The organism is Curtobacterium sp. YR515, assembly GCF_900113095.1.
GTDB lineage: Bacteria > Actinomycetota > Actinomycetes > Actinomycetales > Microbacteriaceae > Curtobacterium.
The window spans coordinates 1-56,093 of sequence record NZ_FOOD01000002.1; the positions used below are offsets into that span (position 1 = coordinate 1).

Below are 56,093 nucleotides of genomic sequence, written 5' to 3' on the forward strand. Positions count from 1 at the left end.
CTGATGAGTCACGGGGTCAATAAATTGGCATTGACAATGTGCACGCTGTTGAGTTCTCAAGGACCAGACGCACTCCCCACTCGACCCCGAAAGAGGTTCCGCCAGAGAGGCTTTCGTTCTTGGTTTGACCACCGATGTGTCGTCGGACCCTGAGGCCCAGTGGCTCATCCCGTAGGAGAGAACCGGTGGAGTAGTCATCCTAGGCGTCGAAGCGATCCAGCGCAAGGCCAGATCTGAACTTCAGTGGAGGATGGTCCCGCTTGAGGGCCGGCGTGCTCTGGGCTTTCGCTCCAGCCGCTCCGCCGCACCTTTGGGGTGACGAGTAAGAACTATACGCAGCGTTCAGCGGGTGCGCCAAGACGGGCCACATCCCGGGCGTGTCGCGTTGTGCAACACGTGCGGCCCGGACGCAGCGATGCCCGGCTCCCACCAGGGGAACCGGGCATCGACGAGCGGCGGCGATCAGGAGAGCGTCACGCCGGCCAGGGTCTTCTTGCCACGACGGAGCACGAGCACTCCCCCGGGCAGGGCGAGGTCGGACAGCGGCGCGGTCGGGTCCTCGGCGCGAGTGTTGTTCACGTACACACCACCCTGGTCGATGGCGCGACGGGCCTCGCCGAGGGACTTCACCAACTCGGTGTCGACGAGCGCTCGGGCCACGTCCGCATCACCGGGCAGCGCCACCGACCCCGGGAGCTCCGCGATCGCCGACCGCAGGGTGGTGGCGTCGAGCGCGCCCAGGTCGCCGTTGCCGAACAACGCCGCGGAGGCATCGATCGCCGCCTGCGTCGCCGCGACCCCGTGCACGACCGCCGTCACCTCGAACGCGAGGGTCCGTTGCGCCTCGCGCCGGAACGGCTCGTCGGCCACGGCCTGCTCGAGCCGCTCGATCTCGGCGCGTGACAGGAACGTGAACTGGCGGAGCCGGGCGATCACGTCGGCGTCCGTCGTGTTGAGCCAGAACTGGTAGAACGCGTACGGCGAGGTCATGTCCGGGTCGAGCCAGATCGCGTTGCCCTCGCTCTTGCCGAACTTCGTGCCGTCGGAGTTCGTGATGAGGGGCGTCCCCAGCGCGTGTACCGTCGCCCCCTCGGCACGACGGATGAGTTCCGTCCCCGAGGTCAGGTTGCCCCACTGGTCCGAGCCGCCCGTCTGCAGGGTGCACCCGTACTGGCGGAAGAGCTCGCGGTAGTCGAGTCCCTGCAGGATCTGGTAGCTGAACTCGGTGTAGCTGATGCCCGAGTCGGAGTTCAGGCGCGCGGCGACGGCGTCCTTCTTGAGCATCGAGTTCACGCGGAAGTACTTGCCGATGTCGCGAAGGAAGTCGATCGCGGACAGCGGTGCCGTCCAGTCGAGGTTGTTCACCAGCCGCACGCCGTTCTCGCCGTCGGGGCTGAGGAACCGCGACACCTGGCCCTGCAACCGCGTGACCCACTCCTGCACGGTCTCGCGGGTGTTGAGCGTCCGTTCGGCTGTCGGCCGCGGATCGCCGATCAACCCGGTGGAACCACCGACCAGTGCGAGCGGCTTGTGCCCGGCGAGCTGGATCCGGCGCATCGTGAGCAGCTGCAGCAGGTTCCCGCAGTGCAGGGACGGCGCCGTCGGGTCGAAACCGCAGTAGTACGTGATCGGCTCGCCGTCGAGGGCCTCCTTGAGTGCCGTCTCGTCGGTGGAGACGTGCACCAGATCACGCCAGCGCAGTTCGTCCCAGACCGAGGCGAAGGTCGGGTCGTTCTGCTGGCGCGTCAGGACATCGTGAGCGGATTCACTGGACACCCAGCCATCGTAGCGGCGCGCGCGGTCCAGGAGGCGCGGCGCGGCTCCGTCAATCGAGGGCACCCTTGTGCCGCCGGTACGCCGACACCGTCGGGTCACCGGTGAGCCAGAAGCGCCAGGGGAAGCGCGCGCCGCCGGCGATGCCGCCGACGCCGGTGCGCGGCCCTCGGGAGATCCGCGGGACCGGACCGGTCGCCGCCGGACCGGGCACGGTCTCGGACAGGAGTTCCTCGACGACGCGGGTCGGTCCGACGGCGACGAGCCGCGCCTCCAGGCCGGGAGCCAGCGTCAGCACGTACGGGCCGGAGCCGTCGAGGAGTCTGCTGCCGTCGTCCTCGCCGAGCACCGCACCGAGCGCGCCGCCGAGGTTGCCGGGACCGCGCGCGAGCGCGACGTCCGTGACGGAGCCGCCGCGGCGGGAACGGGCGGTCTCGAGGCCCTCCACGACCTGCCCGCCCCGCAACAGCGATCCCGACGACGTGCCCGCCGGCGCACTGACGACGTTGACGCACGTGTGGATGCCGTAGGAGCGGTAGGCGTAGAGCGTCCCGGGCGGTCCGAACAGGTGACGGTTGCGCGGCGTCGGACCGCGGTGGCCGTGCGAGCCGGGGTCGGTGGGGCCGAAGTATGCCTCGACCTCGGTGATGCGCAGGGTCACGCCCTTGCCCGCGATCGTCGCACCGAGCAACGCCGGCGCCGAGACCGGCGCCGGTTCGGACAGCAGCGCGAGCGTGGGATCGGTCATCGGGTGGAGGGCACGCCCTCCGCCAGGTCGTGGACGCGACGGGTGAGCGACGCGAGCTGTTCGGCGACGCGGTCCGGCGCGGTGCCGCCGATGCCGGCGCGCGACGCGACGGAGCCCTCGATGGTGAGGACGCCGCGGACCTCGGGCGTGAGGTGTTCGGACACCGTCCGGTACTCGTCGTCGGTGGGGTCGTCGAGTTCGATCCCGCGCTCCTCGCAGTACCGGACCAGCGCGCCGGAGACCTCGTGCGCGTCACGGAACGGCACCCCCTGGCGGACGAGCCACTCGGCGACGTCCGTCGCGAGCGAGAATCCCTGCGGCGCGAGCTCGGCCATGCGGTCGGTGTCGAACGAGAGGGTCGCGACCATGCCGGTGACGGCGGGGAGCAGGACCTCGAGGGTGGCGACCGAGTCGAAGACGGGCTCCTTGTCCTCCTGCAGGTCGCGGTTGTACGCCAGCGGCAGGCCCTTGAGGGTTGCGAGCAGGCCGGTCAAGTTGCCGATGAGCCGTCCGGACTTGCCCCGGGCGAGCTCGGCGATGTCCGGGTTCTTCTTCTGGGGCATGATGCTCGACCCCGTGGAGAACGCGTCGTGCAGCCGGACGAAGCCGAACTCCTTCGTGTTCCAGAGGATGATCTCCTCCGCCAGGCGGGAGACGTCGATGCCGATCTGCGCGAGGACGAACGCGAACTCGGCGACCACGTCACGAGCCGCCGTGGCGTCGATCGAGTTGTCCGCGGGGCGGGCGAACCCGAGCTCGTGGGCGATCGCCGAGGGGTCGAGGCCGAGCGAGCTCCCCGCGAGGGCGCCGGCGCCGTACGGGCTCACGCTCGCGCGGTCCGCCCAGTCGCGGAGCCGCTCGAGGTCACGGACCAGGGGCCACGCGTGCGCGAGCAGGTGGTGTGCGAGGAGGACCGGCTGCGCGTGCTGCAGGTGCGTGCGACCCGGCATGATCGCGCCGGGGTGCTCGTTGGCCTGCTGGGAGATCGCGTCGACGAGGTCGATGACGAGGTGCCCGATCCGGCGACCGTGGTCGAGCATGTGCATCCGACCGAGCGTCGCGATCTGGTCGTTGCGGCTCCGGCCGGCGCGCAGCTTCCCGCCGAGCTCGGGACCGAGGTCGGCGATGAGGAGTCGTTCGAGGGCGCCGTGCACGTCCTCGTCGCTGTCGGCTGGCTGCAGCGTGCCGTCGGCGTGCGCGGACTCGAGGCGGTCGAGGCCGGCGAGCATCCGCTCGAGCTCGTCGGCCGTCAGGTACCCGGCGGTGTTGAGGGCGCGGGCGTGGGCGCGGGAGCCGGCGATGTCGTAGGGGGCGAGCTGCCAGTCGAAGTGGGTCGATCGGGAGAGGGCGGCGAGTTCGGCGCTCGGGCCGTCCGCGAAGCGGCCACCCCAGAGGGCGCCGGTGTTGGTGGCGTCGGTCTTGGCGGCGGGCTGGTTCGCGTCGGTCATGGTTCTCTCGTCGTCCGGTCGTGGGTTTTGGGGGCGGGGTGCCTGGGCGCTCAGTTGGCCAGGTCGCGGCGGGCGGAGATCTTGCTCGGCAACGACCAGATGTCGATGAACCCCTTCGCGTGCGACTGGTCGAAGGCGTCGCCCGTGTCGTAGGTCGCCAGGTCGAAGTCGTAGAGGCTCTGGCTGGAGCGGCGTCCGGTCACGACGGCTCGGCCCGCGTGGAGCCGGAGTCGGACGTCGCCGGAGACGTGCTGCTGGGTGTGGGCGATGAAGGCATCGAGGCTCCGCTTCAGGCCGCTGAACCACAGCCCGTCGTAGACCAGGTCGGCCCAGTCCGACTCGACCTGCCGCTTGTACCGGTTGACGTCGCGTTCGAGGGTCAGGTTCTCGAGCTCCTCGTGCGCGGCGATCAGGGCGACGGCGGCCGGCGCCTCGTACACCTCGCGCGACTTGATGCCGACGAGCCGGTCCTCGACCACGTCGATCCGACCGACACCGTGCTTGCCGGCGAGTGCGTTGAGCTCCTGGACGACGCGCAGCACGCTGAACCGCTGTCCGTCGATGGCGACCGGCACGCCCTGCTCGAAGGTGATCGTCACCTCGTCCGGACCGCGCGGGACGGTCGGGTCCTGCGTGTAGGCGTAGAGCTCCTCCGCCGGGGCGTTCCACGGGTCCTCGAGGTGACCGGTCTCGACCGCTCGACCCCACACGTTCTGGTCGATCGACCAGGGCGAGCGCTCCGACTGTTCGATCGGCAGCCCGTGCTGCTGGGCGTAGGCGATCGCTCGGTCGCGGGTGAGCGCGAGGTCCCGCACCGGTGCGACGCTCGTCAGGTCCGGGGCGAGGGCCGCGACCGCCGCCTCGAAGCGGACCTGGTCGTTGCCCTTGCCCGTGCACCCGTGCGCCACGCTGTCGGCACCGAGCTGCTTCGCCGTGAGCGCCAGGTGCTTCGCGATGAGGGGACGGCTCAGCGCGGAGACGAGCGGGTAGCGCTTCTGGTACAGGGCGTTGGCCTGCAGCGCGGGGACGAGGTAGTCGTCGGCGAACTCGTCCTTCGCGTCGATGACGATCGACTCGACGGCGCCGCAGTCGAGCGCGCGCTGCCGGATCGCCGCCATGTCCTCGCCGCCCTGGCCGACGTCGACCGCGAGGGCGACGACGTCCTTGCCGGTGGCGTCACGCAGCCAGCCGATGCCGACGGACGTGTCGAGTCCGCCGGAGTACGCGAGGACGACGCGGTCTGCCACGGTGGTCTCCCTGGGTCAGGCGGTCGCGGGGGCGCCGGTCGTCGCGTGGGCGCCGGTCGCGGCGGGAGCGCCGGTCGCGGTGGGAGCGCCGGTCGCGGCGGGAGCGCCGGTCGCGTTCGCAGCGAGGAGCCAGGCGAGCAGCGCCTTCTGGGCGTGGAGACGGTTCTCCGCCTCGTCCCAGATGATGCTCCGCGGACCGTCGATGACCTCGGCCGTGACCTCGAACCCACGGTCGGCGGGCAGGCAGTGCATGAACACGGCGTCGTCGGCGGCGTGCGCCATCATCGCGTCGTCCACGCGGTACCCGTTGAAGGTGTCGAGCCGCGCCTGCTTCTCGCCCTCCTTGCCCATCGACACCCAGGTGTCGGTCACGACGACGTCCGCTCCGGCGACGGCGGCGACCGGGTCGGTCACGACGAGCACGGAACCGCCGGTCACGGCAGCGCGACGCTCGGCGTCGGTGACGACCTCGGCTGCCGGGGAGAACTCGGCCGGTGCCGCGACGCGGACGTGCATGCCCGCGGTGGCCCCGGCGAGCAGGTAGGACTGCGCCATGTTGCTCGCGCCGTCGCCGATGAAGGCCACGGTCTGCCCCGCCAGGGTCCCGCGGTGCTCGCGGATGGTGAGCAGGTCAGCGAGCAGCTGGCACGGGTGGAAGTCGTCCGACAGGGCGTTGACGACTGGGACACTGGTGTTCGCCGCCATCTCCTCGAGCCCGGCCTGGCCGTAGGTGCGCCACACGATCGCCGACACCATGCGCTCGAGGACGCGTGCGGTGTCGGACGGCGTCTCCTTGCCGCCCAGCTGGCTGTTCGCCGTCGAGATGATGAGCGGGCTGCCGCCGAGGTCGGAGATGCCGACGTGGAAGGACACGCGGGTGCGGGTGGACGACTTGTCGAAGATCACGGCGACGCTCTGCGGTCCGGCGAGGGGCTTGGCACCCCACCGGTCGGCCTTCATCTGCTCGGCGAGGTCGAGGATCGCGGACTGCTCCGCCTGGCTGAGGTCGTCGTCGCGGAGGAAGTGACGGGTCATGCGGAGGTCTCCTGGGTGGTGGTGCCCTGCTCGGCGGCGACTGCGGCCAGGCTCTCGCTGAGGATCGACACGAACTCGTCGATCTCGGCGTCGGACACGACGAGCGGCGGCGCGATGCGCAGGCTCGACTCGTTCGGGGCGTTGATGATCAGGCCGCGCTCGAGCGCGGCGGCGTTGACGGCGGCGGCGACCGGGCCGGTCAGACCGACCCCGATGAGGAGGCCGGTGCCACGGACCTCTTCGACGAGGGGCGAGCCGATGCTCGCGATGCCCGCACGGATCCGCTCCCCCTTCGTCACCGCACCGGACACGAGGTCCGCGCGCTCGATCTCGGCGAGGACGGCGTTCGCCACCCGGGTGCCGAGCGGGTTGCCACCGAACGTCGAGCCGTGCTGGCCGGCCGAGAACAGTTCGGACGCCCAGCCGAAGGTGACGAGGGCGCCGATCGGGAACCCGCCCGCGATGCCCTTCGCGATCGTGATGGCGTCCGGCTCGAAGCCGTGGCCCTGGTAGGTGAACCAGTTGCCGGTCCGACCGACGCCCGTCTGGATCTCGTCGAGGATCAGCAGCGCGCCGTGTTCCGCGGTCAGGCGGCGAGCGGCGAGCAGGAACCCCTCGGGCAGGTCGACCACGCCGGCCTCGCCCTTGATCGGTTCGACGATGAGCGCGGCCACGGTGTCGTCGATCGACTCCTCGAGCGCGGCGACCGTGGAGTCGATGTGCTCGACCCCGGGGACCATCGGCAGGAAGTCCTCTTGCAGGGCGGGCTTGCCGGTGAGCGTCAGCGCGCCCATCGTGCGGCCGTGGAAGCCCTGCTTCAGCGCGAGGATGCGGGTCTTCTGCCCGTCGGTGCCCTTGTTCAGCCGTGCGAGCTTGAACGCGGCCTCGTTGGCCTCGGCACCGGAGTTGCCGAAGTACACGCGGCCGGCCTCACCCGCGCCCGTGATGCGCTTGAGGCGCTCGGCGAGCTCGAGCTGCGGCGGGGTCGCGAAGTAGTTCGAGACGTGCACGAGCTTGGCGGCCTGGTCACTGATCGCCTCGACCAGCGCGGGGTGCGCGTGGCCGAGCGAGTTGACGGCGATGCCGGCGAGGAAGTCGAGGTACTCGTTGCCGTCGACGTCCCAGACGCGGCAGCCCTCGCCGCGCTCGAGCATGATCTTCGGCGGGGTCAGGGATCGCATGAGCGACGCCCCGAACCGGTCGTTCCAGGTCTCGGTCTGCGTCTCGGTGCTCACTGCGGCTGTCCCTTCTCGGTCGTGCTGGCCACGTGTTGGCCGGTGGTGCTGCTCGTCGACGGTGCTGCGACGCGTCGGCCGATCTCGGCGTGGGTCATCTGGTTCTCGGTGCGTCGGCTCGGGTCCGGGATCACCTCGGTGCCGGCGCCGCGCAGGGTGAACACCTCGAGCAGGATCGAGTGCGGGATCCGCCCGTCGATGATCGTCGCGCCGCCGACCCCGCCGACCACGGCGTCGAGGCACGCGGTCATCTTCGGGATCATGCCCGACTCGAGCGACGGCAGGAGGGCGCGGAGTTCCTCGACCGCGATGAGGTCGACGATCGAGTCGCGGTCCGGCCAGTTGCGGTACAGGCCGGGGACATCGGTGAGCATCATGAGCTTCGACGCCTTGAGGGCGATCGCGAGTGCGCCCGCCGCGGCGTCGGCGTTCACGTTGAGCGCCTGGTCCGGGTGGGCGTCGTCGATGGCGATGCTCGACACCACGGGGATGCGGCCGGCCTCGATCGCGGCGAGCACACCGGAGGGATCGACGTGCGTGATGTCGCCGACGTGCCCGAGGTCGAAGGGCTCGCCGTCGACGACGACGCCCTTCTTCTCGCCGGTGAACAGCGAGCCGCCGTCACCGAAGACGCCGACCGCCAGGCCCTCGCCGTGCTCGTTCATCAGGTCGACGATCTCGCGGTTGACCTCGCCGGCGAGCACGTCGCGGACGACCGTGATCGCCTCGGTCGTGGTGACGCGGTAGCCGCCGCGGAACTCGGACGCGATGCCCTGTTCCTTCAGCGCCGCCGAGATCTGCGGGCCGCCGCCGTGCACGACCACCGGGTGGAGGCCGGCGTACCGGAGGTAGACCATGTCCTCGGCGAACGCGCGCTTGAGGTCCTCGTTCACCATGGCGTTGCCGCCGAACTTGACGACGACGATCTTGCCCGAGAACCGCTTCAGCCACGGCAGGGACTCGATGAGGGTCGCGGCCTTGACGGTCGCGAGCTCGTGCTCTTCTTCCTTCGAGAGGATGCTGTCGTCGGCCATCAGCTGGAGTACGCGCTGTTCTCGTGGACGTAGTCGTGCGTGAGGTCGTTCGTCAGGATCGTCGCCGAGAACGGTCCGACGCCGAGGTCGATGAGGACGTCGGTGTCGCGCGGCGTCAGGTCGACGCGGTCGCTCGGCTCGTCCGGGGCGCCGGCGTGGCAGACACGGACCCCGTTCATCGAGACGTCGACGGCGTACGGGTCGAACTCGGCGTCGGTGGTGCCGATCGCCGCGAGCACCCGACCCCAGTTCGGGTCGTTGCCGTACACCGCGGCCTTGAACAGGTTGTTCCGGGCGACGCTCCGGCCGACCGTGACGGCGTCGTCCTCGGTCGCGGCGTTCACGACGTGGATCGCGATGTCGTGGCTCGCGCCCTCGGCGTCCTGCTGCAGCTGCCGTGCGAGGTCGGCGCAGACCGCGGTCAGGGCTTCTTGGAAGTCACCGACCTCGGGCGTGACGCCGCTCGCGCCGGAGGACAGCAGCACCACGGTGTCGTTCGTCGACATGCAGCCGTCCGAGTCGACCCGGTCGAAGGTGACGCGGGTGGCGGCCCGGAGCGCCTGGTCGAGCTCGTCCGAGCCGACGACGGCGTCCGTGGTGATCACGACGAGCATCGTCGCGAGCCCGGGTGCGAGCATGCCCGCGCCCTTGGCCATGCCGCCGACGGTCCAGCCGTCCTCGGTCACGACCGACTGCTTCGGCTTCGTGTCGGTGGTCATGATGGCGGTCGCGGCGTCCGGACCACCGTCAGCCGACAGTGCCGCACTCGCGAGGTCGACGCCCCTGAGGACGTTGTCGCGGAACGTCTGGTCGCCGACCCCGATGAGGCCGGTCGAGCAGACGACGACGTCGCCGGCGCCGATGCCGAGCGCCTCGCCCACGGCTTCGGCGGTCATGTGGGTGGTCTGGAAGCCGAACGGACCGGTGAAGCAGTTCGCGCCGCCGGAGTTCAGGACGACCGCTCGGGCGGTGCCGTCACCGACCGCCTGGCGCGACCAGATCACGGGGTGCGCCTGGGCACGGTTGCTGGTGAAGACCGCGGCCACTGCGGCGTCCGGCCCGTCGTTGACGACGAGGGCCACGTCGGGCTTGCCGCTCGACTTGAGACCGGCGGTCACGCCGGCCGCGCGGAAGCCCGCTGCCGCGGTGACGCCCTGGAGGCCCGGATCGGTGTGGGTGGGCTGGCTTGCGTCGGTCACGGTGCGACTCCGTCCACGCTGAGGCCGAGGGTCTCCGGGAAGCCCAGGGCGATGTTCGTCGACTGGACCGCGGCACCGGCGGTGCCCTTGGCCAGGTTGTCGAGGGCGCTCACCGCGACGACGCGACCGGCGGCCTCGTCGACCGCGAGCCCGATCAGTGCGGTGTTCGCGCCGATGGTGTCGGCGACCCGGGGGAACTCGCCCTCGGGCAGGAGGTGCACGAAGGGCTCGTCGGCGTAGGCCTGCTCCCAGGCGAGCCGGACGTCACGGGCGCTCACACCGGGCGCGAGCTTCGCGGTCGTCGTCGCCAGGATGCCGCGGGACATCGGGACGAGGACCGGCGTGAACGAGATCGTCACGTCGGACGCGCCGGCGACCACGAGGTTCTGCTGGATCTCCGGGACGTGGCGGTGCTTCCCGCCGACCGCGTACGCGCTCGCGGAGCCCATGATCTCGGACGCCAGGTAGGTGTTCGCGAGCTTCTTGCCGGCACCGCTCGGGCCGACGCTCAGCACGGCAACGAGGTCGTCCGACTCGATCAGCCCGGCCTGGATGCCCGGCTGGATGCCGAGCGTGACCGCGGTCACGTTGCACCCGGGGACGGCGATCCGCTTCGTCCCCACGAGCGCCGCCCGCTGCCGGCTCTGCGTCTGGATGTCGTCCACGTCACGCCACTCGTCCGCCGACCCGGGCGTCGGCGCCGCGTGCAGCAGCTCCGGCAGCCCGTAGGTCCATGCGCCGTGGTAGTCGCCGCCGTAGAACGCTTCCCACGCCGCCGGGTCGGTCAGCCGGTGGTCCGCGCCGCAGTCCACGACGAGGGCGTCGTCGCCGAGCTCCGCGGTGATCGCCCCGGACTGGCCGTGCGGCAGCGCGAGGAACACGACGTCGTGTCCGCGCAGGTTGTCCGCCGTCGTCGGCTCGAGGGTCAGGTGCGACAGCGAGCGGAGGTGCGGCTGCGTCGCGATGAGCGGCTGTCCGGCGTTCGAGAACGCCGTCACCGTCCTGACGTCGAACTCGGGATGGGCGGAGAGCACGCGCAGGAGCTCACCGCCCGCGTAGCCGGAGGCTCCCGCCACGGCGACGGATACGGACATGGGATTCCACCTTTGGTCGGACTGGTCGTCGAGAGAGTCGGAGGCGGCGGCCCCGGGCGGTGCTGGTCCCGATGGGATCAGTCGCGCAGGGTCGCCCCGAATCGCTCGCCGGCACGTCGGACGGCGCCGTCACGGGCCTCAGTGGCCTCGGCAGCGGTCAGCGTGCGGTCCGTGGCACGGAAGCGCAGCGCGAACGTCAGGGACTTCTGTCCCTCGTCCACGCCGGAGCCCCGGTAGTCATCCACGAGGCGAGCATACTCCAACAGCTCTCCGGCACCAGAGCGCACCGCATCCAGTACGTCACCCGCCGGTACGTCGGCACCCACCACGAGGGACAGGTCCTGCGTCGCCGCCGGGTAGGACACGATCGGTGCCACCGACACCAGCTCGGGTGCCGCCCGGACCATGGCGTCGAGGTCGAGTTCGACGACCGCGACGACGCGCGGCAGGACCGCTGCCTCGGTCAGCTCGGGCAGGAGTTCACCCGCGACGCCGACGACGGTTCCGTCCACGAGGAGCGATGCCGCACGGCCCGGGTGCAGGGACGGGTGCGTCGTCTGCGCCACCGTGAGCTCGACCCCGACCGCCCACGCGACGGCGCGCGCGACGTCGAGTGCGTCCGCGATGCCGTACGGCTCCGGCTGCACGCCGGGCTGCTTCACGACCCGATTGCCGGTGAGCAGCGCGGACACGTGGAACGGCTGCGGCGGCAGGGACGCGTCGAGCGCGGTGAGGGTGTCGCGGTCCGGGAGCACGGCACCGGCCGGGACCGTGTCGGTGCCGAGCGTCTCGCCCGCGACCGGCAGGAACACCCGCGAGGTCTCGTAGAGCGCGACGTCGACGAGGCCGCGCGACACGTTGCGGCGGGCGGCGTCGACGAGTGCCGGCACCCCACTGCGACGGAGGAGGCTCTGCTCGCTGTCGAGGGCGTTCGCGAGGACCACGCTCGGCCCGCCGGCACCGTCGATACCCGGGTAGGCGTCCTGCGTGGCCTGCGACACGAAGGGTGCGGTGACGACCTCGACCAGGCCGTCGGCGGCGAGTGCAGCGGCGACGCGACGACGTGCCTGCTGGTGACCGGTCAGCCCACGGCCGGGCGGCGCGACGGGGAGGACGCTCGGGATGCGGTCGTAGCCGACGATGCGCGCGACCTCTTCGACGAGGGTGGTGTCGTCGGTGAGGTCGGGGCGCCAGGTCGGCGGCACGACGGCGAGCGTGTCCCCGTCGACGTCGACCGACGCACCGATCGCGCGCAGGGTGTCGATGACCTCGGCGTCGGTGTAGTCGACGCCGACGAGCTCGGCCGGACGGGCGATGCGCATCGTGACCGTCGGACGGGGCTCGGTGTCGACGAGCGTCGAGCCGAGGGTGTCCGCGGTGCCGCCCGCGAGCTCGACGAGGAGCTCGACCGCACGGTTCGCAGCGGCCTCGGCCACGAGCGGGTCGACGCCGCGCTCGAAGCGTCGGGACGCCTCGCTCGGGAGCTTGTGCCGACGCGCGGTCCGGGCGATGGAGGTCTGGTCGAAGCCGGCCGCCTCGATCAGGACGTCGGTCGTCGCGTCGGAGATCTCGGTCCGGGCGCCGCCCATCACGCCGGCGAGGCCGACGGGACCGGAGTCGTCGGTGATGACGAGGTCTTCCGGGTCGAGCGTCCGCTCGACGTGGTCGAGGGTCGTCAGGGTCTCGCCGGCAGCAGCACGACGGACACCGAGCCCGCCCTGCAGCGTCCGGAGGTCGTACCCGTGCAGCGGCTGACCGAGCTCGAACATGACGTAGTTCGTGATGTCGACGGGCAGCGAGATCGACCGGACACCGGCGAGGGCGAGGCGCGAGACCATCCACGCCGGGGTCTTCGCGGTCGGGTCGATGCCACGGACGACACGGGTGACGAACGTGTGCGCGCCGACCCGGCCGCGCACCGGGGCCCGGTCGTCGATCACGACCGGGAAGCCCTCGGCGCTGCGGGGGGCGACCCGCTCGACCGGGTCGTGGAAGGTCGCGCCGGTGGCGTGGGCGTACTCGCGAGCGACGCCGCGCATGCTCAGCACGTACCCGCGGTCCGGGGTCACGTTGATCTCCACCGCGGCGTCGTCGAGACCGAGGAGCGCGATGGCGTCCGCGCCGACCTCGGGCTCCATGCCGAGGTCCGCGAAGCGGAGGATGCCGTCGTGCTCGTCGCCGAGACCGAGCTCGCGTGCCGAGGCGATCATGCCGTCGGACACGTGCCCGTAGGTCTTGCGTGCCGCGATCGGGAACGGCCCGGGCAGGACGGCGCCGGGGAGCGTGACGACTACGAGGTCGCCGACGTCGAAGTTGTGCGCGCCGCAGACGATGCCGCGGGGCTCGGGCTCGCCGACGTCCACCTGGCACCAGTTGATCGTCTTGCCGTTCTTCTGCGGCTCGGGCTCGCGCTCGAGCACGCGGCCGACGACGATCGGGCCCGTGAGGTCGTAGGTGTGGACGTCCTCTTCCTCGAAGCCCACCGACACGAGCGCCGCGTGGACGTGCTCGAGGGTGACGTCGTCGGGGAGGTCGACGGACTCGCCGAGCCAACGGAGTGGGACGCGCATCAGACCACCGTTCCGAACTGCTGCGAGAAGCGGATGTCGCCCTCGAGGAAGTCACGCATGTCGTTCAGGCCGTTGCGGAACTGCAGCGTCCGCTCGATGCCCATGCCGAACGCGAAGCCCTGGTACTCGGCCGGGTCGATGCCGGCGGCGCGCAGGACGTTCGGGTTGACCATGCCGCAGCCGCCCCACTCGACCCACCGAGCGCCGCCCTTGGCGTTCGGCTGCCAGACGTCCATCTCGGCGCTGGGTTCGGTGAACGGGAAGTAGTTCGGGCGGAGACGGATCTGCGCCTCGGCCCCGAACATCTGGCGCGCGAAGTGCTCGAGCGTGCCGCGCAGGTGCGCCATCGTCAGGCCCTTGTCGATCGCGATGCCCTCGACCTGAGTGAAGACCGGCAGGTGCGTGGCGTCGAGCTCGTCGGCGCGGTACACCCGGCCCGGCGCGATGACGTAGAGCGGCAGGTCGCGCGAGAGCAGCGACCGCACCTGCACCGGGGAGGTGTGCGTGCGCATGACGAGGTGGCGCTCGACCGGCTCGACGAAGATCGTGTCGGCCATCGCCCGGGCCGGGTGGTCCGGGTCGAAGTTCAACGCGTCGAAGTTGAACCACTCGTGCTCGAGCTCGGGGCCTTCCGCGACTTCCCACCCCATGCCGACGAAGATGTCGGCCACGGTCTCGTTGAGGAGCGACAGCGGGTGCCGCGAGCCGGGCGCGCGGCGGACCGGGAGCGCGGTGACGTCGACACGCTCGGCGTCGAGACGTGCACGTTCCTCGGCTTCGGCGAGCACGGACTCCTGCTCGGCGATCGCCGCGTTCACCTGCCCACGGGCCTGTCCGACGAGCTTGCCCGCGGCCGCCTTCTGCTCCTTCGGCACGCTGCGCATCGACGCGTTCATCCGCGCCAGCGCGGACTGTTCGCCGGTGTGCTCGGCCCTGGCCTGCTTCAGCTCGGCGACGGTCGTCGTGGCGCGGACCGCCGCGAGGGCCCGGTCCACGGCGTCGGCGACGGCCGATTCGCTGATCTCGAGAGGTTCTGACACGAGACCCAAGCCTACCGGCCCGTGGGATACCGCCGTCCGGTACCGGACGGTCTGGGGAGGAGTCCCCTGATCAGTCGCCTGTGGAGGGACGAGCCGTGCGCTGCGCGAACGCCGACTCGTACAGGCAGACGGACGCCGCGGTCGCGAGGTTCATCGACTCCGCCTTGCCGTAGATCGGCACCTTCACGGCGCGGTCGACGAGGGCGAGGTCCTCGGTGGTGAGACCACGTGCCTCGTTGCCGAACACCCACGCGGTCGGACCGTCGAGCATGCCGTCGGCGCGGACCTCGGGCAGGTCGTCGCCCGAGACGTCGGCGGCCAGGATCGTGTACCCGAGGCCCCGGGCACGGGACACCGCGTCGGCGAGCGTCACGCCGACCGACACCGGCACGTGGAAGAGCGAGCCCGTGGTCGACCGCACGACCTTCGGGTTGTACGGGTCGACGCTGCGCCCGGTGAGGACCACCGCGTCGGCGCCGGCGGCGTCGGCCGCACGGATGATGGTGCCGGCGTTGCCCGGATCACGCACCTCTTCGAGGATCGCGACGATCCCCGGCAGGCCGCCACGCGCCTCCTGGGCGGCACCGGCGTCGGGGAAGACGTCCTTCACCGACGTCGGGAACTGCTGGCACACCGCGACGACGCCCTGCGGCGTCACGGTGTCCGCCATCGCGTCGAGAACCTGTTCGGTCACGAACCACGTGTCGACCGGCGCGTCGTCGAGACCGTAGCGCGCGGCCGCGGTCGGGGTCACGTAGAGCCCGCGGAGGAGCTCCGGGCGGTACTCGATCGCCTCGCGCACCGCCTGCGGCCCTTCGAGCAGGAACAGGCCCGTGTCAGCGCGCACGTCCTTCTTCGACAGCGCTGCGACGGCTCGGACTCGGCCGGCCTTGGGGTTCTCGAGGAGATCGCTCACGGGACAAGTCTAGGAACGACGAAACCCCCGCCGGACCGGCGGGGGTTTCGCGAGCAGAAGAACTGACTACGCAGCCTTCGGGGCCGAGGTGTCGGCCGGGAGCGCCTTCTTGGCGGTCTCGACGAGCGCCGCGAACGTCTCGGGGTTGTTCACCGCGAGGTCCGCGAGGATGCGACGGTCGACCTCGACGCCGGCAAGGCCGAGGCCCTGGATGAGGCGGTTGTAGGTCAGGCCGTTCGCACGCGACGCGGCGTTGATGCGCTGGATCCAGAGGCGACGGAACTCGCCCTTCTTCGCGTGACGGTCGCGGTACGCGTAGACGAGGGAGTGGGTGACCTGCTCCTTGGCCTTGCGGTACAGACGCGAACGCTGACCGCGGTAGCCCTCGGCGCGCTCGAGGATGACGCGGCGCTTCTTGGCGGCGTTGACCGCTCTCTTTACTCGTGCCATTGATCTATTCCTTTACGTTCTGCGGGGCTCAGTGGCCGAGGAGCTTCTTGACGTTCTTCGCGTCAGCCTTGGCGAGGACCTGGTCCTCGTTGAGGCGGGCCTTGCGCTTGGCGCTCTTGACCTCGAGGTTGTGACGCATACCGGCCTGCTGCTTCATGATCTTGCCGCTGCCGGTGACCTTGAAGCGCTTCTTCGACCCGGAGTGGGTCTTCTGCTTGGGCATGGTGGTGCCTTTCCGTGGGATGGATGGGGAGCCGCGTCGTTGCGGGATCGGTCGGTGAGACCTATTCGGCGGGAGCTTCGGCCTGCGCGGGCTCGGGAGCCACGTCGGTGGTCTCGTCCTTGCCCTTCGCAGCGTGCTCCGACGCACGACGCTCGGCCTTCTGAGCAGCGCGCTTGGCGTTCTGCTCACCCTTGACGTCGGACTTGTTCTTGAGCGGGGCGATGATCATCGTCATGTTGCGGCCGTCCTGGGTCGGACGCGACTCGACGACACCGAACTCGGCGATCTCCTCGGCGAACTTCTGGAGGAGACGGACACCCTGCTCCGGACGCGACTGCTCGCGGCCACGGAAGAGGATCATCGCCTTCACCTTGTCGCCACCGAGGAGGAAGCCCTCGGCGCGCTTGCGCTTCGTCTCGTAGTCGTGCACGTCGATCTTCAGGCGGAAACGGACTTCCTTGAGGTCCGTGTTCACCTGGTTGCGACGCGCTTCCTTGGCCTTCTGAGCGGCCTCGTACTTGAACTTGCCGTAGTCCATGATCTTCGCCACGGGCGGCTTCGAGTTCGGCGCGACCTCGACCAGATCCAGCTCGGCTTCCTGCGCGAGGCGCAGTGCGACGGCGATGGGGACAACGCCGACCTGCTCGCCCTGGGGGCCGACGAGTCGGACCTCGGGGACGCGGATTCGGTCGTTGGTACGGGGATCGGGAATGCGGAGCTCCTTCAATCAGGTGGTGGCCGTCCGGGGCGTTTGCCCTGGACGACGGCACGAGAGAGGAGATCTGACGCACGGATCGTGACCCGTTCGGCAGCCGCCCGACGCCGACCCCTGCGGGACGGCCGACCGACGCGGACGCCGGTGGAGCGGTGTGGACCCGGTAGCCTGTGGTGCGCGGCCGCGGGTGGGAGAGACTCCTCTTTCGTGACGCTGCGGGAGTGATCGGCCTCGTTCGCACGAGTCCGGGCACACTGACAGCATCTGCCGCGGACGAGTCTAGCAGAGGAGCACCGTGACCGACACCCCATCCCCCGAGCCCGACGAGGCCGCCCGCGACATCTCGGAGGTGCCGGCCGTCGAACTCATCAACACCGTGGCGGTGCACCTCCTCAGCGCGGCCGCCGTCAAGGTGGGTCTCGCGGACGACCCCGAGCAGCAGACGGACCTCGACGAGGCGCGCAAGCTCATCACGGCGCTCGCGGGGCTCGTCACCGCCGCGGCGACGGAGATCGGGGACCACCACGCCCGCCCGCTGCGCGACGGGCTCCGTTCGGTGCAGCTCGCGTTCCGCGAGGCGTCGAGCATCCAGGACGCGCCGGGTGCCGGACCGGGTGAGAAGTACACCGGACCCGTCAACTGACGGGCGTCACCCGATGACGGACGGGAGGCGCGGTGCCGGCTGGCACCGCGCCTCCCGTCCGTCATCCGGTCCGGTCCAGGGCCGCAGCCCTCGGCCCGTCGGTCAGGCCGCGCTGCGCGCGACCAGGCGCGTGACCGCGGCGAGCGGGATCCCGCCCCAGTCGGGACGGTTGCGGGTCTCGTAGACGACCTCGTAGACGGCCTTGTCGAGTTCGAACGCGTCGAGCAGTTCCCGGTGGGTACGCAGGTCCGATCCCGTCCCCTGCTGGTAGCCGTCGAGGAACGCCGACCGGGCGTCCTGCGCCCACTCCCCCGCGTCGACGGGTTCGGCGTCCTGGGCGAGCGACCCCTGGACGTAGTCGAACGAGCGCAGCATGCCGGCGACGTCCCGGAGCGTGACGTCCGGCAGGGAGCGCTCGGTGAGCGGCCGGAGCGGCTCGCCCTCGAAGTCGAGGAAGACCCAGCCGCGGGGTTCCGGAGCGGCGAGCACCTGTCCGAGGTGCAGGTCGCCGTGGATGCGCTGCAGGTCGGGCCAGTCGGCGTCGGCGGCCCGGGCGTAGACCGCACGGACGGCGTCGACGTGCGGGGCGATCGCCGGGGCCTCGCGTGCCGCGGCGTCGAGCCGGCCGTGCATCGTCGCGATCGCGGCGGCACGGCGGTCGTCGTCGGCTGGCTCGGTCGGCAGGGCGTCGGCGAGGGTGCGGTGCACCTCGGCGAGCGCGAGCCCGAGCCGCTCGGCGTCGGATGCGAAGGGGATGCCCTCGCGGGCGTCGCCGAGCGCCACGCGCCAGGCGTCCTGCAGCCCCGGCAGGAACTCCTGGGCGAAGGCCAGGTGCCCGGTCGCGGTGCCGTCGGAGCGCCCCGGGTCCGGCCAGCTCCCGCGGAGCGCGCCGTACACGCGCGGCACCCGGGCGCTGCCCGCGGCAGAGAGGGCGAGCTGCGTGGTGACGTCCGGGTTGTCGCCGTGGTGCAGCACGCGGAAGACCTTCACGATGACCTCGGCGCCGGTGTCCGTCTCGCAGATCACCGAGGTGTTCGACTGTTCGCCGCTGAGCACCCGGGACCGCCTGACCGTGCCGATCGGGACGAGGCTCTCGTCGTCGGCGTCGATGCGCGCGGCGAGGGACCGGATCCAGTCCGGATCGGCGGTCGCATCGTGCACGGTCCCGGCCGCGTCGGGGCTGACCGGCGCCTGGTAGAGGACGGGGCCGGTCGGGGCGTCGTCGAGGACGAGGCGGGTACCGGCGGGCTGCGCGAGGGTTCGGAGCCGCGGGGTGGTGCCCTTCGCCGTGTACCAGCGCTGGTGGGCGATCCAACCCTCGAGGGTGCGGTCGGTGGGCTCGCCGGGGGCGGGGACGGGTGCCTCGTCGCTCATGGGGCGAACCGTACGCGCCGGGGGCTGAGGGTGGTGCGCTGGGTCGTGGGTCGTGGGGCGTGGGGCGCTGGGCGCTGGGGTCGTGGGGCGCTGGGTTCGGGTCGTCCGCTGTCCTCCACAGGGCGTCGTTCCGGGTGCGGCATCCACAGAACGCGGCAGGCCCGGTGACGAGGGCCCCGCGGCGGACGACACTGACGGCATGCAGACCCCGCACCCGGAGCCGCTCGGCCACACCGACCCCCGTCGCACGTGGCGCATCGCCGACGACCGGCGACTGCCCGCCCTCGAACCCTTCGCCGACCGCGTCCACCGGCACGGTCCCGTGGTGCTGCGCGAGCACCTGTGGGACACCGACGACCGGGTCCTCGCGGCCGAGGGCGTCGAGCTCCTCCGGTCGGACGCCGGGTGGAGCGTCGACCGCGGTGACGGACCGGTCGAGGTGCCCCCGGACCTCGACGGCGGCGACGACCACGATGCAGACCACGTACCGCGCGACGTGGTCGAAGTCTTCCTGCGCGGCCGCCCGGTCCGGGTCGTCCGGGTGCGGGACACGGTGACGAGCCTCGTCGAGCTGCGCGGTCGGGACGGGCGGCTCCGCGCCGAGGTGGCCGACGTCCGTGTGGACGAGGGCGAGCCTGACGCCGCGGTGCTCCGGTCGGCTCGGTGGTGGGCGCTGAGCGACGACGGGCGGGGCGGGACGGTGTCCCGGGCTGCGGAGCGGGCGCTGGCGGACGCGGCGGAACCCGGGGCGGGTGGTGGCGCCCGGGGTGGGGCCGGGCGCGCTGGTGGCGGAGCCGGGCGCCCTGCGCTCCGTGCCGCACCCGAGCGTCGGAAGGGGTCGGCGGCACGCCCACGACGGGGCTCCGCGGCCGCTGCCCTGCGAGCGGCCCTCCGGTCGTTGCGCGCCGACCTCGTCGCGGTCGACCCGAGGGTGCGTGCCGACGAGCACGGGTCGGTGCACGACCTCCGGAAGGTCCTGCGTCGGCTGCGGAGCGTGCTGGCCGCGTACCGCGGTGCCCTCGACCGCGACGCCACCGAACCCCTGCGCGCCGAACTGGCCGAGGTCTCGCGGGTGGCCGGTGTCGCCCGCGACGCCGAGGTCCTGCGCGACCGGTTGCTCCGCACGGCCGGCCGCGCTCCCGAGGGCTTCGTCGACGCCGAGACCCTCGACCGGATCGGTGCGCACGTCGCCGAGTCCCGCGCGGCGGCGGCCGCCGACCTCCGGCACACCCTGCGCTCGGCGACGTGGTTCCGGGCGCTGGACCGCCTCGACGACCTCGTCGCCCGGGCGCCGCGGGGACCGCACGCCGACGACGACGCCCAGGCGTTCGCCGTCCGCCGGATCGCGCGCGAGCGGAAGCGGGTCGCGAAGGCGATCGACGGCGGCACCGAGACGCTCGACGACCTGCACGAGGTCCGGAAGGCGGCGCGGCGGCTGCGCTACGCCCTGCAGGCCGCCGACGGGGCGACGGACCTCGGGAAGCGGCGCCTCGGGTTGCTGCGGCGGGTCCAGGACGGCCTCGGCGAGGTACTCGACGCGGCGCACGCCACCGCGGCCCACCGGGAGCTGGCGACCCTCGCGGCGAGGAGCGGGGCGGACACGTTCGGCGCCGGGGTCCTCGCCACGACCGAGCACGCCGTCGTGGAGCGCGAGCGGGACCGGGCCGAGCACCTCGTCGCCCGCCTGCGGTCGCGCGTGGCGACCGGTCTGCGAGGATGACCGGGTGCCGCACTACCTCGAAGACCTCGCCGCCGGACAGACCTTCACGACCCCGGGCCGGACCATCACCGAGGCGGACGTCGTGTCGTTCGCCTCGTGGACGAACGACAACAACCAGGTCCACACCGACGTCGAGTTCGCCGCCAGGACCCGCTACGGCCAGCGGGTCGTGCACGGGCTGCTCGGCACCTCGCTCTGCCTCGGGCTGATCGCCCGCACCGGGGTGTTCGAGGGCTCGGCCGTCGCGCTGCTCGGCATCGACCAGTGGCGCTTCACGGCGCCGGTGTTCATCGGGGACACCCTGACGTGCGAGGTCGAGATCCTGTCGACGCGGCTCACGAGCTCCGGGACGACGGGCATCGTCGAGCGGACGGTGTCGCTCCGGAACCAGCGGGGCGAGACCGTGCAGCAGGGGCGCATGGACGTCATGGTCCTGACGCGGGACGCCGCGATCGCCTGACAGGCCGGGCGGGCACTCGCCCGGAATCGTTGCCGCGCTCTTTACAACGATGTACCAGCCGCGCCAGCATTGAGGCATGAGCACGCTCGACGGCATCGTCGCCGCACCTGACACCGATTCCCCGCAGGCCCTCCCGATCGCCTCCCGGCAGGACGGCACGTACCCCCGGCCGCAGATGCTCCGCCCGCACTGGGCCGACCTCGACGGCACGTGGTCCTTCCGCAACGACGGCGACGACCCCGCCTGGCGCACCGGCTTCCCCGACGCACGGGACATCGTCGTCCCGTTCCCGCCCGAGTCCGTCGCGTCGGGCATCGACGAGCCCGGCTTCCACCCCGTCGTCTGGTACTCCCGCACCATCGGCCGCGCCGAGCTCGAGGCCGCCGGACACGGCGACGCGGAACCCCGGCTCCTGCTGCACTTCGGCGCGGTGGACCACCGTGCCCGGGTCTGGATCGACGGGCAGTTCATCGGCGAGCACGAGGGCGGCCACACGCCGTTCTCGTTCGACGTGACCGACGTCCTGACCGCCACCGACGCCGTGCACACCCTCGTCGTCCGCGCCGAGGACGACCCGCACGACCTCACCCAGCCCCGCGGCAAGCAGGACTGGCACGAGGACCCGCACGCCATCTGGTACCGCCGCACCACCGGCATCTGGCAGACCGTCTGGCTCGAGGCCGTGCCGACCACGTCGATCGAGTACCTCCGCTGGACCAACCTCGACCACCAGACGCTCCGCCTGACCGTCCGGCTCGCCGGCGCCCGGACCGGCGGCGAGCGCCTCCGCGTCGACGCCCGCTGGGACGAGCGCGACGAACACCTCGCGACGATCGAGACCACGCTCGGTGCGACGGCGAACGAGTTCGACGTGCTCGTCCCGATCGCCCGGCAGGCGAACGGGCAGGCCGAGGACGAGCTGCACTGGTCGCCGGAGGCACCTCGGCTCGTCGACGCCACGGTCACCCTGCTGGGATCCGGCAGCGACCCGACCCCGATCGACGCCGTCGCGTCCTACTTCGGCGTGCGCACCGTCGGCGTCGACGGTGGCGCGTTCCTCCTCAACGGCCGGAGCTACGACGTCCGCAGCGTCCTCAACCAGGGGTACTGGCCGGACTCGCACATCGCAGCCCCCTCCCGCGAGGCGCTCCGCCGCGAGGTCGAGCTCATCAAGGAGCTCGGCTTCAACGCCGCACGCAACCACCAGAAGATCGAGGACCCGCGCTTCCTCTACTGGGCGGACCGGCTCGGCATCCTCGTGTGGGCTGAGGCGCCGGGTGCGTACGCGTTCTCGCCGCGGGCCGTGCAGCGGCTGATGCGCGAGTGGATGGACGCCGTCGAGCGCGACGCCTCGCACCCGTCCATCGTCACGTGGGTCCCGGCGAACGAGAGCTGGGGCGTGCAGCACATCGCGACCGACCCCGCGCAGCAGGCCTACGCGCGGTCGTTGGCCGATGTCACGCGGGCGATCGACCCGACGCGGCCGGTGATCTCGAACGACGGGTGGGAGCACCCGGACTCGGACATCATCACGATCCACGACTACGAGGGCGTCGGGCCCCGGCTCGCGGCGACCTACGCCGACGACGCGGCGCGCACGGCACTGTTCCACGGCATGGGCCCGTCCGACCGCTGGGTGCTGGTCGGTGGGGCGGTCGACCGCGGTCAGCCGGTCATGCTCACCGAGTTCGGCGGTGTGAACTACCAGCCCGGCGCCCAGCGCGAGGACGGCTGGGGCTACACGACCGCGGCCGACGGCGACGACTGGATCGCCCGGATCACGGCGCTGTACGACGCGATCCGCGCGAGTTCGTTCCTCGCCGGGTCCTGCTACACGCAGCTCACGGACACGATGCAGGAGACGAACGGCCTGCTGAACGCGGACCGCACCCCGAAGGTGCCGATCGAGCAGATCCGGCGCGCGGTCACCGGTCGCTGACCCGACGCAGGAGCCGGGAGGCACGTCCTCGGTGAGCAGGAATGGTCGGGTCCGACGAACGGACCCGACCATTGCTGCTCACGAGACGCGGAGATCGGTGCGCGACCGACGCGGCGTCTCGGCGCGGATCAGGAGGCGCCGATCGGGAGGCGCGGGTCAGGAGGCGAGGAACCGCAGGACGGCCTCGTTCCACTCGTCCTTGTGCGATGCCAGCACCCCGTGCGGCCCGCCCTCGATGACGTGGGTCTGCGCGTTCGGGATCGCCGCAGCGGTCCGCTTGCCGGACACCTCGAACGGCACGATGCCGTCGGAGTCGCCGTGGATCACGAGCGTCGGCACGTCGATCTTGGTGAGGTCGTCGCGGAAGTCCGTCGTGGCGAACGCGACGGTGCAGTCGAGCGTGCCCTTCGGCGATGCGAGCTCGGCGATCGCGAGGTCGTACGCGCGCTGGTCGCCCGACACCAGGGGCTTGTTCACGAGCGAGGGCTTGCCCGCCGTGTAGAACAGGTCGATGAACTCGTGCAGGAACGCGGGGCGGTCCCCGGTGATCCCGTTCGAGAACCAGTCCGCGAGGTCCTGGTCGACCCCGCCCTCGGGGTTGTCGTCGGACTTCCAGAGGTACGGCGGCACCGCGCTCGCGAACACGAGCTTCTTCACCCGGCCCGTGCCGTAGGTGGACACGTAGCGCGCGAGCTCACCGCCACCCATCGAGAACCCGATCAGCGTGACCTCGGTCAGCCCGAGCTGGTCGAGCAGGGTGTCGAGGTCGGCGGCGAACGTGTCGTAGTCGTACCCGCCCCACGGCTGCGACGACTGCCCGAAGCCACGACGGTCGTACGCGACGACACGGTGCCCGGCCTCGACGAGGGCCGGGATCTGGCCCTCCCACGAGCGGCCGGACAGGGGCCAGCCGTGGATGAGGACGACCGGGTCGCCCGATCCGAAGTCGTCGTAGTGCAGGTCGATGTCGTGCCCGTTCTCGGCTCCGACGGTGATGAACGGCATGGTGCCTCCGGTGGTTACGTCTTCCAGGGAACGCCGACCATGCAACGCCGTGGGCCCTCCCCGAGGCTGGAACCGTACGCCTTGTGGACACCGGTGACGTGCCGTGGACGTGCGAGGATCGGGCGGTGACGAGCGCCGGGGAGACGAGCCGCGCCTCCGGGCCGGCCCTGGAGGCGCGCCACAGCGGCTGGACCACTCCCCTGCTCCTGTGGCTGGCCTCGCGCGTGGTGAGCACGGTCCTGCTCGCGACGGTGTACGTCGTGGCGACGGCGAACGGCTGGCCGTTCGCGTCGTCCCGACGCGATCCGTCCTTCTTCACGTTCTCGGGGTCGTGGGACGCGTCCTTCTACCGGATCATCGCGGAGCACGGGTACCCGACGACGCTGCCGCTCGATGACTCGGGGCACGTCCTCCCGAACGCCTGGGCGTTCCTGCCGGTGTTCCCGACGCTCGTGCGCGCGGTCATGCCGCTGACGGGCGGGTCGTTCTGGGTCGCGGGCGTGCTCGTCGCGACGCTCGCCGGGGCCGGGGCGTGCGTGCTGCTCTACCGGCTGGTGCTCGCCGTGGGCTGCTCGCACCGTGCGCGGTGGGCGACGGCGCTGTTCGCGTTCGGTCCCACCGCGTTCCTGCTGCAGGTGGCCTACGCCGAGAGCACGTTCCTGCTGCTGCTGTTCGGGGCGCTGCTGGCGCTCGTCCGTCGGCGCTACTGGCTGGTCGCGCCGCTCGGGCTCGTGGCCGCGTTCACGAAGCCGGGGGTGCTGGCGTTGGCCGTGGCGCTCGCGGTGCACCTCGTCGTGCGATGGGTGCAGGAGCGTCGGGCGCTCCCGGTGCGGGACGCCGTGGCGATCGTCGTGTCGGGGCTGGTGGCGGCCGCGGCGGGGCTGGCGTGGCCGGTGATCGCCTCGGCCGTGACGGGTCGGCCGAACGCCTACCTCGACACCGAACTGTCGTGGTGGGTGGGGTTCGTGGGGCGGCAGCACTTCGCGCCGCTCACGCCGTGGTTCACGATGGCGGGGACGTGGCTCGGGCCGCTCGGGATCGTGCTCGTGGTCGCCGTGCTCGCGGGGGCGGTGTGGTTCTGGACGCGGAGGTCGGTCCGGGCCCTCGGGGTGGACGTGTGGGCGTTCACGGCGGCGTACGCGCTGTACCTCGTGGCGGTGTTCCTGCCCCAGCAGTCCCTGCCCCGGTTGCTCATGCCGACGGCACCGCTGCTCGGGTCCGACGTGTTCGTGCGGACGCGGCGGCGGGCGGTCGTGTGGCTCGTGGTGGGCGTGTGCCTGCAGCCGGTCGCCGTCGTGCTGCTCTGGTTCCTCGGGTACCCCTGACGCGCGGCGCGGCCCGGCACGGCTCGGCTCGCACAACCAAAGTCACTCCGCGCCGGGGGTCGCCGTGGTTCGAGCGCACTTTCGTTGTGCGCTGCCCCGCCGAACCGGCTGCGAGCACCGCCAGGCACCCGAACCGCCGGCGCGCGGCGGCGCTACGCGTCGAACGTGTGGAACCAGGCGGTCCCGCCCGGGTGCTGCACCGTGATCATCTCGTCGAGGTCGCGGTACGGCCCGTCCTGGTTGTGGCTCGCCGACTTGATCCGGACCGTGCCGTCCGGCTCGGTGAACACCTCGGACACGATCGTGGTGTGGTCCGGCGAGTCGTTGTCGTTCCAGTCGTAGAACACGATGTCGCCGACCTTGACCTTGTCGCGCTCGTCGAGGGAGCGGCGGGTGAGCCCGAACTCCGCGGCGTTCGCGGTGAGCCACGGGTCCATCGTCGGGCAGTAGGTCCACGTCGCCGAGTGCTCCGCCCCGGCCGACCGGTTGTACCAGTCGGAGCGCTGCTGCCAGCCGCGGGCGATCAAGGTCTGCGACACGTAGTTCGCGCAGTCGCCACCGATCGGGTTCATGGTGCCGTACTCGGCGAGGTTGTAGTCCTTCCAGTGCGCCATCGCGTACTCGAGCTGCCGGTCGACGTCGGTCAGTGCCGCGTAGGCCAGGGTCGAGGTCGCGACCGCCGTCGAGGCGTCCGGGACGGGCGCGGTGGTCGGTGTGGGCGTGGCCGTCGCGGAGTCCTGCGTCGCCCCGGTCTGCCCGTCGTTCGCGGCGCTGCCGTTGCCGTCCGAGGACTGGTTGGCGGACGGTGACGGCTCGATCGCGGTCGTGAAGAGCGCGACGTCCGCCGAACCCGCCGTGTACATCGCCTGGTGCGGTGCCGTGAAGGTCACCTTCGTGGCGGTCGCCCGGACGTCCCGCGCGGCGATGCCCCCGACCGTGACGCCGGCGACCGCTGCCAGCCCGGAGCCGGCGACGGTGATCGTCACACCGCCGGCGAGCGGGACCTGCGCCGGACTGAGCGACTTCGCGACGGGCTTCGCCGTGGGCGTGGACGAACCGCCACCGTTGCTCGTGCCACCACCGGACCCCTTGCCCGTTCCGCCGTCCCCCGACGAGCACGCGGCGACGGCGAGCCCGATGCCGGTCACGCCGGCGAGGGACAGCAGGGAGCGGCGCGTCAGGGAAGCAGTCATGGTGCTTCCCAGGGTAGGCGACGACACGGCATGATCTCTGGCAGGAACCACCGTCGAGAGGATCAGACCACCCATGCCCGAGAGCCACGACTTCTTCGTCGCAGCCGCCCCCGACCACGTCCGCGCACTCGTCCGCGGCGCACTCGTCCGCGAGGGCTACACCGTCGACGACGGCGACCAGGGAGCCCTCCGCGCCACCCGCGGCAGCATGGGCCTCACGCTGCTCATCGGCGGCATGGCGAACGACCGGACCTTCCACACCCGCCTCGACGTGCAGATCATGGTCACGCCGGACGGTCGGACGGTCGCGCGGCTCCTGCGCGGTGCCGGCAAGTCGGCGCTCAAGGGCGGTGCGCTCGGCATCTCGCGCGGCAACCGCGCCTTCGAGCAGGCCGCCAACGCGATCCACGGCGAGCTCGCCCAGGCCGGGATCCTGACGGAGAGCGTCCCCGGCTGACCCGGGCCCGCCCCGGAACGACGAAGGCCACCCGATCGGGTGGCCTTCTGTCTCGGAGTGGAGCTAAGGGGATTCGAACCCCTGACCTTCTCATTGCGAACGAGACGCGCTACCAACTGCGCCATAGCCCCGAGAACGCGTCCACACTAGCACCCGCGTCGGCCCGATCCGAAATCGGGCGATCAGACGGCGCGGCGGCGACGCATGATGGCGTCGAGGTCCGCCTGCTCGTAGGCGTCCTCGCCGAGGACCCCCATGCCGGCCCACTTGCTCGGCGCCGCCGGGGGCGCGGCGGGGGCAGCGGGTTCCGGAGCGGGAGCGGCCTGCGCGACGGGGGTTCCCGTCCCGGCCGGCGCGCGCAGGCCCAGCCGCTCGGCGAGCCGTCCCTGGTCGTGCGCGGAGAGCGACGCGACGGCCTCCTCGACGTCCGGGCGCATGGGCGACACCCGCGCGAGCGACGGGTCGGTCTCGGCGGCACGGATCGCGGCGGCTTCGGCCTCGGCTTCCGCCTTGGCCGCGGCGACCCGCTCCTTCAGGCGGGCGGCGAGCTCCGCCGAGGACTCCGGCGTGGCCGCCGGGACCTTCGGGCGTTCGACGTACAGCGGCTTCGGGACGCGGTTCGGCGTCCAGCTGCGGTCACGAGCGGGCTCGGCGGGCTGCTCGGTCGACAGCGGCGGCGCCGGGTCCGTCCACTCGCTCGCGGGCCTGGAGGCGCGGCTCGACTCCGGCACGACCGTCGCGGTCCGGGCCTTCCGCGCCTTCGCCACCTGGTGCAGCTGGGCGAGGACCGCTGCGGACCCACCGGCGGCGACGAGGCCGGCGACACCGACGAGCCAGGCGGCGGGGGCCGCGACGAACACGACGACCGCGACGACGAGGCCGAGCGTGCCGAGCAGGGTCGCCCCCAGTCGGGACCGACGCATGCGCATCGCGGTGAGTGCGGGGACCGCCGAGGCCCGCTCGAGCACGGGTGCCTGCTCGGCCAGTCGTCGGGTGATCTCCCGCTGCCGGGCGGCCTCGTGGGCGCGGACGATCGCGGTGCGCTTCGCCTCCTCCGACTTCGCGACCCGCTGGGCCTCGGCGAGGGACTTCGCGTTCATCTCGATGCGGACCTCGTCCGGCAGCTCGGCGGTCTGCGCGAGGATGCGGAGGGTCTGCTGCAGCCGGATCGCGTTCCGCTCGGTGGCGAGGTACTGCCGACGGGCCGCCCAGGACGGCATGAGGTAGACGAGCCAGAGCACGGCCGCGATGAGCAGGACGATGCCGCCGCCCCAGGAGCCGATACCTGCCATGGGGACACGGTAGGGGTGGGCGTTCCCCCGGCCGGTGATTGCCGGACGCGTGTTGCGCGTGTCGTGACGAAATCGACGGGGGCGAGCCGCGCCTCCCGGGCCGCCCGGACGGACCGGACCCGCGGGTCAGACGCGGGGCGTGGTGTGCAGCGGCATCGCGGCCTCGTCGCGTGCCGCGAGGGGGACCGAACCGACGCCGGGCGGGACCTGGCCGCGGACCCAGCGTTCGAGGACGCCCTCGCGGACCTCTTCCGCGACGAGGGCGAAGCAGAAGTGGTCGCGCCAGTCGCCGTTGATGTGGATGTACCGGCGGCGGAGCCCCTCGTACCGGAAGCCGAGCTTCTCGACCACCCGCAGCGACGGGGCGTTCTCGGGACGGATGCAGATCTCGATGCGGTGGATGCCGACCACGCGGAAGCAGTGGTCCACAGCCATCGCGACGGCGATCGGCGTGACGTTGTGGCCTGCGGCGTCCTCGACGACCCAGTAGCCGATCGAGGCGCTGGCGAGGGAGCCGTACGTGATGCCGGAGACGTTGAGCTGCCCGACGAAGCGGCCGTCGAGCTCCATCGCGAACGGGAGTCCGAGCCCCGCGCGGGCGTTGGCCTGGAGCGCACGGATGCTGCCGCGGACGTCGGTGGAGACGTGACCGGAGGGGTTCGTGGCCTCCCACGTGCGGAGCCACGAGCGGTTGCTCGCGAGGGCGACGTCGAGGTCGCGGGTGTCGCGGAGACGGAGGGGCCGGATGGTGACCCGCCCGTGGGACAGGGTCGGGATCGTCGTCATCGCGCTGGTTCCTCCGGGAGCGTCGAACGGGCCCGGGGGTGTTCCCCGGACCCGTTCGGCGACGGGTCGTCTATTCGCCCGCGTTGAACTCCTTGAGCCACGACTTGAGGTCGGGGCCGAGGTCTTCGCGGTCCGAGGCGAGCTGGACGATCGCCTTGATGTAGTCGAGTTTGTCACCGGTGTCGTATCGGCGTCCACGGAACACGACGCCGTACACGCCGCCGGTCCACTCCTCGGCGTTCGCCATCTTCATGAGCGCGTCGGTCAGCTGGATCTCGCCGCCCTTGCCCGGCTCCTGCTTCTCGAGGACGTCGAAGACCTCGGGACGGATGACGTAGCGGCCGATGATGGCCAGGTTCGAGGGCGCCTCGCCCTGCGGGGGCTTCTCGACGAGGCCGGTGATCTTCACGACGTCGTCGGTGTCGGTCTCCTCGACCGTGGCGATGCCGTAGAGGTGGGTCTGCGACTCCGGGACCTCGAGCAGGGCGACGACGGTGGCGTTCTTCTCGCCCTGGACCTCGATCATGCGCTTGAGCAGCGGGTCGCGGGCGTCGATGATGTCGTCACCGAGGAGCACGGCGAACGGCTCGCGGCCGACGTGCATCTTGGCGCGGAGCACGGCGTGGCCGAGGCCCAGCGGGTCGCCCTGGCGGACGTAGTGCATGTCGGCGAGGTCCGTGGACTGGTTCACCTTCTGCAGCTTCTCGTGGTCGCCCTTCTTCTTGAGGGTCTCCTCGAGCTCGGACACGTGGTCGAAGTGGTTCTCGAGCGCGTTCTTGTTGCGGCCCGTGATCATCAGCACGTCGGTGAGCCCTGCGCCGACGGCCTCTTCCACCACGTACTGGATGGCCGGCTTGTCGACGACGGGGAGCATCTCCTTCGGCATCGCCTTGGTGGCGGGGAGGAAGCGCGTGCCCAGGCCTGCGGCGGGGATCACGGCCTTCGAAATCTGGAAGCCCATGCCTGGACGGTATCGGATGACCCCTGGAGGGGGCATGTCGTCGCTACGGAGGACACGGCTTCTCGCGCTCGGCGGCGGAAAGCCGCAAGACGTGCCCTCGGTAGACTCCTCGGCATGATCGCCGATCTCGGGAACGAGAAGCGCGCCCTGCGAGCCGAGCTCCGGCAGCGGCGGCGCACCCGGACCACGACCGAACGCGAGACCGACACCGCGGCGCTCACCGCGACCCTGCAGCGCTTCGCCGAGGAGCGCCAGGTCGAGTCGATCGCGCTGTACCTCTCCGCACCCGAGGAACCCGACGTCCGCCCGTTCCTGAACTGGGCGTTCGAGCGCGGCATCCGGGTGCTCCTGCCGATCACCCGCGAGGACGGCCTGCTCGACTGGGCGGTCGGCGACGGCGCCTCCGAGGCCGAGGGGCTGGCCGGCGTGCCCGAGGTCGTCGGCGAGGTGCTCTCCCCCCTCGCGATCAACGACGTCGACGCGATCCTCGCCCCCGCCGCCGCGGTGGGACACGACGGCGTCCGGATGGGCTGGGGACGCGGCTACTACGACAAGACGCTCGGGTCGATGGCGAACCGCCCGCCCGTCTATGCTGTGATCTTCGACGCGGAGTACCTCGACGAGGTCCCGCGCGAGACCCACGACGAACCCGTCGACGGCATCATCACGCCGTCGCGCATCATCACCTTCCGGAGCTAGGGTGCCCACCTACTCGTACCGCTGCACGGAGTGCGGCAACGCCTTCGACATCAAGCAGTCGTTCTCCGACGCCACGCTCACCGAGTGCCCGGCGTGCGGCGGCGTGCTGCGCAAGGTCTTCTCGCCGGTCGGGGTGACGTTCAACGGGGGCGGCTTCTACCGGACCGATTCCAGGGCAGCGCCGAAGGGCTCGTCGGAGTCGTCGGGCTCGTCCGAGTCGTCGTCCTCGTCGTCGTCGTCCTCGACGCCGGCGAAGTCCGAGTCGAAGCCCGCAGCAGCGAAGCCCGCTGCCTCGACCACGCCGAAGCCCGCCGGGTCCTGACCGGGGTCCGGACTCCTCGGTAGGTTGATGGGGTCGCCGTCCGGCGGCCGTCCTCGACCCGGAAGGAGTCCCGTGAAGGGCTTCAAGGAGTTCCTGCTCCGCGGCAACGTCATCGACCTGGCCGTCGCAGTCGTCATCGGTGCAGCGTTCACCGCCATCGTGACCGTCATCGTGAACGCGATCATCAACCCGGCGATCGGCGCGGTGTTCAACGCGTCGAGCCTCGACGACGCGCTCAAGGTCGACATCCCGACCGTGGCGGGCGGCAAGCCGGCGACGCTGATGTTCGGCTCGGTGATCGGCGCGGTGATCAACTTCGTCATCGTCGCGGCCGTCGTGTACTTCGCCCTCGTGCTCCCCGTGAACCACCTCAAGAAGGTCGCGTTCGAACGGGTCAAGAACGACGAGGAGCAGACGCCGCAGGACGTTCCGCCGACCGACGTCGAGGTGCTGCTCGAGATCCGCGACCTGCTCCGCTCGCAGAACGGCGTGCCCGCGAACACCGGTGGCGGTGCGCACGTGGCGCCGTCGACCGCTCCCGAGGGTCCCGGTATCGGCGGCACGACGAAGCTCTAGCTGCTCCCGCACAACCGAAACCCGCCCGAACCACGCGATCACGTGGCTCGGGCGGGTTTTGCTTGTGCGAACGGCCAGCGTCAGCGCGCGGCCGGCGCCAGCGCGCGGCGGGGCGTCAGCGCGCGGCCGACACCTCGCGCCGCTTCGCGAACATCGCGATCGCGTACTGGACGCCCGCCAGCACGTGCCCGGCGGTCCCGAGGTAGACGAACACGAGGGCGACGACGCGGACCCACGGCGCGTTCTCGTCGACGGTGTGCACCGCGGAGAACAGCAGCACCGGCAGCCCGACGAAGAGCAGCGCCGACCGGATCTTGCCGGTCCACGTGACGTCGAGGTCGGGGTTGCCGTGGAACAGCACGCTCGAGAGCACGACGAGCACCAGGTCGACGAGCACCACGACGGCGACGACCCACCACGGCAGCAAGCCGGTCAGCACGAGCGACAGCACGATCGCGATGATCGCGAGTCGGTCGGCGACGGGGTCGATCGCCTTGCCGAGCTTCGAGCCCTGGTCGAACTTGCGCGCGATGAAGCCGTCCGCCCAGTCGCTCACCCCGATGACGACGAGCGCGACGAGCGCCCAGCCGGGGTGTCCGGCGACGACGAGCCACACGAACACCGGGATCAGCAGCAGCCGGAACAGCGAGATCAGGTTCGGCCAGGTCTGCCAGTCGGGGCGCTCCCGCACGGTGTCAGTCATCGCAGGACAGGCTACCTGCTCACCAGTGCGGCGGGACGTCGCGCCGGAGCTGGTCGTCGTTCTCCCCGTCGCGGTGGCGGGCCGGTTCCGGCGGCGCCACCGGGTCGTAGCCCGGCACCGGCTGGGTGGTGACGCGCCTGCGGGGGCGAGCCGCGCCTCCTGGGCGGTCGTCCGGCTCACGGTCGTGCGCTGCTCCTGGGACGGGAGGCGCGGCTGACGACGCGTCGTCGGCCCGCGTCCACGTGCCCACCAGCTGGTCCGTCTCGGGCGTCACCGGACCGGCCGGCCGGGAGGCCCGCCGGCTCGGCCGAGGAGTCACCGGCGTGCGGGGATCGGGGGGATCGAGATCTCCTGCGTGGCACCGCGGTCGACCCCGAGCACGGCGGCGACGGTGTTCGCGACGCGGTCCGGGTCGGAGAAGAGCTGGAACGCGTGCACGCGCACGTAGTGCCACCCGAGTCGGCGGAGCACCTCGGGTCGGAGCCGGAGCGACTCGCGGAGCGACCCCTTCACGAGCGTCGCGTCGGTCTCGATCGTGACGCACACCCCACCGTGCGCGGCGACCAGGCCGAGCTTGCCGCGGTGGCCGAGCGCGACGGGGATGCCGCGCATCTCGAGGCGACGGGCGAGGTCGACGAGCAGCGGATCCGAGTCGTCCGGGACGTACTCGGCCGTGGTGCGCGCACGGACCTCGGCGAGGATCTCGGCGAGGGCGACGGTGCCGTGGCCCATCCGCTCGGCCTCGATGTCGGACGGCTGGAAGCAGGTGACGATGACCATCGAGCGACGTGCCCGGGTCATCGCGACGGCGAGCAGGCGCTCCCCACCGGGCTTGCCGAGCGGACCGAAGTCGCGCAGGACACGGCCGTGCGGGGTGCGACCGTAGCCGATCGAGAACACGACGCGGTCGCGGCTCTGGGCGACGGACTGCTCGAGCGTCGCGACGATGAACGGCTCGGCCCGGTCGCCGATGACGAACTCGGTGAGGTCCTTGTGCCCCTGCGCCGCGGTGAGCACGGCCTGCTCGACGCGGACGGCGTGCTTCGCCGAGGCGGTGATGACCATGAGCGACTCGGTCGGACGGGTGCGGGCGTGGTCCGTGACGAGCCGTACGACGCGGTCCACCTCGGCGTCGACGCTCTCGACCGCCCCCGATTCGGGGTCCGGCACGGCCTTGCCGTCGCTGACGTAGTCGAGCGCGATCGAGCCGTGCCCGAGGAACGAGCCGGCCCAGGGCAGCGACTCGATGCGTCCACCGTAGAAGCGACGGTTGACGAGCTCGGCGAGGTCCTCGCCGCCGGCGCGGTACGAGCGGGTGAGCGACAGGGTCGGCAGCAGCGTGGACAGCTTCGCGAGCGCGGAGTCGGCGTGGAAGGCGTCGAGCGTGCCCTCGTCGACCTGCAGTGCGCGGTGCGCCGGGTCGACCGCGATCCGGAACGGCGACGGGGTCTGCGTGACCGGGTCGCCGAACACGACGGTCTGACGGGCACGGCGGACGGCCCCGACGGTCTCGGCGATGGTGACGGCGCCCGCGTCGACGAGGATCACGGTGTCGAAGGGCATCGTGTCGGCGATCTGCGACACCTCGTAGGGCGACGCGAGCCACACCGGTGCGATCGACCGGGACAGGTGCGGCGCGGAGTCCTGCAGCAGACGCGAGGTGATCGCGCCGTCCCGCAGCTGGGTCTTCAGCGCGGTGGCCTCGTCCGGCCAGTCGACGAGTCCGACCTTCCAGTTCTCGGCCAGCTGCCACGCCAGGCCCTGGGAGACCCCGGCCGCGTGCGCGTCGTCGACGAGCCGGAAGTCGGCCTCGACCCGGTCGAGCATGTCGGTGTTCGCGCCGAGCAGTGCCCGGTCGGACTCGAGCATCGTCTCGAGGGCGGACTGCCACCACGCGAGCTCGAGCTCGGCGGGGACGTGGGTGTCCGGCACGTGCCGGTTCGCCAGGTCCGTGATGAGTGGTTCGAGCTGCAGGTCGCGCAGTGTCTGCATGAGCTCGGTCCGCTCCTGCAGGTTGTGCAGGACGTCGGACTCCTCGGCGAGGCGGGCGATCGTCGGGACGAGCTCGTCGATCGGGACGTTCGCCAGCTGGGTCTCGCGGGCGGTGCGACCCAGCGGCTCGTCGAGGCGCGCGAGGTCCTCGACGACGTTCGAGAACAGGACCTGGACGTCCGCGATGCCGGTGGGCACCTCGGGGTTCACGCCGGCGGCGACGTAGCGCTGCCAGAGGACGCGCTGCTGCTGGACGCGGGTCAGCGCTTCGTGCAGGTCGGACACGTGCACACCGGGGCGGACGTACTCGCGGGCGAGCTTCTTCAGCCGGCGCCGGTTCGTGCTCGACATCGGCGCACCCTCGCCGCGCGGGGCGGTGGCGGCCACGAGCTCGGACACCGAGCGGTCGAAGACGACGGGCAGGAAGCGGTCGAGGGTGTCGCGGATCTCGGTGAGCAGGCGCAGGTAGATGCCGAGCTCGTTGATCGTCGTGAACTGCCGCATGTGCGTCGTCGCGACGAGGTCGTGGGCACGTCGGAGCAGGGTCGGCAGGCCGTCGGCGTCGAGGTCCTTCGCGATCCGGTGGGCGCGCTGGGCACCGTCGCTCGAGGAGAACTTCGCGCCGTACCAGGGCGAGTCGTCCGGGCCGTAGCGGAACTCGCCGAGGTTCGCGGCGCTGACCATCGTCTCGGCGACGCGCGAGCGCCCCTCGACCATGCTCGTCACCGAGGTCTTCGACAGGCGTGCGGTCGTCGACGGCGGGACGGGCAGCAGCGACAGGCGCGACAGCTCGACCAGGCAGTCGAGCACCGAGACGCGGAAGTCGGGGTCGACGCGCGTCAGCGAGCCGCGGTAGTCCTTGAGGACCTTGCGGAGCCGGACCAGGGCGTCGTCGACCTCGCGCAGGTTCGGACGCGAGGCCTTCTCGTTGCGGGCGATCGCACGGACGACGTCACGACGGAGGGTGCCCGGGGTGACGGCGACACCGGGGAGCTGCACCTCGGAGAACCGCGCCGCGATGCCGCGCAGGGTCGCACGGCGCGGGCTCACCACGAGGACGCGCTTGTTCGCCGCGACGAGGCCGCCGAGCGCGTTCACGATCGTCTGCGTGCCACCCGTGCCGGGGAGGGTCTTCACCACGATCGAGTTGCCGGCCGTGATCTGCGCGATCACGTTCTCCTGCTCGTCGTCGGCGTCGAGCAGGAGCGTGTCGGTCTCCGGGCTCCGCTCGTCCGACGGGGTCTGCTCGACCGGGTGGTACGACTGCTCGACCTGCCACTTGGCGCTCGGGTTGCCGGCGAGGGCGTCGAGCACCGGGTGGGACAGGTCCTCGGTGTCCTCGACCATCCCGGTCGCGACCTCGGCGAAGGTGGACACGACCAGGCGTGCGTGCACCGAGAAGCCCGGGATGTGCGCGGTGAGCCCGCGGAGCCGGTCGATCACCGGGTTCGGGGTGAACGAGCCGTCCTGCTGCGCGAGCGCCACGAAGGACTGGGCGTCGAGGATGACGCCGAACTGCTCGTGGAGCGCGTCGGCGAGGCCGGGGTTGAGGACGGGCTCGCCGAGCAGGCGGACCTCGAAGTCGCGGCCGTGCCGACGGATCGCGAGCGGGCGCAGCAGCACCGGGCCGCGGAACTGCTCGTCGCCGTGCTGCCAGTCGGCCATGCCGATGCCGAGCTTCACGGCGTCGATGCCGCGCACGGTGGACAGCTCGGTGCCCTTGGCCTCGACGTGACCGGCGGCGATGCGGGCGGCCCGGAGTGCAACCTCGTCACGGATCAGGCTCGACAGCAGGGTCGTCTTGCCGGTGATGAACTGCGCGAGGCCGCCCGGGTGCGTCGTCGAGAGCTCGATGCGGGCCCGGGGGTGGTCGGCGAAGTGCGTGAGGGGGCTGGTGCCGCCGACGCCGGTCAGCTGCTTGCGCCAGACGTCCCAGGCGGGCTCGGCGGCGTTGCCGGCCTGGAGGCGCGGATCACCCAGGCTGATCGCCTGCGGACTCGTGAGCTGCAGTTCCGGGCGCAGGGTGCGGTCGGGTTCGTCCGTCACGGCGGTCTCTTCCTGCTGCCCCCGTCGGTCCTGCTCCCCCTGCTGTCCGTCGCGCCCGTCCTGCTGTCCGTCACGCCCGTCCTGCTGTCCGTCACGCCCGTCCGCGGGCGCGTCGGCGCCCTCGACGGGGACGTCGTCGTTCACGTCGTCCTCGCCGTCGGTCACCCTGTCCGCTCGCCACACATCCGACACTGTAGGCGGAAGCGGGCTGGCACTCTGGCAATGAACCGAGGTTTCGGACTTTCCGGCCCCCGCCGATGCGCGACCGGGCGCGCCGGTGTGGTACCAACGGGGCATGGCCATCGACGACCGCACCGCTCCCCCCACCCCCGCGCCGGAGTCCGCTCCCGCACCGAACCGGCGTCGATCGGTCCCCGCCGAGATCTCCCGTTCGTGGCTCCTCGTCTCCGGCACCGCGACCGATCGGTTCGAGAAGTCGCAGCGGTCCCGTGCCGACCAGATCATCCTCGACATCGAGGACGCGGTGGACCCCGCCGCCAAGCCGTCGGCCCGCCAGGGCGTCGCCGCGTGGCTGGCCGGTGGCGGCGAGGCCTGGGTGCGGATCAACGACGTGACGACGGACTTCTGGGCGGACGACGTCGAGGAGCTCCGCGGGCTGCCCGGGCTGCAGGGCGTCATGCTCGCGAAGACCGAGTCCCCGGCGCAGGTCACCGACACGTGGCACCGGCTCGGCGGCCACACCCCGGTGATCGCCCTGGTCGAGTCGGCCCTGGGCATCGAGGAGTCGGTGTCGATCGCGAAGGCCCAGGGGGCGTTCCGGCTGGCGTTCGGCTCGGGCGACTACCGGCGGGACACCGGGACGAGCGCGGACACGCTCGCGATGGCGTACCCGCGGTCGAAGCTCGTCGTGGCCTCCCGCGTGGGCGACCTGCCCGGGCCGATCGACGGCCCGACGGTGGGGTCGTCGCACCCGATCCTCCGCGAGCAGTCGCAGGTCGCGGTCTCGCTCGGGCTCACCGGCAAGCTGTGCCTCGACACCGAGCAGCTGCCCGTCATCAACGAGGTCATCTCCCCCACGCCGACCGACGTCGCCTGGGCGCAGGACTTCCTCGACGACTTCGAGGCCCGCGGCCGGGTCATCCGCGACGGCTCCGACCTGCCCCGACTCGGTCGCGCGCAGAAGATCCAGCGCCTCGCACAGGCGTTCGGCGTCGAGGCGCGGTAGGACTGCACCCATGACCTGGTCCAACGTCCCCGGCGGTCCGCCGCAGTCCGCACCCTCCGACCCCACCGGTGCCCAGCGGGCCACGTGGGAGCAGGGCGGCTCGACGCTGTTCCCGCCGGGGAAGCTCGCCGACCGGATCTCGACCGTGCTGCTCCTGGCGTTCGGCGCCGTCATGACGGTCGTCACCGCGGTCGTCGGGATCATCGCCGTCATCTCGGCGACGGCCACGTGCGACGCCGCCACCGGCTGCACCCCGGGTGGCTACATCGGTGGGACCGCGATCGCCGTCGGCGGTGCGTTCGTGATCGGCGTCGCCACGATCGTCCTGTCGATCGGCGCGTGGATCCGCCGTCGGACGTCGTGGTGGATCGCCGCGATCGGCTTCGTGCTGGCGATCGTGGTCATCACGTGGGGCGGCGTCGTCTTCGCGGGGGCGGCGGACGGCGGCTCGGCGTCCTCGTCGGTCTCCGCCACCGCCTGACGGCTGCGGCCCGGACCGGGGTAGCGTCCGGGGCATGGTGACGGTCTCGCGGACGACGGTCGCGGTGGTCGGTGGCGGCCCCGCCGGGGTCGTCCTCGGCCTGCTCCTCGCCCGTGCCGGCATCGCGGTCCGGGTCGTCGAGAAGCACGACGACTTCAACCGGGACTTCCGCGGTGACACCGTGCACGCCTCGACGATCCGGCTGCTCGACGAGCTCGGGCTCGGGGAGCGGTTCGCCGCCCTGCCGCAGTCACGCCTCGACGACTTCTCCCTGCCGCTGCCGGACGGTTCGCGCGCGCTCCTCGGCGACTTCTCGCGCCTGCGCCCGCCGTACGACCACGTGGCGATGGTGCCGCAGTGGGACCTGCTCGACCTGCTCGTCACCGCCGCCCGCGAGGAGCCCTCGTTCGAGATCACGATGGGTCTCGCGGCCACCGACACGATCGAGGAGAACGGCGTCGTGACGGGCGTGCACCTGGCGCCGTACCGCGATCCGGACGGCGTGACCGAGGAACTCCGCGCCGACGTCGTCATCGCCTGCGACGGCCGTGACTCGGTGCTGCGCAGCGCCGCCGGCCTGCACCCGCGGTCGTTCCCGGTGCCGTTCGACACGTGGTGGTTCCGGCTCCCCCGCGAGCCCGGCGACGCGACGACCGCGCTCGTCCCGGCGTTCTCCGGCACCGACGTCCTGCTCAGCTTCCCGCGGCCCGATTACCACCAGGTCGCGTACTTCGCGCCGAAGGGGTCGGACGCGGCCCTCCGCGCCGCCGGGGTCGAGGCCTTCCGGCCCCGGGTCGCGCGGCTCCGACCGGACTTCGCGGGCCGCGTGGACTCGATCGCGTCGATGGACGACGTGCACGTGCTCGACGTCCGGATGGACCGGCTCACCCGGTGGTGGCGTCCGGGGCTGCTCTGCATCGGCGACGCGGCGCACGCCATGTCCCCGGCGGGCGGCGTCGGCATCAACCTGGCGGTGCAGGACGCGGTCGCGACGGCTGCGATCCTGGCGCCGGCGCTCGGACGGGGGCTCCGCGGCGCGGACCTCGACCGTGCCCTCGCCGCGGTGCAGCGGCGGCGCACCCCGGCGGCCGTGGTCGTCCAGACCGCCCAGGCGTTCCTGCACCGCGTGGTGTTCGAGCGGGCCTTCGCCGGGGCCCTCCAGGCCGGCCCGCCGCGGCTCCCCGTCCTGCTCGCCCGGTACGTGCCGCCGGTCCGCGGCCTCTACGCGCGCGGGATCGCCTTCGGACCGCTCCCCGAGCACGCCCCCGCCTGGGCACGGCGCTGACCCTGGACACGACCCGTCCCTCCCGGCGCATGCTGGGGACATGAAGCAACGAGTCATCGGAGACGTGTCGGTCAGTGCCATCGGACTCGGCGGGATGCCCATGTCCATCGAGGGGCGTCCGGACGAGCGGCAATCCATCGCGACGATCCACGCCGCGCTCGAGGCCGGCGTCACGCTCATCGACACCGCCGACGCGTACCACCTGGCCGCCCACGACGAGGTGGGGCACAACGAGTCGCTCATCGCGAAGGCCGTGCGGGAGTTCCACGGCGACACCTCGGACGTCCTCATCGCCACGAAGGGCGGGCACCTCCGGCCCGAGCCCGGCCCGTGGGCGCAGAACGGCCGTCCGGAGTACCTCAAGGAAGCAGCGAAGGCATCCGCGAAGCGCCTCGGCGCGGACGCCGTCGGGCTCTACCAGTTCCACCGTCCCGACCCGGCCGTGCCCTACGCGGACTCGATCGGTGCGCTCGCCGAACTCCTCGACGAGGGCGTCATCCGGATGGCCGGCATCTCGAACGCCGACCCCGACCAGATCCGGACGGCGAACGAGGTCCTCGACGGCCGACTGGCCTCGGTGCAGAACCAGTTCTCGCCGAAGTTCCGCTCGAGCGAACCGGAACTCGCGCTGTGCGACGAGCTCGGGATCGCGTTCCTGCCGTGGAGCCCCCTCGGCGGCATCGCGAACGCCGCGGAACTCGGCACCGCGTACGAGGACTTCGCGTACATCGCCCGCGACCGCGGCGTCAGCCCGCAGGTCGTCGCGCTGGCGTGGGAGCTGCAGAAGAGCGACGTCGTCGTCCCCATCCCCGGGGCATCGCGCCCGCAGTCGATCCTCGACTCCGTGACGGCCGCGACCGTCAAGCTCCGTCCCGAGGACGTGGCCCGACTGGACGCGTCGCAACCGGCGGCGGCGTAGACGACGCGACCCGCGCCTCCTGAACTGCCCTGGAGGCGCGGGTCGCGATCACGCGTCGGCGCGCGTCAGGACTGGCAGACCTCCTGGAAGTCCTTGCCCGTCGTCTCCAGCTTCTGGAGCCCCTCGGTGAAGCCGGAGCTGGACAGCGCGGACGGGTCCTTCGACGCCGCGAGGTCCTTCGTCATGCCGACGAAGTCCGAGAAGGCGCCCGCGAACGCGTCGGTCTTCGGCTTCACCTCGGTGTTGGTCACCTTGTCGGCGCTGTCCTCGAGCGTGGCGTCGAACTCGTCGAGCTTCGCCATCGCGGCCTCCGGGTCGCTCTGCAGCTCGGTGAGCTGCATCTGCATGCCCTTCGTGGCGTCGGTGACCTCGTTCGTGAACAGCTTGCAGGCCTCGGCCTTGGTCTGCGTCGGGGTCGGCGTCGACTTGGCGGCCGTCGTGGCGTCCGAGCCGGAGCCGCCGGCGGAGCAGCCGGCGAGGAGTGCGACGGCGATGGCGGCCGTGGTGAGCGAGACGAGCTTGGTGCGCATGGTGGTGGGTCCCCCCGGAGTCGTGCCCGCGACCCCGGGACGGGGTGCGGATCCGCGTCGAGGCTACATGGGAGATCCACAGGTGGACCGCGTTCCCGGTGCCCGACGGTCCGTCCCGTGGGTAGCGTCGGGGGCATGCGAGCGATCACCTCCGAGAACGGCACCCTCGACCTGCACGACCTCCCCGACCCGGTCCCCGGAGCCGGCGAGGTCCTCATCGAGGTCGCGGCCGCCGGGGTGAACAACGCCGACCTGCAGCAGGCGGCCGGCAACTACCCGCCCCCTCCCGGGGCGTCGGACGTCCTCGGCCTCGAGGTCTCCGGCACCGTCCGCGCACTCGGCGACGGCGTCGAGGGGTTCGCCGTCGGAGACCGGGTCTGCGCGCTGCTGTCCGCCGGGGGCTACGCGGCACTCGTCGTCACCCCGGAGACCCAGGTGCTGCCGGTGCCGGAGGGGATCGACCTCGTCGAGGCCGCGGGGCTGCCGGAAGCCGCGTGCACGGTGTACTCGAACGTCGGGATGCTCGCCGGGCTCCGACCCGGACAGACCCTGCTCGTGCACGGCGGCACCGGCGGCATGGGGTCGCACGCGGTGCTCTGGGCGAAGGCGCTCGGAGCGACGGTGATCGCGACGTCCGGGGGCGAGCGGAAGGTGCAGGCCTCCCGGGAGCTCGGCGCGGACCTCGTGGTCGACCACCGCTCGGAGGACTTCGTGGCGCGGGCGCTCGAGTTCACCGGGGGCCGTGGCGTGGACGTGGTGCTCGACGTCGTCGGGCCGGACTACCTGGCTCGGAACATCGAGGTCCTCGCGCCGAACGGGCACATCGCCGTGATCGCCTCGGGCAGCGGCCGCACCGGCGAGCTCGACCTCGGCGCGATGATGCGGAAGCGGGCGACGATCAGTGCGACGACCCTGCGTGCCCGGCCGCTCGACGAGAAGGCCGCGATCGTCGAGGCCGTCCGGTACAACGTCTGGCCGTTCGTGGCGGACGGTCGGGTGCGCCCGGTCATCGACTCGGTCCTGCCGCTCGTCGAGGCCGCCGAGGCACACCGGCGGGTCCGGGACGGCGAGGTCGTCGGGAAGGTGCTGCTGACGCCCTAGGCGCGCGTGGCACCCGCAGCGCCCGCGGCGCCCGTGCCCCCGGCCCGCTGGCCCCGGACGAGGTCGAGCACCTGCCCGCACTTCGCCCCGAACGTCGCGCGGAGCAGATCGGCCGCGTCCGGGTCCTCGTCGAACCGCGAGGGCATGTCGATCGCCAGCATGATCGCGAAGATCATGCCGCTGCCGAGGAACCCCTGGACCTGGTCGTCGGCGATCCCGGCCTCGTCGCGCAGGAACCGGTAGATCTCGAGGAACCCGGCCCGGGCCGCGGCACCGATCGCCGGTTCGGCCCCGGAGACGAAGCCCTGCAGCAGGAGCGTGTGCAGTCCGCGCTCGGCGGCGAGGTCGACGAACTGTTCGCCGATGACGTGCGCCGGGGTGTCGTCGGGCCCGAGGTGGGCGAGGGTCTCGCGCCAGGCGTCGAGCAGGATGTCGAGGGTGTCGCGGAACACCTCGAGGAAGAGCGCCTCCTTCGAGCCGAACATCCGCACGACGTACGGCTGGCTGATGCCGGCCGCCGCCGCGATCTGGTCGGTCGTCGTGCCGTTGTAGCCCTGGCTGCCGAAGAGCCCGCGTGCCGCCTCGAGGATCATCGCGCGACGCTGCGCAGCGGGCATGCGGACGGCCGTCGCCGGTGCCGGTGCAGATGCCGGGGAAGTCATGGTTGACAGGTTATCAGTCGATTACTACAGTCGCCCTTCGTAAGTAATCATCGGATTACCAAACGGAACGGATCCCCACCATGGAACGACGCATCCCGGTCTGGCTCGCCATCGCAGCCGCATCCCTCCCGATGTTCATGGCGACGCTCGACAACCTCGTCGTCACCAGCGCGCTGCCCGCCGTGCACGCCGACCTCGGCGCCTCCGTCGAGGAGCTGCAGTGGATCACCAACGCCTACACGCTCGCGTTCGCCGCGCTGATGCTCCTGGCCGTCGGCCTCGGCGACCGGCTCGGCCGCCGGCACCTGTTCGTCGCCGGCATCGCCGTCTTCACCGTCTCCTCCGCGTTCGCCGCCGTGAGCACCGACCCGACCTCGCTCATCGTCTGGCGTGCGATCGAGGGTGCCGGCGCCGCCGCGATCATGCCGCTCTCCCTCACCCTGCTCGTCGGGAGCGTGCCCGACCGGCTCCGCACCGTCGGCATCGGCGTCTGGGGCGGCATCTCCGGCCTCGGCGTCGCCCTCGGCCCGCTCATCGGGGGCGCCGTCGTCGAGGGCTGGAGCTGGGAGGCCATCTTCTGGCTCAACGTCCCGGTCGGCATCGTCGCGATCCCGCTGGCCCTCTTCGCCCTGCCGAACACCCGCGGAGCCCGTGTCCGCGCCGACGTCGTGGGCGTGCTGCTCGCCGGCCTCGGCGTGCTCGGCGTCGTCTTCGGGGTCGTCCGCGGCAACGACGCCGGCTGGACGAGCGGCGAGGTGCTCACCGGCCTGGTCGGCGGCGGTGTCCTGCTCGTCGCGTTCGTGCTCTGGCAGGCCCGCACCAGCGCTCCGCTCCTGCCCCTCCGGTTCTTCCGCGACCGGAGCTTCGCCCTCGCCAACGTCGTCGCGATGACGTTCTCGTTCGGCGCGTTCGGTTCGGTGTTCATCCTCATCCAGTTCCTGCAGGTCGTGCAGGGTCGGACCCCGCTCGAGGCCGGCGTCTGGACGATGCCCTGGACCCTCGCGCCGATGGTCGTCGCCCCGCTCGCGGGCATCGTGGCACCCCGGGTCGGCACGCGGCTGCTCATCACCGGCGGCATGGTGTTCCTCTCCGCCGGGCTGTTCTGGATCGCCGGGACGATGGCCGCCGACGTCACCTTCACGACGCTGCTGCCCGGCTTCCTGCTCGCGGGCATCGGGATGGGCGCCGTGTTCGGTCCGATCTCGACGGCGGTGCTCGCGCGGATGCCGCAGCACGACCACGCGAAGGCCTCCGGCGCGAACTCGACGCTGCGTGAGATCGGCGTCGCGCTCGGGATCGCCGTCCTGACCGCCGTCTTCACCGGGGCCGGCGGCGAGCTCACCCCCACCGGCTACGTCGACGCGGCCCAGCCCGCCGTGCTGGTCGGTGCCGCCGTGGTCGCGGTCAGCGCGGTCGTCGCGGCGTTCCTGCCCGCTGGACGCTCGGCACACGTCCCTGAGACGGTCGCCGACGACGGCCTGGAGGCGCGGCTCGCCCCCGCCACACCGGCCCCCGTCGCGTAGGTGGTCGGCTCGCAGCGTTCGAGCCCCGGGCGTGCGCGTCAGGCGTGGACGCGGGCGAGGAACTCGACGAGCGCGGGGTGCTGGGGGGCGTCGAGGACCTCGGCCGGGGCACCCTGCTCGACGACCTCGCCCTGGTGCAGGAACACGATCCGGTCGGCCACGTTCCGCGCGAAGTGCATCTCGTGCGTGGTCATCAGGATCGTCGACCCCTGCCGCTTCAGCTCGGTCACCAGGTCGAGCACCTCGCCGACGAGCTGCGGGTCGAGGGCACTCGTGACCTCGTCGAGCAGCAGGAGCTCGGGGTCGGACGCGATCGCCCGCACGATCGCCACGCGCTGCTGCTGCCCGCCGGAGAGCCGGTCCGGGTAGGCCCCGGCGAAGTCGGCGAGGCCGATCCGCCCGAGGAGCCGCCGGGCGGTCTCCTCTGCCTGCGCCCTGCCGACGCCGTGCACCTGCCGGGAGGCGAGCGTCACGTTGTCGAGCACGCTCATGTGCGGGAACAGGTTGAACTGCTGGAACACGACGCCGATCCGGGCCCGGGTGGCGTCGACGTCGATGCGGGGATCGGCGATGTCCGTGCCCTGCAGCAGGATCTCGCCGTCGTCGATGCCCTCGAGCAGGTTCACCGTCTTGAGGAGCGTCGACTTGCCGGAGCCCGAGGCCCCGATGACGCAGATGACCTCGTGGCGGTGCACCGTCAGGTCGATCCCGCGCAGGACCTCGTGCTCGCCGAACGCCTTGCGCAACCCGCGCAGCTCGAGGACGGCGGCCGACGTGTCGGGGGTGATCCGCGCCTCCTGGCCCGTCATACGGTCCCTCCGATCTGCTCGCGCCGCTGCTGGCGACGCGCGATCGCGTCCGTGACGCGGATCAGCGGCAGGCTGATCACGACGAAGAGCAGTCCGGCGACGAAGTAGGGCGTGAAGTTGTAGGTCTCGGCCTGGGCGATCTGCGCGGAACGGACCGCGTCCACCGCGCCGAGGATCGACACGAGACCGACGTCCTTCTGCATCGACACGAAGTCGTTCATGAGCGCGGGCGTGACCTTGCGGATCGCCTGCGGCAGCACGACGAGGCGCAGGGTCTTCGCGTGCGACAGCCCGAGCGACCGGGCGGCGAGGCGCTGCGAGGGGTGCACGGCCTCCATGCCGGCGCGGAGCACCTCGGCGATGTACGACGAGTACGTGAGCACGATCGCGATGGTGCCCCAGACCTCGGCGGGGAGGCGCGGGAAGACCCCGAGCCCGGGGATCCCGTAGCCCACCAGGTACAGCACGATGATGAGCGGCAGGCCGCGGAACAGGTCGGTGTAGCCGGTGGCGAGCATCCGCAGCGGGAAGAACACCGGGCTCCGCAGGCCCCGGACGACCGCCAGCAGGGTGCCGAACACCGCGACGCCGATGGCGCTGAAGAACAGGATCCGGATGTTCAGCCAGAGGCCCTCGAGGATCGACGGGAACGAGTCGATCGCGGTCTGCGGATCGAAGAACGACTGCTGGACCGCGGCCCAGCCGGGGGTGTTCACGACGCCGAAGTAGACGACGGCGATCACGACGAGCGTCGACGCGACGGACACCACGATCGAGCGGCGTCCGCGCTGCCGACGGTAGAGCCGACGCTCCAGCTCGACCTGGCTCGGCGCGGCTGCGGCCACCGGGGTGCCGGCGCCTGCTGGAACGGTCATGCGGCTACTTCAGGACGGGGGTGTCGGTCTCCGAGGAGAGCCACTTGGTCTGCAGGTCCTCGAGCGTGCCGTCGGCCTTGAGCGACTTGAGTGCCTTGTCGACCTTGCTCGTCAGTTCGGAGTCCTTCGGCAGCACGAAGCCGAACTGGTCGCCCGTGCCGTCGGACGGGAACTGCGCCGAGACCGTGCCCTTGCCGTCGAGCTGCGCGCCGGACATGTAGAAGGCGGTCGGCAGGTCGGTCACGATCGCGTCGATCTGGCCGGACTTGAGCGCGAGGACGGCGTCGTCGTTCGAGTTGAAGACCTGCGGGGTGACCCCGAGGACGTCCTTGACGCTCTGGATGCTCGTCGACCCGGTCGCGACACCGATCGCGTCCTGCTTCAGCGCCGCGATGGTGGTGTCGTCGGCGGCCTTCGAGGACTGCGTCGTCACGACCGCCTGGGTCGTCGTGTAGTACGCGCTCGACATGTCGACGGCCTTCTTGCGCTTGGCGTCGATGGAGAACTGCTGGACGTTGAGGTCCCAGTCCTTCGGGCCGGGTGCGATGGCGCTGTCGAAGGTGCTCCGCTTCCAGACGACGTCGGACTCGTCGTAGCCCATCTCCTTCGCGACGGCGTAGGCCACGGCGGCCTCGAAGCCCTTGCCGGACTGCGGCTTGTTGTCCTCGACCCAGGGCGAGTACGCGGGCTGCCCGGTCGCGATGGTGAGCTTGCCGTCGGTGACGGTGCCGTCGGCGTTGCCGCTGCCGCCCGCCGAGCAGGACGAGAGCGCGAGTGCGGCGACCGCAGCGGTCGCGACGGCGATGGTGAGACGGAGGGATCGGGTCACGGTCGGGCCTTCGTGCGAGGGGGTGGGGGCAGGACGAAGTGTACTTCGCGCTGGGATACCAACGCGAAACGGATGTCTCGCGACTACTCGGCGAGCGTGAAGTCGTCGAACGAGAACCCGGGCGACACCAGGCAGCTCAGCAGCACCTCGCCGTCGCCCGGCAGGGTCCGCTGCCACACGCCGCCGCGCACGAACGCCTGCGCGTCGTTCACCCGGTCGCGCCCGGCGTCCGGGCCGAGCGTGATCGTCGCACCGGGCTCGGGCTGCTGGCCGTCGCCACCGAGCTGCAGGTCGACGCTGTCCGGCCCGTGCCACATCCAGATCTCGTCGCTCGTGACCCGGTGCCAGGCCGAGGCCTCACCCGGGGGCAGCAGGAAGTGGATCAGGGTTGCGGCAGGCCGGTCGCCCGCCGGGGTCGACACGGTCGCGGGCGAGGTCCAGGTGCGGACGTACCAGCCGCCCTCGGGGTGCGGCTCCATGCCGAGGGCGACGGCGCGCTTCGGCACGTCGAGCCACTCGATCAGGGTTCCGTCGACGGTGCGACGGGCGGCCATGCCCGGGCGGGGTGCGGTCTCGGTCATGATTCCTCCAAGGAACGATCAGGTGGGGCGGGCGGGCCGGTCAGCGCACCGTCGACGGCTCGGACGACACCGCGGACCACGGTCGCGACGGCACGGCCGGCACCGTCCTCGACGAGTTCGGCGAGGGCGTCCGGCACGGTCCGGGCGTCGACGTCGAAGACGGCCAGGTCGGCGCGTGCCCCGACGGCGAGGTGCCCGATCCGGTCCGGCCCGACGGCGAGCCCCATGGCGTGCGCGCCGCCGAGGGTCGCCGCGGCGAGCAGTCGTTCGTGCAGGTCGCGGTGCCCGTAGCCCTGCGACCGGGCGATCCGGTGCAGCGCGGTGACGTCGGCCATCAGGTCGAGGGACGGCGACGACGACAGCGAGTCCGTGCCGATCGCGATCGGGCTGCCCTCGCGCAGGTAGTCGGCGACGGGTGGCGGATCGAGCCCGATGACCGCGTTCGAGCGCGGGCAGAGCGCGACGGCGGTCCCCCGCGCGCGCAGCAGTGCCCGGTCGGCGGCGGTCATGTACACGCCGTGCGCGATGTGGCAGTCGGGGCCGAGCACGCCCAGCCGGTCGACGAACGCGGTCGCGCTCGCACCGAAGCCGAGCGCGCGCATGGCCCGGAACGACGGCACGTTCGCGAGGTGCCAGTCGTTGCCGTGGCCGACGCCGTCGACGCCCTCGAGCCCGGGCACCGGCCCGAGGGCGACGCGCTCGCCCTCGAACGCGGCCTCGCCGAGGTGCAGGTGCAGCCGGAGGCCGCGCTGGCGCACGATGTCCGGGAGTTCGAGCAGCGGGGCGACGTCGAGCGAGTACGGCGCGTGCGGGGAGAGCCCGGCGCCCGGGTCCGTCGGGATCCGCTCGAGTTCGGCGAGCACTTGGTCGCGGCCGTGGGACTGCCAGGCCGCGTTCTCCCAGTCCATGACCTCCCAGTAGGCGATGCCACCGAGGCCTGCTTCGGCGAGCACGGTCGACGCCTCGATGTCCGTGACGACGTCGGCGATGCTCGTCACACCGGCGAGGATCGACGACGTCGCGCCGGCTGCCGCCTCGGCGTGCCAGTCGTGCGGCTCGGCGTAGTCCTCGTTGAACGCGCGGGCCCAGTCCTCGAACCCGCTGTACTGCCGCTGCCCGACACTGGCCATGCCGGTGTACTGCAGGTGCGAGTGCGCGTTCACGAGACCGGGGAGGAGGGCACCCCGCCACGGCCGTTCGGTGAAGGGCACGCCGGAGCCCGCGAGCTGGTCGACGACCCACGACCGGTCGCCGACGTGCAGGATGCGGCCGTCCTGCACCGCGACGGCGCCGTCGGCGATGGGCGGCGCGGTCATCGGCACGACGATGCGCGCCGAGTGGACGGTGACGGGGTGCCCGGCGGTCACGACGGGTCTCCGAAACGGCGGGTCCGGACGTCGGGCTCACGGTCGGCGGGGTGCTCGGCGAGGGGCACGGGAGGCGCGGCTGGCGCTCCGAAGGCGGCGAGCGCCGCGCGGGCGGTCGCCTCGTCCACCGCGGGGTCGATCGGCACGACGGCACGGTCGAGTTCGTCACCCCGTTCGAGGAGCATCCGGACGGCACCGAGCTGTGCGGCGAAGGACAGGTCCATGATCTCGATCGGGTTGCCCTCGGCAGCGGTGATGTTGATGCAGCCGCCGTCGTCGAGCACGATCGGGCCGCCGTCCGTACCGGGGAACACGAGCCGCTCGGCCTTCGGACCCACCGGGACCCGCTCGGCGCCGGCTGCTCGGGCGTCGTCGAGCGCCACCTCGTGGTCGACGCCGCCCGCGACCGCGACGACCGTGCCGTCCGCGCACGACCGCAGCGCGCGGAGGTCGATCGTGTCGGCGACCCCCGTGGCGCTCATCACGAGGTCGGCGTCCTGCACCGCCTCGGCCAGGGGTGCGACGGCGTACCCGGCGAAGAGCGCCTGCAGGGCGCGGACCGGGTCCGTCTCGGCGACCGTCACCCGCAGACCGAGTGCCGTGAGCACCAGGGCGACCCCCTCGCCGACGTGGCCGAACCCGGCGACGACAGCCGCGCCTCCCGGGACCACGCGGTGCGTACCGGACGGGAGCCGGTCGAGCAGGTCGAGCACCGCGAACACCGTCGACTGCCCGGTGCCGTACCGGTTGTCGAAGAAGGTCTTGGTGCGGGCGTCGTTCACCGCGACGACGGGGATGCCGAGCTCGCCGCGCGCAGCCATGGTGCGGAGCGGTCGGAGGCCGCTCGTCGTCTCCTCCGCTGCGCCGAGCATCGTGGGCACCAGGTCCGGGCGCTCCTGGTGCGCGAGACGGATCACGTGCGAGCCGTCGTCGAGCAGGATGTGCGGCCGGGTGTCGAGCATCGCGAGGGCGAGGGCCCGCTGCTCGGGGAGCGAGGCGGCACTGCTCGCGTACACGGTCAGCCCGGCTGCCCGGAGCGCGTCGGCCACGGCGTCGTCGGTCTCGTCGGCGTGGGCGTAGACGACGACCTCGGCGCCGGCGTCGCGGAGGAGCAGGCTCAGCACGGCGGTCTTCGGCTCGAGGAACATCGCGACGCCGATCCGGGTGCCACGGAGGAGTCCCCCCTCGCGGAGCTCGGCGGCGACCGCTCGCGACACGGGCATCGACCGTCGGGCCCAGCGCAGCCGGGCCTCGGCGGCGGGGTCGTCCTCGGGGTCGCGGCCGGTGGAGACGAGGAAGACGTCGTCGGAGGTCATCGGCACCGCGAGGACCCCGGGGCGGGCGATCGTGACCGGGCCGAAGGCGTCCTCGTCGACGGCGGGGAGGTGTCGTCCGGCGTCGACCACGACGAGGGTCGCACCCCGGGGACGGTCGGCTTCGCGCTCGATGACCGGCGTGGAGTCCTCCGGCGAACCGGCGCACCAGAGCTGGTCGACCGGTTCGTGGGGCAGCGCCTCGCGGGCGCCGAGCCCCGTCAGCAGGGAGCGCAGCGCCGCGGTGTCGCGGGGGTCGCCGCCGACGATGCGGAAGCGGCGCGCGGCGACGAGGAGGTTCGTCGCGCTCGCGAAGCGCCGGACGGCCGCCGAGGCCCAGGCGCGGGTCTCGGGGTCGGCTCCTGGCGGCATGCCCCAATCGTAGGGCGAGCGGGTGGCGTGCCCGTGTCCGGCGGGTGGCCGGGTGGCGCGCCCGTGTCCGGCGGGCGGCCGGGGGCCTCGTCAGCGCGGGACGTGCGGCGGGGGCGTGCCGTCCCATCCGTCGCCGGACGGCGACGGCGACGACGACGGCGACGACGACGACGACGACGACCAGGGTGCCGGCCAGCCGGCGAGCGCGTTCGCGCTCCGTTCGAGCCGCCGGTGCCGGCGCAGCACCGTGACGAGGACCACGACCCCCACGGCCGACACGATCGCGAGCCCGATCACGTACAGGGTCGTCGCGACGCCGGCGATCGACGCCGGGACGACCCCGTTCCGCGCCGCCGAGAACGGCGTCCCCGTCACGACGAACGCCAGCAGGGTCGAGATCGTCGAGTTCGAGTCCCACAGCCCGTGCAGCAGGGAGACACCGACGTAGGCGACGACCGGGGCCAACGACCACCGGAACCGGTCGCGACCACGGGCGGCGCCGAACAGGACGGCTCCGAGGATCGACGTCCACAGCACGTGCCCGACCGGGGACAGCACCGCACGGACGACCTCGGTCTGCAGCAGGGACACCAGGTCGATGCCCCGCGCGGTGATCGCCGCGTTGAACGCGTACCCCGCCGACTCGAACGCGGCGAACCCGGCACCGACCGTCGCCCCGAGGAGCGCTCCCTGCCGAGCCGTCTTCGGGCGGACCCGCCACCCGACGAACAGCAGCAGGACGCCCTTGACGAACTCCTCGACGAACCCGACGACGATGTACACGAGGGCGTCCTGCTGGAGGTTCGCCTCGAGCAGGGACGCCCCGAGGACGCCGAGGATCCCGCCGACGAAGAACGCGACGATGAGCTGCATCGTGCTCACCGTTCCGGTCACCCGCTCGATGACGAACAGCACCACCGTGAAGGGCACGAGGAAGCTGCCGAGCAGGATGATCGTCGGGACCAGGTTCGTGTTCAGCGTCGTGATCGTGACGACGATCGTGACCACCCAGAGCAGGAACCCGACGAGGAGGGTCTTCCACCACCAGCCGTGACGGTGGTGCGGGTGAGCGGCGCGGACGTCCGTGGACAGGCTCATAGGGCCATGGTGCTCCGCGGCCGCGCCGGGGGTCACGGGAATGCGCGGGGCCCGTCGGACGTACTCTCTGGGCATGAGCGATGCATCCTTCGACAAGGTCACGATGTTCGGCGCGGACTGGTGCCGCGACTGCCGCCGTTCCAAGGCGCTGCTCGACACCCTCGGGGTGGACTACGAGTACGTCGACGTGGAGGCGGACCTGACCGCGGCGGACCGCGCCGAGGAGATCAGCGGGCGGAAGAACATCCCCGTCGTCGTGCTGCCGAACGGGAAGCACTTCGTCGAGCCGTCGGACGCCGAACTGCGCTCGGAGCTCGAGGCCGCCGGCGTCGTCTGACGCTCGGGCGCGCTCAGGCGCGCTCGGGCGTGCTCGCGCCGTTTCCCCCGCCCGGACATCGGATGAATCGGGCATGATGGCGGCGTGATCATCGACGCTCACCACCACCTCTGGGATCCGGCAGACCGTCCCTACCCCTGGATGGACGACTCGGTCGCCCCGATCCGGCGACGGTTCGACGTGGACGACCTGCGCGCGGCGACCACCGGGACCTCCGTCACGCGGACGATCGCGGTGCAGGCGGTGCACGACGCGGGCGAGACCGCCTGGCTCCTCGCGCAGCCCGCGCCGGTCGCGGGCGTCGTCGGCTGGGTGGACCTGACCGCGCCCGACGTGGCCGAGCGCGTGGCGTCGGTGTCGACCGGTCCGGGCGGCGAGCGGCTCGTCGGCATCCGCCACCAGGCACAGGACGAGCCCGACCCCGGGTGGCTCGCACGGCCGGAGGTCGTCCGCGGCGTCCGTGCCGTCGCGCGTGCCGGCCTCGTGTTCGACCTGCTCGTGCGGGCCCGGGAGCACGACGCCGCCCTCGCCCTCGCCGACGCCGTGCCCGAGGCGTCGTTCGTCCTCGACCACGCCGGCAAGCCGTCGATCGACACCGGGGACCCCTCGTGGCCGGACCGGATGCGGGACGTCGCCGCCAGGCCGAACGTGGCGTGCAAGGTCTCCGGGCTGCTCACCGAGGCGGGTGCCGACTGGCGGGAGCGCCCCGTCGCCCGGTACGCCCGCGCGGTCGTCGAGCACTTCGGCCCGGAGCGCTCGCTGTTCGGCTCCGACTGGCCGGTGTCGACGCTCGCCGCCGACTACGCCGAGGTCCTGCACACGACGAGCGATGCCCTCGCCGACCTGTCGCCGACCGAGCGCGACGCTGTGCTCCGCGGGACGGCCGAGCGGATCTACCTTGCCGGAGCCTCGACTCAGACATAGGATGTTTCCGCTGCACCGGCGCAGCAGGAGAGCGAGGAACGATGCGGTTCGCACGACTTGGCCCGGCGGGCGACGAGATCCCGGTCGCGATCGACGACGACGGCGAGGTGCTCGACCTCCGGAGCCTCACCGGAGACATCAGCGGTGGCTTCCTGGCGTCCGACCCCGGCCCCGACGCCCTCGTCCGGCACGCCCGCGCCGCCGGCGACCTTCCCGTGATCGACCGGGCCGACGGTCTCCGGCGTGGGTCGCCCGTCGCCCGCCCCGGCAAGGTCGTCTGCATCGGCCTGAACTACCGCGACCACGCCGCCGAGACCGGCGCCGACATCCCCACCGAGCCGATCGTGTTCATGAAGGACCCGATGACGGTGATCGGCCCCGACGACGAGGTCCTCGTCCCCCGCGGCAGCACGAAGACCGACTGGGAGATCGAGCTCGCGATCGTGATCGGCACCACCGCGCGCTACTGCGCGTCCGAGGACGAGGCCGCGACGCACATCGCCGGCTACGCCATCGCCAACGACGTCTCGGAGCGCGCGTTCCAGCTCGAACGCGGCGGGCAGTGGGACAAGGGGAAGTCCTGCGAGACGTTCAACCCGCTCGGCCCGTGGCTCGTCACGCCGTCCGCGCTCGAGGCGGACGGTCTCGACCCGAACGCCCTGTCGCTGCAGCTCCGGGTGAACGGCGAGCTCCGGCAGGACGGCAGCACCCGGGACATGATCTTCCGGCCAGCCGAGATCGTCCGGTACCTGTCGCAGTTCATGGTCCTGTACCCGGGTGACGTGATCAGCACCGGCACACCCGCGGGGGTCGCCCTCGGCAGCGGTGCGCCGTACCTGCAGGCCGGCGACGTCGTCGAACTCACCGCCGAGGGCCTCGGCTCGCAGCGCCAGACGATGGGCGCAGCATGACCGCCGGGACCCACGAGGGCCTGCGCGCCGTCGTCACCGGCGGCGCCTCCGGCATCGGCGCCGCGATCGTCGCCGCGCTCCGTGACCGAGGTGCGACCGTCGCGGTGCTCGACCTGCAGCCCGGTGACGACGCCCTGTCGTTCCGCTGCGACGTCGGTGACGACACGTCCGTCCGGGCAGCGGTCGCCGACGCCGTCGAGCAGCTCGGCGGGCTCGACGTCCTGGTCAACAACGCCGGCATCGGCGCACAGGGCACGGTCGAGGACAACCCCGACGACGAGTGGCGCCGCGTGTACGAGGTGAACGTGCTCGGCGCGGTCCGCCTCTCGCGCGCGTGTCTGCCGCACCTCCGTGACTCCGACGCCGCGAGCATCGTGAACACCTGCTCGATCGCCGCCACCGCGGGGCTGCCCCAGCGCGCGCTGTACTCGGCGACGAAGGGCGCGATCGCCGCCCTCACCCGCGCCATGGCTGCCGACCACCTCCGGGAGGGCATCCGCGTCAACGCCGTCAACCCCGGCACCGCGGACACCCCGTGGGTCGCGCGGCTGCTCGAGCGCGCCGACGACCCGGCAGCGGAACGGGCGGCCCTGGAGGCACGCCAACCGCACGGACGCCTCGTCGCGCCCGAGGAGGTGGCCGAGGCCGTCGCCTACCTCACCAGCCCGCTCGCCCGGTCGACGACGGGTGTCGACCTCGCGGTCGACGGCGGGATGCAGGCGCTCCGGCTCCGGCCCGCCTGATGGGCCCTGGAGGCGCGACTATCGTCGTCGTGTCGGCTCGCGTGGGCGAGTGGCCGAGCAGGAGGTGGTGACGTGGCGTCGCTGACGGATGATGCGATCGCACGCATCCAGCAGATGATCGTGAGCGGCGAGCTCCAACCCGGGCAGCGCCTCCCGCCCGAGAAGGAGCTCAGCGAGTCCCTCGGGCTGTCGCGGAACAGCCTCCGCGAAGCGGTGAAGGCCCTCGAGCTCATCCGCGTGCTCGACGTCCGGCGCGGCGACGGCACGTACGTGACGTCGCTCGAGCCGACCGTCCTGCTCGAGGCGGTCTCCTTCGTCGTCGACATGCACCACGACCGCTCGCTCGTGGACCTGCTCGAGGTCCGGCGGATCCTCGAGCCCGCGTCCGCCGTCCTCGCGACCGCCCGCGCCTCGGAGCAGCAGATCGACGACCTGCACGCGCTCATGCAGTCCGTCGGCGAGGACACCGGCGTCGAGGACCTCGTCGCCCACGACCTGCAGTTCCACTCGACGATCGCGGGCATCGGCGGGAACCAGTACCTGTCCGGCCTGCTCGACGCCCTGTCGAGCAAGACCGTCCGGGTGCGGGTCTGGCGCGGCCTGACGCAGAACGGCTCCGTGCAGCGCACGCTCGACGAGCACGCGGCGATCGTGGACGCCATCCGTCGTCGCGACCCGCAGCTCGTGCAGGCGCTCGTCGTGGCGCACGTCGAGGGTGTGGAGCGCTGGCTGCGGCGCTCGCTCGACTGAACCCGGCAGTCCTCCCAGGCAGGTGCGAGTTGGGTCGGTTGTCGGCCCTGACTCCGGCAACCATGCCGCGGCAACCGCACCCACGAGGAGGAAACCGTGATCGGTCTCATCATCAGCTTGATCATCATCGGACTCATCGCCGGCGCCCTCGCGCGGCTCATCGTCCCCGGCAAGCAGCACATCTCGATCCCCATGACCATCCTGCTCGGCATCATCGGGTCGTTCGTGGGCGGGTTCCTCGGGTTCCTGATCTTCCAGCACGACCCGATGGACGGCTTCTTCCAGCCCGCCGGCATCATCGGCTCGATCATCGGCGCCGTCATCGTGCTGTTCATCTACACGCGCTTCGCCGGCCGGAGCGCCCGCACCCGCTAGTCGGACGTGGCCGGGCACGACCCGGCGCACAACCGAAGTCACCCCGAACCGCGCATCCGCGTGGTTCGGGGTGACTTTCGTTGTGCGCACGCGATCGGCGCCGGGGCGCCCGGCCGCCGGGCCGCGTCGCCCCCGCGTCAGGCGGCGAGCAGGCCCGCGGTGCGCAGGTCGTCCCAGAGTGCCTCGGGCACCGTCGCACCCGCCCGAGCGACGTTCGAGCGCACCTGCTCCGCCGACTGCGCACCGAGGGCGATCGCCCGGACCGCAGCCGCCCGGCGCGGGAACGCGAGCGCGGCCTCCGGCAGCGTGACGCCGTGCCGTTCGCACACGTCGGCGATCGCGTTCGCCCGTTCGACGAGCGACGCCGGTGCCACCGCGTAGTCGTACGTCGCCGAGGCGTCCGGCCGGTCCCGTCCGAGCAGCCCCGAGTTGTAGACGCCGACCGCGACCACGGCGACCCCGAGGTCCTCGCACCGTGCGACCAGCGACGCCGCCGGCTGCTCGAGCAGCGTGTACCGGCCGGCGAGCATGACCACGTCGCACATGCCGGTGGAGACCGCTGCCTCGAGGGCCTCGACGGAGTTCGACCCGACGCCCACCGCTCGGACGACCCCCTCGTCCCGGAGCTCGACGAGCGTCGGCAGCGCCTGGCTCAGCCCGTCCCGCAGTGAGTACACGTCCGGGTCGTGCAGGTAGGCGATGTCCACGTGGTCGAACCCGAGGCGCCCGAGGGACTCGTCGAGGGACCGCCGCACGCCCGACGGCGAGGGATCCCACTGCCGGACCAGGTCGTCCGGCACCGCGAACCCGCCGGAGTCCAGGTCGTCCCCGTCGCCCCGCCCGGGCACGAGCAGGCGTCCGACCTTCGTCGACACCAGGTAGTCGGACCGCGGCCGCTCGGC

The 56,093-nt window shown here is 72.0% G+C and carries 55 protein-coding genes and 1 tRNA gene (1 of these 56 running past the window's edge); 21 read left to right on the forward strand and 35 right to left on the reverse strand.

Going from position 1 to position 56,093, the window contains the following annotated elements; all coding sequences use genetic code 11:
• Positions 1 to 462: 462 nt before the first annotated feature.
• From tyrS to infC, 15 genes are all read right to left on the reverse strand, one after another.
• Positions 463 to 1,776 carry a tyrosine--tRNA ligase gene (tyrS, locus tag BM028_RS04740; protein WP_092385007.1) on the reverse strand — a complete coding sequence of 438 codons (1,314 nt, stop codon included), beginning with the start codon at positions 1,774 to 1,776 and terminating at the stop codon, positions 463 to 465.
• 49 nt (positions 1,777 to 1,825) lie between these two features.
• Positions 1,826 to 2,521: a DNA-3-methyladenine glycosylase gene (locus BM028_RS04745; RefSeq protein WP_092385009.1), complete on the reverse strand. Its 696-nt coding sequence runs from the start codon at positions 2,519 to 2,521 to the stop codon at positions 1,826 to 1,828.
• The gene (gene argH, locus BM028_RS04750; RefSeq protein ID WP_092385011.1) at positions 2,518 to 3,969 is read right to left on the reverse strand and encodes an argininosuccinate lyase; all 1,452 of its coding nucleotides are present in this window, start codon (positions 3,967 to 3,969) and stop codon (positions 2,518 to 2,520) included. Before argH ends, BM028_RS04745 begins: the two co-directional genes overlap by 4 nt.
• A gap of 50 nt (positions 3,970 to 4,019) precedes the next feature.
• A complete protein-coding gene (locus BM028_RS04755) occupies positions 4,020 to 5,216 on the reverse strand; it encodes an argininosuccinate synthase (RefSeq protein WP_092385013.1) in 1,197 nt (398 codons plus the stop codon).
• A 15-nt stretch (positions 5,217 to 5,231) separates the two neighbouring features.
• Positions 5,232 to 6,251 carry an ornithine carbamoyltransferase gene (gene argF / locus BM028_RS04760; protein ID WP_254789406.1) on the reverse strand — a complete coding sequence of 340 codons (1,020 nt, stop codon included), beginning with the start codon at positions 6,249 to 6,251 and terminating at the stop codon, positions 5,232 to 5,234.
• The gene (locus BM028_RS04765; RefSeq protein ID WP_092385015.1) at positions 6,248 to 7,486 is read right to left on the reverse strand and encodes an acetylornithine transaminase; all 1,239 of its coding nucleotides are present in this window, start codon (positions 7,484 to 7,486) and stop codon (positions 6,248 to 6,250) included. The genes argF and BM028_RS04765 overlap by 4 nt, the downstream gene beginning before the upstream one ends.
• The gene (argB, locus tag BM028_RS04770; protein WP_092385017.1) at positions 7,483 to 8,520 is read right to left on the reverse strand and encodes an acetylglutamate kinase; all 1,038 of its coding nucleotides are present in this window, start codon (positions 8,518 to 8,520) and stop codon (positions 7,483 to 7,485) included. Before argB ends, BM028_RS04765 begins: the two co-directional genes overlap by 4 nt.
• Entirely contained in the window at positions 8,520 to 9,719 is a 1,200-nt protein-coding gene (gene argJ / locus BM028_RS04775) for a bifunctional glutamate N-acetyltransferase/amino-acid acetyltransferase ArgJ (RefSeq protein WP_092385019.1), read from the reverse strand. Before argJ ends, argB begins: the two co-directional genes overlap by 1 nt.
• Entirely contained in the window at positions 9,716 to 10,813 is a 1,098-nt protein-coding gene (locus BM028_RS04780) for an N-acetyl-gamma-glutamyl-phosphate reductase (protein ID WP_092385021.1), read from the reverse strand. Before BM028_RS04780 ends, argJ begins: the two co-directional genes overlap by 4 nt.
• 77 nt (positions 10,814 to 10,890) lie before the next feature.
• A complete protein-coding gene (gene pheT, locus BM028_RS04785; protein ID WP_092385023.1) occupies positions 10,891 to 13,383 on the reverse strand; it encodes a phenylalanine--tRNA ligase subunit beta in 2,493 nt (830 codons plus the stop codon).
• Entirely contained in the window at positions 13,383 to 14,423 is a 1,041-nt protein-coding gene (pheS, locus tag BM028_RS04790; protein WP_070419380.1) for a phenylalanine--tRNA ligase subunit alpha, read from the reverse strand. The genes pheT and pheS overlap by 1 nt, the downstream gene beginning before the upstream one ends.
• A gap of 70 nt (positions 14,424 to 14,493) precedes the next feature.
• Positions 14,494 to 15,339 carry a TrmH family RNA methyltransferase gene (locus BM028_RS04795; RefSeq protein ID WP_092385025.1) on the reverse strand — a complete coding sequence of 282 codons (846 nt, stop codon included), beginning with the start codon at positions 15,337 to 15,339 and terminating at the stop codon, positions 14,494 to 14,496.
• A 66-nt stretch (positions 15,340 to 15,405) separates the two neighbouring features.
• Positions 15,406 to 15,789: a 50S ribosomal protein L20 gene (gene rplT / locus BM028_RS04800; protein WP_022908516.1), complete on the reverse strand. Its 384-nt coding sequence runs from the start codon at positions 15,787 to 15,789 to the stop codon at positions 15,406 to 15,408.
• Positions 15,790 to 15,817: 28 nt separating this feature from the next.
• Complete coding sequence (gene rpmI, locus BM028_RS04805; protein WP_022903519.1) at positions 15,818 to 16,012, reverse strand: 50S ribosomal protein L35; 195 nt, start codon at positions 16,010 to 16,012, stop codon at positions 15,818 to 15,820.
• Positions 16,013 to 16,073: 61 nt separating this feature from the next.
• On the reverse strand, positions 16,074 to 16,739 hold the full coding sequence (infC, locus tag BM028_RS04810; protein ID WP_070417880.1) for a translation initiation factor IF-3: 666 nt from the start codon (positions 16,737 to 16,739) through the stop codon (positions 16,074 to 16,076).
• A 283-nt stretch (positions 16,740 to 17,022) separates the two neighbouring features.
• On the opposite strand from infC, the gene BM028_RS04815 reads away from it, so the two are divergent.
• A complete protein-coding gene (locus tag BM028_RS04815; RefSeq protein WP_071295810.1) occupies positions 17,023 to 17,370 on the forward strand; it encodes a DUF1844 domain-containing protein in 348 nt (115 codons plus the stop codon).
• Positions 17,371 to 17,472: 102 nt separating this feature from the next.
• Here the strand turns inward: BM028_RS04815 and BM028_RS04820 are convergent, their stop codons facing one another.
• The gene (locus BM028_RS04820; protein WP_092385027.1) at positions 17,473 to 18,744 is read right to left on the reverse strand and encodes a phosphotransferase; all 1,272 of its coding nucleotides are present in this window, start codon (positions 18,742 to 18,744) and stop codon (positions 17,473 to 17,475) included.
• A gap of 199 nt (positions 18,745 to 18,943) precedes the next feature.
• Here BM028_RS04820 and BM028_RS04825 point away from each other — a divergent pair, with 199 nt between their 5' ends.
• The 3 genes from BM028_RS04825 (at position 18,944) to BM028_RS04835 (ending at position 22,863) form a co-directional block, all read left to right on the forward strand.
• Positions 18,944 to 20,464 carry a CHAD domain-containing protein gene (locus BM028_RS04825; RefSeq protein WP_092385029.1) on the forward strand — a complete coding sequence of 507 codons (1,521 nt, stop codon included), beginning with the start codon at positions 18,944 to 18,946 and terminating at the stop codon, positions 20,462 to 20,464.
• 4 nt (positions 20,465 to 20,468) lie between these two features.
• Positions 20,469 to 20,924 carry a MaoC/PaaZ C-terminal domain-containing protein gene (locus tag BM028_RS04830; RefSeq protein WP_070417876.1) on the forward strand — a complete coding sequence of 152 codons (456 nt, stop codon included), beginning with the start codon at positions 20,469 to 20,471 and terminating at the stop codon, positions 20,922 to 20,924.
• 76 nt (positions 20,925 to 21,000) lie between these two features.
• The gene (locus tag BM028_RS04835; protein ID WP_092385031.1) at positions 21,001 to 22,863 is read left to right on the forward strand and encodes a glycoside hydrolase family 2 protein; all 1,863 of its coding nucleotides are present in this window, start codon (positions 21,001 to 21,003) and stop codon (positions 22,861 to 22,863) included.
• Between the two features lie 156 nt (positions 22,864 to 23,019).
• On the opposite strand, the gene BM028_RS04840 is transcribed toward BM028_RS04835, so the two are convergent.
• Complete coding sequence (locus BM028_RS04840; RefSeq protein WP_092385033.1) at positions 23,020 to 23,868, reverse strand: alpha/beta fold hydrolase; 849 nt, start codon at positions 23,866 to 23,868, stop codon at positions 23,020 to 23,022.
• 125 nt (positions 23,869 to 23,993) lie between these two features.
• On the opposite strand from BM028_RS04840, the gene BM028_RS04845 reads away from it, so the two are divergent.
• On the forward strand, positions 23,994 to 25,193 hold the full coding sequence (locus BM028_RS04845; protein ID WP_254789408.1) for a hypothetical protein: 1,200 nt from the start codon (positions 23,994 to 23,996) through the stop codon (positions 25,191 to 25,193).
• Between the two features lie 152 nt (positions 25,194 to 25,345).
• Here BM028_RS04845 and BM028_RS18165 read toward each other — a convergent pair whose 3' ends face one another.
• On the reverse strand, positions 25,346 to 26,386 hold the full coding sequence (locus tag BM028_RS18165; protein ID WP_175495999.1) for an amidase domain-containing protein: 1,041 nt from the start codon (positions 26,384 to 26,386) through the stop codon (positions 25,346 to 25,348).
• A 73-nt stretch (positions 26,387 to 26,459) separates the two neighbouring features.
• Between BM028_RS18165 and BM028_RS04855 the strand changes: the two genes are divergently transcribed.
• Positions 26,460 to 26,843: a hypothetical protein gene (locus BM028_RS04855; protein WP_071295815.1), complete on the forward strand. Its 384-nt coding sequence runs from the start codon at positions 26,460 to 26,462 to the stop codon at positions 26,841 to 26,843.
• Between the two features lie 58 nt (positions 26,844 to 26,901).
• Here the strand turns inward: BM028_RS04855 and BM028_RS04860 are convergent.
• The 4 genes from BM028_RS04860 to galU all read right to left on the reverse strand — a co-directional run bounded on the left by BM028_RS04860 (position 26,902) and on the right by galU (position 29,882).
• Positions 26,902 to 26,974, reverse strand: a tRNA-Ala gene (locus BM028_RS04860).
• A gap of 51 nt (positions 26,975 to 27,025) precedes the next feature.
• Positions 27,026 to 28,135, reverse strand: a complete 1,110-nt coding sequence (locus BM028_RS04865; RefSeq protein ID WP_092385035.1) for a hypothetical protein — start codon at positions 28,133 to 28,135, stop codon at positions 27,026 to 27,028.
• A 126-nt stretch (positions 28,136 to 28,261) separates the two neighbouring features.
• Positions 28,262 to 28,921, reverse strand: a complete 660-nt coding sequence (locus tag BM028_RS04870) for a GNAT family N-acetyltransferase (RefSeq protein WP_070417871.1) — start codon at positions 28,919 to 28,921, stop codon at positions 28,262 to 28,264.
• Positions 28,922 to 28,991: 70 nt separating this feature from the next.
• On the reverse strand, positions 28,992 to 29,882 hold the full coding sequence (gene galU, locus BM028_RS04875) for a UTP--glucose-1-phosphate uridylyltransferase GalU (protein WP_022907539.1): 891 nt from the start codon (positions 29,880 to 29,882) through the stop codon (positions 28,992 to 28,994).
• A gap of 114 nt (positions 29,883 to 29,996) precedes the next feature.
• On the opposite strand from galU, the gene BM028_RS04880 reads away from it, so the two are divergent.
• The 3 genes from BM028_RS04880 (at position 29,997) to mscL (ending at position 31,479) form a co-directional block, all read left to right on the forward strand.
• Complete coding sequence (locus BM028_RS04880; RefSeq protein WP_070417869.1) at positions 29,997 to 30,581, forward strand: 5-formyltetrahydrofolate cyclo-ligase; 585 nt, start codon at positions 29,997 to 29,999, stop codon at positions 30,579 to 30,581.
• A gap of 1 nt (position 30,582) precedes the next feature.
• Positions 30,583 to 30,903 (forward strand): FmdB family zinc ribbon protein, encoded by a 321-nt coding sequence (locus BM028_RS04885; RefSeq protein ID WP_092385037.1) that lies wholly within the window; start codon positions 30,583 to 30,585, stop codon positions 30,901 to 30,903.
• Positions 30,904 to 30,975: 72 nt separating this feature from the next.
• Entirely contained in the window at positions 30,976 to 31,479 is a 504-nt protein-coding gene (gene mscL / locus BM028_RS04890) for a large conductance mechanosensitive channel protein MscL (protein ID WP_070417867.1), read from the forward strand.
• A gap of 115 nt (positions 31,480 to 31,594) precedes the next feature.
• On the opposite strand, the gene BM028_RS04895 is transcribed toward mscL, so the two are convergent.
• The 3 genes from BM028_RS04895 to BM028_RS04905 form a co-directional block, all read right to left on the reverse strand.
• A complete protein-coding gene (locus BM028_RS04895) occupies positions 31,595 to 32,182 on the reverse strand; it encodes a CDP-alcohol phosphatidyltransferase family protein (RefSeq protein ID WP_070417866.1) in 588 nt (195 codons plus the stop codon).
• Positions 32,183 to 32,201: 19 nt separating this feature from the next.
• A complete protein-coding gene (locus BM028_RS18170) occupies positions 32,202 to 32,432 on the reverse strand; it encodes a hypothetical protein (RefSeq protein WP_139219750.1) in 231 nt (76 codons plus the stop codon).
• A 65-nt stretch (positions 32,433 to 32,497) separates the two neighbouring features.
• Positions 32,498 to 36,385: an ATP-binding protein gene (locus tag BM028_RS04905; RefSeq protein WP_092385041.1), complete on the reverse strand. Its 3,888-nt coding sequence runs from the start codon at positions 36,383 to 36,385 to the stop codon at positions 32,498 to 32,500.
• A 130-nt stretch (positions 36,386 to 36,515) separates the two neighbouring features.
• Here BM028_RS04905 and BM028_RS04910 point away from each other — a divergent pair, with 130 nt between their 5' ends.
• From BM028_RS04910 to BM028_RS04925, 4 genes are read left to right on the forward strand one after another with little or no spacing between them, the layout of a single operon-like run.
• Positions 36,516 to 37,406 (forward strand): HpcH/HpaI aldolase/citrate lyase family protein, encoded by an 891-nt coding sequence (locus BM028_RS04910; protein ID WP_254789410.1) that lies wholly within the window; start codon positions 36,516 to 36,518, stop codon positions 37,404 to 37,406.
• Between the two features lie 10 nt (positions 37,407 to 37,416).
• Positions 37,417 to 37,887 carry a DUF6264 family protein gene (locus tag BM028_RS04915; protein WP_092385043.1) on the forward strand — a complete coding sequence of 157 codons (471 nt, stop codon included), beginning with the start codon at positions 37,417 to 37,419 and terminating at the stop codon, positions 37,885 to 37,887.
• A gap of 34 nt (positions 37,888 to 37,921) precedes the next feature.
• Positions 37,922 to 39,172, forward strand: coding sequence for an FAD-dependent oxidoreductase (locus tag BM028_RS04920; RefSeq protein WP_092385045.1), 1,251 nt, complete (start codon positions 37,922 to 37,924; stop codon positions 39,170 to 39,172).
• A 40-nt stretch (positions 39,173 to 39,212) separates the two neighbouring features.
• Positions 39,213 to 40,091 (forward strand): aldo/keto reductase, encoded by an 879-nt coding sequence (locus BM028_RS04925; RefSeq protein WP_092385047.1) that lies wholly within the window; start codon positions 39,213 to 39,215, stop codon positions 40,089 to 40,091.
• 65 nt (positions 40,092 to 40,156) lie between these two features.
• Here BM028_RS04925 and BM028_RS04930 read toward each other — a convergent pair whose 3' ends face one another.
• Positions 40,157 to 40,621: a hypothetical protein gene (locus BM028_RS04930; RefSeq protein ID WP_071302054.1), complete on the reverse strand. Its 465-nt coding sequence runs from the start codon at positions 40,619 to 40,621 to the stop codon at positions 40,157 to 40,159.
• Positions 40,622 to 40,756: 135 nt separating this feature from the next.
• Here BM028_RS04930 and BM028_RS04935 point away from each other — a divergent pair, with 135 nt between their 5' ends.
• Positions 40,757 to 41,722 (forward strand): NAD(P)H-quinone oxidoreductase, encoded by a 966-nt coding sequence (locus BM028_RS04935; protein ID WP_092385049.1) that lies wholly within the window; start codon positions 40,757 to 40,759, stop codon positions 41,720 to 41,722.
• On the opposite strand, the gene BM028_RS04940 is transcribed toward BM028_RS04935, so the two are convergent.
• Positions 41,719 to 42,384 carry a TetR/AcrR family transcriptional regulator gene (locus BM028_RS04940; protein WP_092385051.1) on the reverse strand — a complete coding sequence of 222 codons (666 nt, stop codon included), beginning with the start codon at positions 42,382 to 42,384 and terminating at the stop codon, positions 41,719 to 41,721. The genes BM028_RS04935 and BM028_RS04940 overlap by 4 nt on opposite strands.
• Before the next feature lie 80 nt (positions 42,385 to 42,464).
• Between BM028_RS04940 and BM028_RS04945 the strand changes: the two genes are divergently transcribed.
• Entirely contained in the window at positions 42,465 to 43,907 is a 1,443-nt protein-coding gene (locus tag BM028_RS04945; protein ID WP_092385053.1) for a DHA2 family efflux MFS transporter permease subunit, read from the forward strand.
• A 38-nt stretch (positions 43,908 to 43,945) separates the two neighbouring features.
• Here the strand turns inward: BM028_RS04945 and BM028_RS04950 are convergent, their stop codons facing one another.
• The 7 genes from BM028_RS04950 to BM028_RS04980 all read right to left on the reverse strand — a co-directional run bounded on the left by BM028_RS04950 (position 43,946) and on the right by BM028_RS04980 (position 51,151).
• A complete protein-coding gene (locus BM028_RS04950; RefSeq protein WP_070417857.1) occupies positions 43,946 to 44,716 on the reverse strand; it encodes an amino acid ABC transporter ATP-binding protein in 771 nt (256 codons plus the stop codon).
• Positions 44,713 to 45,591, reverse strand: a complete 879-nt coding sequence (locus BM028_RS04955; protein ID WP_070417856.1) for an amino acid ABC transporter permease — start codon at positions 45,589 to 45,591, stop codon at positions 44,713 to 44,715. Before BM028_RS04955 ends, BM028_RS04950 begins: the two co-directional genes overlap by 4 nt.
• Before the next feature lie 4 nt (positions 45,592 to 45,595).
• A complete protein-coding gene (locus tag BM028_RS04960) occupies positions 45,596 to 46,420 on the reverse strand; it encodes an ABC transporter substrate-binding protein (protein WP_092385055.1) in 825 nt (274 codons plus the stop codon).
• Between the two features lie 83 nt (positions 46,421 to 46,503).
• Positions 46,504 to 47,001 carry a cupin domain-containing protein gene (locus tag BM028_RS04965; protein ID WP_254789412.1) on the reverse strand — a complete coding sequence of 166 codons (498 nt, stop codon included), beginning with the start codon at positions 46,999 to 47,001 and terminating at the stop codon, positions 46,504 to 46,506.
• Positions 46,998 to 48,368, reverse strand: a complete 1,371-nt coding sequence (locus tag BM028_RS04970) for an amidohydrolase family protein (RefSeq protein WP_229085764.1) — start codon at positions 48,366 to 48,368, stop codon at positions 46,998 to 47,000. The genes BM028_RS04965 and BM028_RS04970 overlap by 4 nt, the downstream gene beginning before the upstream one ends.
• The gene (locus tag BM028_RS04975; protein ID WP_092385057.1) at positions 48,365 to 50,053 is read right to left on the reverse strand and encodes an adenosylhomocysteinase; all 1,689 of its coding nucleotides are present in this window, start codon (positions 50,051 to 50,053) and stop codon (positions 48,365 to 48,367) included. Before BM028_RS04975 ends, BM028_RS04970 begins: the two co-directional genes overlap by 4 nt.
• A 90-nt stretch (positions 50,054 to 50,143) precedes the next feature.
• The gene (locus BM028_RS04980; RefSeq protein ID WP_092385059.1) at positions 50,144 to 51,151 is read right to left on the reverse strand and encodes a PrsW family intramembrane metalloprotease; all 1,008 of its coding nucleotides are present in this window, start codon (positions 51,149 to 51,151) and stop codon (positions 50,144 to 50,146) included.
• A gap of 73 nt (positions 51,152 to 51,224) precedes the next feature.
• Here BM028_RS04980 and BM028_RS04985 point away from each other — a divergent pair, with 73 nt between their 5' ends.
• The 6 genes from BM028_RS04985 to BM028_RS05010 all read left to right on the forward strand — a co-directional run bounded on the left by BM028_RS04985 (position 51,225) and on the right by BM028_RS05010 (position 55,191).
• Positions 51,225 to 51,488: a glutaredoxin family protein gene (locus BM028_RS04985; RefSeq protein WP_071295832.1), complete on the forward strand. Its 264-nt coding sequence runs from the start codon at positions 51,225 to 51,227 to the stop codon at positions 51,486 to 51,488.
• 84 nt (positions 51,489 to 51,572) lie between these two features.
• The gene (locus tag BM028_RS04990; protein ID WP_092385061.1) at positions 51,573 to 52,412 is read left to right on the forward strand and encodes an amidohydrolase family protein; all 840 of its coding nucleotides are present in this window, start codon (positions 51,573 to 51,575) and stop codon (positions 52,410 to 52,412) included.
• A gap of 41 nt (positions 52,413 to 52,453) precedes the next feature.
• Complete coding sequence (locus BM028_RS04995; RefSeq protein WP_092385063.1) at positions 52,454 to 53,323, forward strand: fumarylacetoacetate hydrolase family protein; 870 nt, start codon at positions 52,454 to 52,456, stop codon at positions 53,321 to 53,323.
• Positions 53,320 to 54,066, forward strand: coding sequence for an SDR family NAD(P)-dependent oxidoreductase (locus BM028_RS05000; RefSeq protein ID WP_092385065.1), 747 nt, complete (start codon positions 53,320 to 53,322; stop codon positions 54,064 to 54,066). The genes BM028_RS04995 and BM028_RS05000 overlap by 4 nt, the downstream gene beginning before the upstream one ends.
• A 114-nt stretch (positions 54,067 to 54,180) precedes the next feature.
• Positions 54,181 to 54,816, forward strand: coding sequence for a FadR/GntR family transcriptional regulator (locus tag BM028_RS05005; protein ID WP_070419373.1), 636 nt, complete (start codon positions 54,181 to 54,183; stop codon positions 54,814 to 54,816).
• A 96-nt stretch (positions 54,817 to 54,912) separates the two neighbouring features.
• A complete protein-coding gene (locus BM028_RS05010; RefSeq protein WP_071295836.1) occupies positions 54,913 to 55,191 on the forward strand; it encodes a GlsB/YeaQ/YmgE family stress response membrane protein in 279 nt (92 codons plus the stop codon).
• A 137-nt stretch (positions 55,192 to 55,328) separates the two neighbouring features.
• On the opposite strand, the gene BM028_RS05015 is transcribed toward BM028_RS05010, so the two are convergent.
• Positions 55,329 to 56,093, reverse strand: partial view of an aldo/keto reductase gene (locus BM028_RS05015; RefSeq protein WP_092385067.1) — the 3' portion only. Its footprint extends 192 nt past the window's final position; 765 of the gene's 957 nt are visible here — the last part of the coding sequence; the start codon falls outside the window, past its right edge; it ends in the stop codon at positions 55,329 to 55,331.

Coding starts and splice junctions, on each gene's coding strand:
- BM028_RS04745 (WP_092385009.1), bottom strand. CDS start 2,521: ATGACCGATCCCACGCTCGCGCTGCTGTCCGAACCGGCGCCGGTCTCG.
- argH (WP_092385011.1), bottom strand. CDS start 3,969: ATGACCGACGCGAACCAGCCCGCCGCCAAGACCGACGCCACCAACACC.
- argF (WP_254789406.1), bottom strand. CDS start 6,251: ATGACCCGTCACTTCCTCCGCGACGACGACCTCAGCCAGGCGGAGCAG.
- argB (WP_092385017.1), bottom strand. CDS start 8,520: ATGGCCGACGACAGCATCCTCTCGAAGGAAGAAGAGCACGAGCTCGCG.
- BM028_RS04780 (WP_092385021.1), bottom strand. CDS start 10,813: ATGTCCGTATCCGTCGCCGTGGCGGGAGCCTCCGGCTACGCGGGCGGT.
- pheT (WP_092385023.1), bottom strand. CDS start 13,383: ATGCGCGTCCCACTCCGTTGGCTCGGCGAGTCCGTCGACCTCCCCGAC.
- rplT (WP_022908516.1), bottom strand. CDS start 15,789: ATGGCACGAGTAAAGAGAGCGGTCAACGCCGCCAAGAAGCGCCGCGTC.
- rpmI (WP_022903519.1), bottom strand. CDS start 16,012: ATGCCCAAGCAGAAGACCCACTCCGGGTCGAAGAAGCGCTTCAAGGTC.
- BM028_RS04820 (WP_092385027.1), bottom strand. CDS start 18,744: ATGAGCGACGAGGCACCCGTCCCCGCCCCCGGCGAGCCCACCGACCGC.
- BM028_RS04825 (WP_092385029.1), top strand. CDS start 18,944: ATGCAGACCCCGCACCCGGAGCCGCTCGGCCACACCGACCCCCGTCGC.
- BM028_RS04835 (WP_092385031.1), top strand. CDS start 21,001: ATGAGCACGCTCGACGGCATCGTCGCCGCACCTGACACCGATTCCCCG.
- BM028_RS04840 (WP_092385033.1), bottom strand. CDS start 23,868: ATGCCGTTCATCACCGTCGGAGCCGAGAACGGGCACGACATCGACCTG.
- BM028_RS18165 (WP_175495999.1), bottom strand. CDS start 26,386: ATGACTGCTTCCCTGACGCGCCGCTCCCTGCTGTCCCTCGCCGGCGTG.
- BM028_RS04855 (WP_071295815.1), top strand. CDS start 26,460: ATGCCCGAGAGCCACGACTTCTTCGTCGCAGCCGCCCCCGACCACGTC.
- BM028_RS04865 (WP_092385035.1), bottom strand. CDS start 28,135: ATGGCAGGTATCGGCTCCTGGGGCGGCGGCATCGTCCTGCTCATCGCG.
- BM028_RS04870 (WP_070417871.1), bottom strand. CDS start 28,921: ATGACGACGATCCCGACCCTGTCCCACGGGCGGGTCACCATCCGGCCC.
- galU (WP_022907539.1), bottom strand. CDS start 29,882: ATGGGCTTCCAGATTTCGAAGGCCGTGATCCCCGCCGCAGGCCTGGGC.
- BM028_RS04880 (WP_070417869.1), top strand. CDS start 29,997: ATGATCGCCGATCTCGGGAACGAGAAGCGCGCCCTGCGAGCCGAGCTC.
- BM028_RS04895 (WP_070417866.1), bottom strand. CDS start 32,182: ATGACTGACACCGTGCGGGAGCGCCCCGACTGGCAGACCTGGCCGAAC.
- BM028_RS04910 (WP_254789410.1), top strand. CDS start 36,516: ATGGCCATCGACGACCGCACCGCTCCCCCCACCCCCGCGCCGGAGTCC.
- BM028_RS04915 (WP_092385043.1), top strand. CDS start 37,417: ATGACCTGGTCCAACGTCCCCGGCGGTCCGCCGCAGTCCGCACCCTCC.
- BM028_RS04920 (WP_092385045.1), top strand. CDS start 37,922: ATGGTGACGGTCTCGCGGACGACGGTCGCGGTGGTCGGTGGCGGCCCC.
- BM028_RS04925 (WP_092385047.1), top strand. CDS start 39,213: ATGAAGCAACGAGTCATCGGAGACGTGTCGGTCAGTGCCATCGGACTC.
- BM028_RS04930 (WP_071302054.1), bottom strand. CDS start 40,621: ATGCGCACCAAGCTCGTCTCGCTCACCACGGCCGCCATCGCCGTCGCA.
- BM028_RS04935 (WP_092385049.1), top strand. CDS start 40,757: ATGCGAGCGATCACCTCCGAGAACGGCACCCTCGACCTGCACGACCTC.
- BM028_RS04940 (WP_092385051.1), bottom strand. CDS start 42,384: ATGACTTCCCCGGCATCTGCACCGGCACCGGCGACGGCCGTCCGCATG.
- BM028_RS04945 (WP_092385053.1), top strand. CDS start 42,465: ATGGAACGACGCATCCCGGTCTGGCTCGCCATCGCAGCCGCATCCCTC.
- BM028_RS04950 (WP_070417857.1), bottom strand. CDS start 44,716: ATGACGGGCCAGGAGGCGCGGATCACCCCCGACACGTCGGCCGCCGTC.
- BM028_RS04955 (WP_070417856.1), bottom strand. CDS start 45,591: ATGACCGTTCCAGCAGGCGCCGGCACCCCGGTGGCCGCAGCCGCGCCG.
- BM028_RS04965 (WP_254789412.1), bottom strand. CDS start 47,001: ATGACCGAGACCGCACCCCGCCCGGGCATGGCCGCCCGTCGCACCGTC.
- BM028_RS04975 (WP_092385057.1), bottom strand. CDS start 50,053: ATGCCGCCAGGAGCCGACCCCGAGACCCGCGCCTGGGCCTCGGCGGCC.
- BM028_RS04980 (WP_092385059.1), bottom strand. CDS start 51,151: ATGAGCCTGTCCACGGACGTCCGCGCCGCTCACCCGCACCACCGTCAC.
- BM028_RS04985 (WP_071295832.1), top strand. CDS start 51,225: ATGAGCGATGCATCCTTCGACAAGGTCACGATGTTCGGCGCGGACTGG.
- BM028_RS04995 (WP_092385063.1), top strand. CDS start 52,454: ATGCGGTTCGCACGACTTGGCCCGGCGGGCGACGAGATCCCGGTCGCG.
- BM028_RS05000 (WP_092385065.1), top strand. CDS start 53,320: ATGACCGCCGGGACCCACGAGGGCCTGCGCGCCGTCGTCACCGGCGGC.
- BM028_RS05005 (WP_070419373.1), top strand. CDS start 54,181: ATGATCGTGAGCGGCGAGCTCCAACCCGGGCAGCGCCTCCCGCCCGAG.